A 57671-nucleotide genomic window follows, 5' to 3' on the forward strand; every position below is an offset into this window, starting at 1 on the left:
ATGAGGGACGCACTCCAAAAAAACGAGTTTTTTTTCTCCCCCCCGAAGGAGCCCACGAAAGCGTATGGAACTCCACCCCCACAAACACCACACACCCCCCCCGCTCCAGGTCGAGGCCTTGCCGGCCGTCAGACCTCGACGACGACCGGGAGGATCATCGGGCGCCGACGGTAGGTGTCGGACACCCACTTGCCCAGCGTGCGACGGATGAGCTGCTGGAGCTGATGGGGCTCCACCACACCGTCCTGGGCCGAGCGCTCCAGGACCTCCGTGATCTTCGGGATGACCTCGGCGAAGACGGAATCGTCGATGCCGGAGCCGCGTGCCTGCACGTGCGGGCCGGCCGTGAGCTTGCCGGTGCTGGCGTCCATCACCACGAAGACCGAGATGATGCCCTCGTCGCCGAGGATCTTGCGGTCCTTCAGCGCGGGCTCACCGACGTCACCGACCGAGAGGCCGTCGACGTAGACGTACCCGGCCTGGACCTTGCCGGCGATCTTGGCCTTGCCCTCGATCAGGTCGACGACGACGCCGTCCTCGGCGATGACGATCCGGTCGTGCGGGACGCCGGTCAGGGCGCCCAGCTCGGCGTTGGCGCGCAGGTGGCGCCATTCGCCGTGGACCGGCATCAGGTTGCGCGGCCTGCAGATGTTGTAGAAGTACAGGAGCTCGCCCGCGGAGGCGTGACCCGAGACGTGCACCTTGGCGTTGCCCTTGTGGACGACGTTGGCGCCCCAGCGGGTCAGGCCGTTGATGACGCGGTAGACCGCGTTCTCGTTGCCCGGGATCAGCGACGACGCGAGGATCACCGTGTCGCCCTGGACGATCCGGATCTGGTGGTCGCGGTTCGCCATCCGGGAGAGGGCGGCCATCGGCTCGCCCTGGGATCCCGTACAGACGAGGACGACCTCGTGGTCCGGAAGGTCGTCGAGCGTCTTGACGTCGACGACCAGGCCCGGCGGGACCTTCAGATAGCCGAGGTCGCGCGCGATGCCCATGTTGCGGACCATCGAGCGGCCGACGAAGGCGACCCTGCGGCCGTACTCGTGGGCGGTGTCGAGGATCTGCTGGATGCGGTGCACATGGCTGGCGAAGCTGGCCACGATGATGCGCTTGCCGGCGTTCGCGAAGACCTGGCGCAGCACGTTCTGGATGTCGCGCTCGGGCGGGACGAAGCCCGGGACCTCGGCGTTCGTGGAGTCCGAGAGGAGAAGGTCGATGCCTTCCTCGCTCAGCCGGGCGAACGCGTGCAGGTCGGTGAGCCGGCCGTCCAGCGGGAGCTGGTCCATCTTGAAGTCGCCGGTGTGGACGACCATGCCCGCGGGGGTGCGGATGGCGACCGCGAGGGCGTCGGGGATGGAGTGGTTGACCGCGACGAACTCGCAGTCGAAGGGGCCGATGCGCTCGCGGTGGCCCTCGGCCACTTCGAGCGTGTAGGGCCGGATGCGGTGCTCCTGGAGCTTCGCCTCGATGAGCGCGAGGGTCAGCTTGGAGCCGATCAGCGGGATGTCCGGCTTCTCGCGGAGCAGGAAGGGCACGCCACCGATGTGGTCCTCGTGGCCGTGCGTGAGCACGATGCCCTCGATGTCGTCGAGGCGGTCCCGGATGGACGTGAAGTCCGGCAGGATCAGGTCGATTCCGGGCTGCTCCTCCTCGGGGAAGAGCACTCCGCAGTCGACGATCAGCAGACGGCCTCCGTATTCGAAGACCGTCATGTTCCGGCCGATCTCGCCGAGGCCGCCGAGCGGGGTGACGCGCAGGCCGCCCTTCGGGAGGGCCGGCGGTGCGCCGAGTTCAGGATGCGGATGACTCAAAAGACTCTCCTCACCACGCGCGCCACGTACCTGGCAAGGCACGTGGCGCGCGTGACGTTCGTGCAGTAGCTGTTGTGTGTGGGGTGCAGGCTCATGGCCTGCGTTCATACGTATTCAGTTGTGAAGTCTGTGGTTAGAGCTCTACCCCGCCGGCGCCAAGATCGATCTTGAGCTGGCTGGTCTCCTCGGGCGACAGTTCGACCATCGGGGCGCGGAGCGGACCGGCGGGCAGGCCCTGGAGGGCGAGCGCGGCCTTGGTCGTCATGACGCCCTGGGTGCGGAACATGCCGGTGAAGACGGGGAGCAGCTTCTGGTGGATCTCGGTGGCCTTCTGGACGTCCCCGGAGAGGTAGGCGTCGAGCATCGCGCGCAGGTCCGGGGTGACGACGTGACCGACGACGGAGACGAAGCCCACCGCGCCGACGGAGAGCAGCGGCAGGTTCAGCATGTCGTCGCCCGAGTACCACGCGAGGCCGGAGCGGGCGATCGCCCAGCTTGCGCGGCCGAGGTCTCCCTTGGCGTCCTTGTTGGCGACGATACGCGGGTGTTCGGCGAGCCGCACCAGGGTTTCGGTGTTGATCGGTACGCCGCTGCGGCCGGGGATGTCGTAGAGCATGACCGGCAGTTCGGTCGCGTCGGCGATGGCCGAGAAGTGACGGTACAGACCCTCTTGCGGGGGCTTGTTGTAGTACGGCGTCACGGTCAGCAGGCCGTGCGCGCCGGCCTTCTCGGCGTCGCGGGCGAGCTCGATGCTGTGGCGGGTGTCGTTCGTGCCGACGCCGGCGACGATGTGGGCGCGGTCGCCCACCGCCTCCAGCACGGCTCGTACGAGCTCCGATTTCTCCGCGTTGCTGGTGGTCGGGGACTCACCGGTGGTGCCGTTGATGATCAGGCCGTCGTTGCCTGCGTCCACCAGGTGGGTCGCGAGCCGCTGAGCGCCGTCGAGGTCGAGTCCGCCGTCCGCCGTGAAGGGCGTGACCATGGCGGTGAGGACCCGCCCGAAGGGGGTCTGCGGAGTGGAGGTCGGAGCCATGGGTAATACGCTACTCGCTGCTCACCGCGTGGTCTGCCCTCGGGGGCCACGACAAAGCATGACAAAGGTGGAACCCGGCACTGCCTGCTCGGGGGTTCAAGCAGTGCCGGGTCCGTTTGATCAGGCTAGATGAACTTCGCGAAATGCCGCAATACGGACACTTCGCTCGGCTGAACCGTACATCTGTGCCGGACCGGTGCGCGGTGGCGCGTTACGGCGCCACGCGCCCGTTGGCGTTGTAGGCCGCGTGCGTGAGAGGCATGAGCCGGGACCACTCCGCCTCCATCTTCTCGGCGACCATCTCGATCTCCCGCTGCGGGAACGACGGCACCTTCGCGAGCTCGTGCTGGGTGCGCAGGCCGAGGAAGTGCATCAGCGAACGGGCGTTGCAGGTGGCGTACATCGAGGAGAAGAGTCCGACCGGAAGGGTGGCGCGGGCGACCTCGCGGGCGACACCGGCCTTCAGCATCTCCTGGTACGCGGCGTAGGACTGCCGGTAGGACTCCTCCATGGCCCGGGTGACGGTCCTGTGCTGTTCGGGGGTGCCCTCGACGAACTCGTACTTGCCGGGGCGGCCCTGCTGGACCAGCTTGCGGTCCTCGGCGGGGACGTAGAAGACGGGCTCCAGCTCCCTGTAGCGACCGGACTCCTCGTTGTACGACCAGCCCACGCGGTGCCGCATGAACTCGCGGAAGACGAAGATCGGCGCGCTGACGAAGAAGGTCATCGAGTTGTGCTCGAAGGGGCTGCCGTGACGGTCCCGCATCAGGTAGTTGATCAGGCCCTTGGAGCGCTCGGGGTCCTTCTGCAGCTCCTCCAGCGACTGCTCACCGGCGGTGGAGACGCGGGCGGCGAACAGCACGTCGGCGTCGGAGGCCGTGTGCTTGATCAGCTCGACGGTGACATCGCCGCGGAAGCTGGGCTTGAGGTCGTCGGCTGGGGTGTCGGTCACGGTGAGCGGGGTCCTTCCATCACTGGCTTCGGGCGGCGACCACTCTACGGCCCGGCACCGACAACGGGCGTTCGGTGCCGGGCCGCGACATTCATCGGCGAACTTCTGCGAATTCGGTGATTCCGGGCACCTCTTGTAACGTTCGCCCGTCTGTATGAGTGAGAGCGGCGTGTTCGAGAGGTTCGCGCCGCTTGCCATCGGATCGCCCCGGTCGCCCGGAACACCCAGGTCGCCCGGAACACCCCGGATCACGTCACCGTGCCCGCAGGCCCCCCAGAGGAGAAGCACCGCCCATGTCCAGTCGGCGCGAGCCCGTCCCGTTCGCCTTCACCGCCGAAGCCGACTCCTTCCGCAGCAACGTCACCCCGCCGCCGCGTGAGCGGTCCACCGCCGGGCAGATAGCCGGCCGGTGGCTCTTCGGCCTCACCCTGGCCGCCGGGATAGCCGGATCCCTGATATTCGGAATGCCCGCCCTGTCGCAGGATCCGTCACCCGCGCAGACGCAGCACTCCGTGGCGTCGGACGGCCGCTGACTCTTCCGGACCCCCAAGGGTGGTGAGCCGGCAGCCGGCTCGATAACCTCACCGGGCACTGCCCTTGTGTGGATCGAGTGAGGATCGAACGTGCCCCTGGCCTTTCTGACGGCGGACCGCGCCTTTGACGAGGCGGCGGAGGATGTCGCGCTTCCCTTCGACGACCGCGACCGCTGGAGGCGCCCCTACCGGCCCGGCCCCTGGCGGGTGGGCGCGGCCGCGCTCGTCCTGCTGCTCGCCTCGTACGTGCTCGTCGCGGCCGTGATCATCGCCGTCGCCGGGACGCTGCCCGGTGCCGCGGCCTGCATGGCCGCCGCGGCGGTCGTCATCCTGTGCGCGCTGCGCCTGCTGCGCATGGGCGTGTGGGTCAGCGCCCGGGGGCTGCGCCGGGTGGGCTTCTTCGTCACGCGGACGACCCCCTGGAAGCAGGTCCTGGCGGTGCGCACGGTGCAGCAGCCGGTGCGCTGGATGGGGCTGCCCCGCACCGTCCAGGGCCAGGCTCTGACGCTGGTGAGCACGGACCGGGAGCCGGGGGACGTGCCGCCGCTCATGACCACGCACAACGCCGACTTCCTGGCGCGTACCGAAGCCTTCGACCGGGCGGCGGACGTCGTCGAGGTGTGGGCCGACGAGTACCGCCGGGCCTGAGGCGCCGGGGAGAAACGTCACGGCGAAGGGGCCGGTCCGCACGGGGTGCGGGCCGGCCCCTTCGCCGTACGAGGACGACCTGGTCAGGCTTCCAGGGTCCGGCCCTCGTGGAGGGCGATGGCCCGTTGCATGGCCTTGCGGGCGCGCGGGGTGTCGCGGGCGTCGTGGTAGGCGACTGCGAGGCGGAACCAGCTCCGCCAGTCGTCCGGGGCGTCCTCGGTCTCGGCCTTGCGGCGGGCGAAGACCTCGTCGGCCGAGTCGCGGTCGATGCGGCCGTTCTCGGTGCGCCGCAGTTCGTCGACGGGCAGTCCGCCCTCGGCGTCGAGCACCGAGGCGAGCCGGTTGGCCTTCCGGACGAACTGGGTGTTCTGCCAGAGGAACCAGATGCCGATGACCGGCAGGATGAGCACCGCGACACCGAAGGTGACGGTGATCAGGGTGCCGTTCTGGATGAGCAGCACCCCCCGGCTGCCGACCAGGACGAAATAGACGACCAGGACGGCGGCCGTGATGGCATAGGTGATCTTCGCGCGCATGTCTGCCGGCTAACTGTCGTACGTCCCCGGCTCAGCCGAGGTCGAGGAAGTGTTCCAGACCGAAGGTGAGGCCCGGGGTGGTCACCACGCGGCGGGCGCCGAGCAGGATGCCCGGCATGAAGCTGCTGTGGTGGAGGGAGTCGTGGCGGATGGTCAGGGTCTCGCCCTCACCGCCGAGGAGGACCTCCTGGTGGGCCAGGAGACCGCGCAGCCGGATCGCGTGCACCGGGACGCCGTCCACGTCGGCGCCGCGGGCGCCGTCCAGGGCGGTGACCGTGGCGTCGGGCTGCGGGGCGCTGCCCGCGCGCTCACGGGCCGCCGCGATGAGCTGGGCGGTGCGCGTGGCCGTGCCGCTGGGCGCGTCCACCTTGTTCGGGTGGTGCAGTTCGACGACCTCGACGGACTCGAAGTACGGCGCGGCCGCCTCGGCGAACTTCATCGTCAGGACGGCCCCGATGGAGAAGTTGGGCGCGATGAGCACGCCCGTCTCCGGGGACGCGGCGAGCGAGGTGCCGAGCTGCGCGAGGCGCTCCTCGGTCCAGCCGGTCGTGCCGACGACGGCGTGGATGCCGTGCCGGACGCAGAAGTCGAGGTTGCCCATCACCGAGGCCGGGGTGGTCAGTTCGACCACGACCTGGGTGCCGGCCTCGACCAGCGTCTCCAGCTTGTCGCCACGGCTCAGCGCGGCCACCAGCTCCATGTCCTCGGCGGCGTCGACGGCTCGTACCGCCTCGGCTCCGATCCGGCCCTTGGCACCGAGGACCGCCACGCGCAGCTTGCTCATTGCTTCGTTCCTTACCGAGACGGGATTTACGCGACCGCGTCGTGCAGCCGGGACGCCTGCTTGTCCTTGACCGGGCCGATGACCGCCAGCGAGGGCCGCTGTCCCAGGATGTCCCGGGCGACGGCGCGGACCTCGTCGGGGGTGACCGACGCTATCCGGGCGAGCATGTCGTCGACCGACATCTGCTCGCCCCAGCACAGCTCACTCTTGCCGATGCGGTTCATCAGCGCGCCGGTGTCCTCCAGGCCGAGGACCGTGGAGCCCTGGAGCTGGCCGATGGCGCGGCCTATCTCGTCGTCCGAGAGTCCGTGCTCGGCGACCTGGTCGAGCTCGTCGCGGCACAGCTTGAGGACGTCGTGGACCTGGCTCGGGCGGCAGCCCGCGTAGACGCCGAAGAGGCCGCAGTCGGCGAAGCCCGAGGTGTACGAGTACACGCTGTAGGCCAGGCCGCGCTTCTCACGGACCTCCTGGAACAGGCGCGAGGACATGCCTCCGCCGAGGGCGGTGTTCAGGACGCCGAGGGCCCAGCGGCGCTCGTCGGTGCGGGCCAGGCCCGGCATGCCGAGGACGACGTGGGCCTGCTCGGTCTTGCGGCCGAGGAGCTCGACGCGGCCCGCGGTGCGGATGCTGCGCAGGCCGTCGCGCGGGGCGATGGGGGCGGCCGTGGCGTTCTTGAAGGCGCCGGCCTTCTCGAAGGCGGCGCGGACCTGGCGTACGACTTTGTTGTGGTCGACGTTGCCCGCGCAGGCGACGACGAGGTGCGTCGGGTCGTAGTGCTTCTTGTAGAAGCGGCGGATGCGGTCCGCGGTGAGCGCGTTGACGGTGTTGACCGTGCCGAGGACAGGGCGGCCGAGGGGGGTGTCGCCGAGCATGGTGTGCGCGAACAGGTCGTGCACGCAGTCGCCCGGGTCGTCCTCGGTCATCGCGATCTCTTCGAGGATGGCGCCGCGTTCGACGTTGACGTCGTCCTCGAGGATGAGCGAGCCGGTCAGCATGTCGCAGACGACGTCGATGGCCAGCGGCAGGTCGGTGTCGAGCACGCGTGCGTAGTAGCACGTGTACTCCTTGGCCGTGAACGCGTTCATCTCGCCGCCGACCGCGTCGATCGCCGAGGAGATGTCCAGGGCGGACCTGCGGCTGGTGCCCTTGAAGAGCAGGTGCTCCAGGTAGTGCGTGGCGCCGTTCAGGGACGGCGTCTCGTCGCGGGAGCCCACGTGCGCCCAGATGCCGAACGTGGCGGAGCGCACGGAGGGGAGCGTCTCGGTGACGATGCGCAGCCCGCCGGGCAGGGTGGTCTTGCGGACCGTGCCGATGCCGTTCGCGCCCTTGATGAGGGTTTGGGTACGGGCGACGGCCCGCGCCTCCGAAGAGGTGCGGGCCGTCGTCGTGGAGCTACTCGACGTCACTGGTCGGTGTCGTCCTTCTTGTCGTCGTCGCCTTCGCCCTCGACCACGGGGATGAGGGAGAGCTTGCCGCGCGAGTCGATCTCGGCGATCTCGACCTGGACCTTCTGGCCCACACCGAGGACGTCCTCGACGTTCTCCACGCGCTTGCCGCCGGCGAGCTTGCGGATCTGCGAGATGTGCAGCAGACCGTCCTTGCCCGGGAGCAGCGACACGAACGCGCCGAAGGTCGTCGTCTTCACGACGGTGCCCAGGTAGCGCTCGCCGACCTCCGGCATGGTCGGGTTGGCGATGCCGTTGATCGTGGCGCGGGCGGCCTCGGCGGCCGGGCCGTCGGCGGCACCGATGTAGATGGTGCCGTCGTCCTCGATCGTGATCTCGGCGCCGGTGTCCTCCTGGATCTGGTTGATCATCTTGCCCTTGGGGCCGATGACCTCACCGATCTTGTCCACGGGGATCTTGACCGTGATGATCCGCGGGGCGTTCGGGGACATCTCGTCCGGCGTGTCGATCGCTTCCATCATCACGTCGAGGATGTGGAGGCGGGCGTCGCGGGCCTGCTTGAGGGCCGCGGCCAGGACGGAGGCGGGGATGCCGTCCAGCTTGGTGTCGAGCTGGAGGGCGGTCACGAACTCCTTGGTGCCGGCGACCTTGAAGTCCATGTCGCCGAAGGCGTCCTCCGCACCGAGGATGTCGGTGAGGGCGACGTAGTGCGTCTGGCCGTCGATCTCCTGGGAGATGAGACCCATGGCGATGCCCGCGACGGCGGCCTTCAGCGGCACACCGGCGTTGAGCAGCGACATCGTGGAGGCGCAGACCGAGCCCATGGACGTCGAGCCGTTGGAGCCGAGGGCCTCGGACACCTGACGGATCGCGTAGGGGAACTCCTCGCGGGTCGGCAGGACCGGCACGATCGCGCGCTCGGCGAGCGCGCCGTGGCCGATCTCGCGACGCTTCGGGGAGCCGACGCGGCCGGTCTCACCGACGGAGTACGGCGGGAAGTTGTAGTTGTGCATGTAGCGCTTGCGGGTCACCGGGGAGAGGGTGTCCAGCTGCTGCTCCATGCGGAGCATGTTGAGGGTGGTGACGCCCAGGATCTGGGTCTCGCCACGCTCGAACAGCGCCGAGCCGTGCACGCGCGGGATGGCCTCGACCTCGGCGGCCAGCGTACGGATGTCCGTGACGCCGCGGCCGTCGATGCGGACCTTGTCCTTGATGACGCGCTCGCGGACGAGCTTCTTGGTCAGCGCGCGGTAGGCGGCGGAGATCTCCTTCTCGCGACCCTCGAACTGCGGGAGCAGCTTCTCGGCGGCGATCTCCTTGACGCGGTCCAGCTCGGCCTCGCGGTCCTGCTTGCCGGCGATGGTGAGCGCCTGGGCGAGCTCGCTCTTGACCGCGGCGGTGAGGGCCTCCAGGACGTCGTCCTGGTAGTCGAGGAAGATCGGGAACTCGGCGGTCGGCTTGGCGGCCTTCGCGGCGAGGTCCGACTGCGCCTTGCACAGGACCTTGATGAAGGGCTTCGCGGCGTCGAGACCGGCGGCCACGACCTCCTCGGTCGGCGCCTCGGCGCCACCCTGGACGAGCTGGATGGTCTTCTCGGTGGCCTCGGCCTCGACCATCATGATCGCGACGTCGCCGTCCTCCAGGACGCGACCGGCGACGACCATGTCGAAGACGGCGTCCTCGAGCTCGGTGTGCGTCGGGAACGCGACCCACTGGCCGTTGATCAGCGCGACGCGGACGCCGCCGACCGGGCCGGAGAAGGGGAGACCCGCGAGCTGCGTGGACGCGGAGGCGGCGTTGATCGCCACGACGTCGTACAGGTGGTCGGGGTTGAGCGCCATGATCGTGGCGACGACCTGGATCTCGTTGCGAAGGCCCTTCTTGAAGGACGGACGCAGCGGACGGTCGATGAGACGACAGGTGAGGACGGCGTCCTCGGAGGGGCGGCCCTCACGGCGGAAGAAGCTGCCGGGGATCTTGCCCGCGGCGTACATCCGCTCCTCGACGTCGACCGTCAGGGGGAAGAAGTCGAGCTGGTCCTTGGGCTTCTTGGAAGCGCTGGTGGCCGACAGCACCATGGTGTCGTCGTCCAGGTACGCGACGGCGGAGCCGGCGGCCTGCTTGGCCAGGCGGCCCGTCTCGAAGCGGATGGTGCGGGTGCCGAAGGAACCGTTGTCGATAACGGCCTCGGCGTAGTGGGTCTCGTTCTCCACTAGCGTTTTCTCCTCGTCTTCGTCCCGTCCTGCCCGTGTGGCAGGGGGACGGTGGCGGAGAAGCGCTCCTTCTCGTGCGGGCCGGTCTTCGATCGAAGCACCCGGGGCTCTGACGCCCGGGGGCCACTACCGAGGACCGGCGGCGATGAGGCGCGCTTCTCCTCGTTCGTTGTCGTGAGATGCCCTACCCGGCGGGTACGGCGTCGTCACGCTGTGTTCGTCCGTGCTGTTTCCTGCGTATTGCGTTGTGCTACCACACTACAAAGCGTCGGTGACACTCCGCACGTAGAGAGCTCCCTCGGCAGCACATACAGCAAAAGGAGCGGTCCCCAAGAGGTGGGAACCGCTCCCTTCACGGCGTCTTACTTGGCGCCCGCCGCACCGCGGCGGATGCCCAGGCGGTCGACCAGCGCACGGAAGCGCTGGATGTCCTTCTTGGCCAGGTACTGGAGAAGGCGGCGACGCTGACCGACCAGGATCAGCAGACCACGACGGGAGTGGTGGTCGTGCTTGTGCGTCTTGAGGTGCTCGGTCAGGTCCGAGATGCGGCGCGAGAGCATGGCGACCTGGACCTCGGGGGAGCCGGTGTCGCCCTCCTTCTGACCGAACTCGCTGATGATCTGCTTCTTCGTAGCGGCGTCGAGCGACACGCGTACTCCTCGTAGTCTCATGTGTGCCACCGAGTGCCCCTGGTCCACTTCTCAGGGGAGCTTCCGTAACTCGGGAGGCGGGGATCCGCTGGGCGCGGCCTCCAGAGCAGCGCTCCGGGGGTGCGTACACAAACGGCCGTTACACAGGGTACCAGCCGGGGCGGATACGTCTGTCCGGGTCCGCGAACCTCCCCGGACGGCGCGGACCAGGCCACTAGGGTGACGGCAGAGGTCATTCATACGTGGGGAAGGGGCCGGCGGAACATGGCCGAGGAAGCGGAGAACGACGTCAGGGCGCGCAAGGAGCGGGAGAAGGACGAGCTCTACGCACTCGACATCTCGGGCGCCGAATGGCAGAGCGCGCCGGGCACCGAGCAGCACGAGGAGCGGGTCGAGATCGCCCACCTGCCCGGGGGCGCGGTGGCCATGCGGTCCTCGCTCGACCCGGGGACGGTCCTGCGGTACACGGAGGCGGAGTGGCGGGCCTTCGTGCTGGGCGCACGCGACGGCGAGTTCGATCTGGAGCCGGCCCCGCGCGCGGGGGGACTGCCGGCGGAGTAGCGGGGCGTGGGGAACCGGGGCCGGTGCGGAGAGTCTTCCGCGGCGGCCCTTTCGTCTGCCCGGCCGTCGTCCGTCCGCGCCGCGTGCCTGACCGTCGTCCGTCCGTGGCGCGTACCTGACCGTCGTCCGTCCGTGCCGCGTGCCTGACCTTTCGTTGTCCGTCCGTGTCCGTCCGTGCCGCGCGCCCGGCCGTCGTCCCGCCGTGCCGCAAGTGTCCTTCCGGTGCCGTCGTTTGTCCGCTTTCGGGGTCAATGGTGAGCGTGCGTGGGCCACTTCTGGGCAGGGTGTGCCGTAACGGGCTTCCGCGGTGCGGTGGACGGGCCTGCCCCGCGAACAGTCATGGTGATTAGGCTGGGACCGGGCGCGACGCCTGAACCCGTGCACGGGGGGCTCGCGTTATCCGGGGGGCCGGTCAATCCGGGCGGTCTCGTACGGACTTCGGGCGGCCTCGGTCGTCCGTGAACGTCAACGGACGACAAGCAGACGGTCGACCCGGCACGGCTTGCGGGTGCTCGGCCACACCAGGAGGAATTGTGAACAGCGATCGGGGCGGGATCCGCGGGGGCTGGGCCACGCCCGGCGATGACCAGTCCGACGCCGAGTCCGCCGTCGAGACGACGGGCGAGTTCACCATCGACTACGCGCCGCCCGCCTGGTACACGCAGAACGCCTCGGCCGGTTCCGGGGATTCGGGCGGCACAGGCGACTCGGGGGACTCGGACGGTCCGGTGGGCTCGGAGGGCTCGGAGGAGTCCGACGGCCCGAAGGAGGCCGAGGGCGTGACGGACACCGGGGAGCGGCAGGAGTCGCCGGGTGCGAAGGACGCCGCGCCTTCGGGTGACTCGGCTGCCTCGGACGCCGCGGAGGGCTCGACGGCCGACGACGACGGTCCGGTGGCTGCTCCGTCGGCTGCTTCGGTGACCGGCTCGGCGCCCGTCGCCGGTCCCGGGGGTGGGCCCGACGCCGGTCCCGAGGACGTCCGGCCGCCCGTCGCACTGCCCCATGCCGTACAGCCTCAAGCGCCCGCGCCGGAATCGGCACCGACTCCGGTCGCGGAAGTCGGTGGCCCGACCGCTCTGCCGAACCTGCCCGCGGGCGGGTTCCAGGCACCGTGGACGGCTGCCGCTCCGGTGGCCTCCGTTCCCGGCCCCGCGTCCGACGCGCAGGACTCCGCGAGCGGGGACCTCGAGAGCGGCGCGACCATGCGGTTCTCCGCTGTCGCGCTGCAGCGGGAGATCGCGGAACGGGCGGCCGCCGAGGACGCGGTCGTCGCCGAGTCCGGCGACACGGACGCTCAGGCCGAGGGCCCGGCCGAGGCGGAGGCCGAGGCGGAGGCCGAGGCGGAGGCCGAGGCGGAGGCCGAGGCGGAGGCCGAGGCGGAGGCCGAGGCGGAGGCCGAGGCGGAGGCCGAGGCCGAAACCGCCTCCACCTCCACCTCCGACGAAGGCGACGACCGGGGCGACGAGGGCACGGTGTCCGGCGAGGACGCGGCCGAGGCCGCGGGCCCGCCCGCAGCCCTGGCCCTGGTCCGGCCGGAGGACGCCGCCCCGTCCGAGCAGGTGGCTCCCGACCGGCCCGTGGCCGCGCCCGAGCCCGCCTCCTCCCCCGCGCCCGCCATCGATCCCGTGCTCGCCTACCAGTCGCTCGAGGCGGCCTCCCAGTCCCAGCGCGGCGTTTCCGACGTGCCGGTGGCCGACCGGTCCGCCCCGGCCGACGCCGTCGCCGTTCCCTCCGGCTCCGAGTCCACCGGGGTCCCGGCCGAGACCGACGGCGCGGTCCGCACGGACACCGGTACAGACGCCGGTACGGACGGCGTCACCGACTCGGGTGCGCACGACGACGCCGAGTACGAGCTCCAGGACGTCTCACGCCAGGACGGTGAGCCGCAGGACTCGGTGCCCCAGGACGGCGAGCCCCAGGACGCGGTGCCCGTGGTCCGGCCGCAGGAGCCCGAGGGTGTCCAGGACGCGCCTCCGGCCTGGGCTCCGCCGCCGCTGCCGCAGGGTGGGCTGCCGCCGCTGCCGCCCTCCTACCAGCCCGCCGCCCCCGCTCCGGCTCCGCAGTGGCCCGCCACGACGGAACCCGCGCCGGCCCCGCAGGGCCAGGTGCCGCACCAGGCGCCGATCCCGCAGCAGGCACCCGTGGCTCCGGCTCCGGGCCAGCCCTTCCAGGCACCGGCCGCACAGGCACCGGCTCCCGGTCAGCCCTTCCAGCCCCCGGCCCCACAAGCACCAGCTCCCGGTCAGCCCTTCCAGGCACCCGCGCCGGCGCCTGCTCCCGCACCCGGTCAGCCCTTCCAGCCCCCGGCGCCGCAGCACGTACCGGTTCCCCCGCAGGCCCAGCCCGCGGAGGCGCCCGCTCCTGCCGCGCCGCAGCAGGGGAGTTACGGGTTCCCGCAGTCCGGCGCCCCGGACCCGGCGTCCGCCCCGCAGGGCAGCTACGGCTTCCCGCACCCGGGCGTGCCCGCTCCGGCCCCCGCTCCCGCGACCCCGCCCGCCCCGGCCCCGGCCCCGGGCTACGGATTCCCCCAGCCCGGCACCGCACCCCAGGACCAGCAAGCGGCCCACCCCGCCGCCCCGCAGGCAGCACCCGGCTACGGCTTCCCGCAGCCCGCCCCGGCCGCCCAGCCCGCGCCGGACCCCGTACCGCAGCAGGCCCCGGCACCCGCCCCTGCTCCCGCTCCTCAGCCCGGCTACGGCTTCCCGCAGTCCCAGGCCCCGGCACAGCCGGCCCCCGGGCCGGGCTACGGCTTCCCGCAGCCGGGCACCGCACCCCAGGACCAGCAGGCCGCCCACCCCGCCGCCCCGCAGGCCCCCGGCTACGGGTTCCCGCAGCCCGCGCCGGACGCCGCGCCGCCGCAGGCCCCGGCGCCCACCCCTGCTCCGGCCCCTCAGCCCGGCTACGGCTTCCCGCAGCCGGCGTCCGACTCGCCCGCCCCGCAGCCCGGTTACGACCTCGCGCAGCCGCAGGCCGCCCCGGCCCACCCGGCACCGGCTCAGCAGCAGCCCCCGTACCAGCCGGGTCCGCCGGCCGGGCAGCAGCAGCCCGCCGCCCCGGCCGCCCCCGTGGACCCGCGGACCGGTACGGCCTGGCCGCAGCCGGTGCGGCACGACCAGCGGCAGCCGACCAACCCCGGTGCGGCGCCGCTCGGTTACACCGCGGCGGTGGAGCTGTCCTCCGACCGGCTGCTCAACAACAAGCGGCAGAAGGTCAAGAGCGGCCGTCCGGCCGCCGCGCAGTCGCGGTTCAAGCTGGGCGGCAAGAAGGAAGAGGCCGAGCGGCAGCGGAAGTTGGAGCTGATCCGGACCCCGGTGCTCTCCTGCTACCGGATCGCCGTCATCAGTCTCAAGGGCGGTGTGGGCAAGACGACCACGACCACCGCGCTCGGCTCCACGCTCGCCACCGAGCGTCAGGACAAGATCCTCGCCATCGACGCCAACCCGGACGCCGGCACGCTCGGCCGCCGGGTGCGCCGCGAGACCGGGGCCACCATCCGTGACCTCGTGCAGGCGATCCCGTACATCAACTCGTACATGGACATCCGGCGGTTCACCTCGCAGGCGCCCTCCGGGCTGGAGATCATCGCCAACGACGTCGACCCGGCCGTGTCCACGGCCTTCAACGACGAGGACTACCGGCGCGCGATCGACGTCCTCGGCAAGCAGTACCCGATCATCCTGACCGACTCCGGCACGGGTCTGCTGTACAGCGCCATGCGCGGGGTGCTCGATCTGGCCGACCAGCTCATCATCATCTCGACGCCCTCGGTGGACGGGGCGAGCAGCGCCAGTACGACGCTGGACTGGCTGTCGGCGCACGGGTACGCGGATCTCGTCTCGCGGTCCATCACGGTCATCTCCGGAGTGCGCGAGACCGGCAAGATGATCAAGGTGGACGACATCGTCAGCCACTTCGAGACGCGCTGCCGCGGTGTCGTGACCGTGCCGTTCGACGAGCACCTGGCCGCGGGTGCCGAGGTCGACCTCGACATGATGCGGCCCAAGGTGCGCGAGGCGTACTTCAACCTCTCCGCGATGGTGGCCGAGGACTTCGCGCGGCACCAGCAGTCGCACGGTCTGTGGACCAACGACGGCAACCCGCCGCCGGTGGCCGCACCGCCGATGCCGGGTCAGTACGTTCCCGGGCAGTACGTTCCTGGACAGCAGGTTCCGGGGCAGCAGGTTCCGGGACAACCCGCGCCTGGTCAGGCCCCGCAGCAGCCGCCGCAGCCCCAGCAGCCCCAGCAGCCGCAGCAGCAAGGGCCGTACGGACAGCCGGGACAGCCCTATCCGCCGCAGCCCGGTCAGCCCTATCCGCAGGCGCCGGGACAGGGCCACCCGCAGCCGCAGCCGCCCCAGCCCGGTCAGCAGTACCAGCCGGGGCAGCCGTACCAGCCTGGTCAGCCCTACCAGCCGAACCAGGGGCAGAACCCGCCGCCGCCGGCGCCCCCGCAGCAGTAGCGGCCCGGCTCCCCGGCGGACACCGCCGGGGAGCCGGTACGTGTGAAGGCCCGCACCGTCCTGAACGGTGCGGGCCTTCACACGTCCGGGCACTGCCCGGGCTGTGTCCGTGCTCTGTCGTGCTCTGTCCGGGCGCTACTCCCCGTCGTACGCCTCGATCAGTTCGCGCGAGCGCTTCACGTCGTCGCCGATGGCCACCAGCAGGGCCTCGATGGAGTCGAACCTGGCCTGGCCGCGGACGAACGCGAGGAAGTCGACGGCGACGTGCAGACCGTAGAGGTCGAGGCCGACGCGGTCGATGGCGTACGCCTCCACCGTGCGCTCGGTGCCGTCGAACTGCGGGTTCGTGCCCACCGAGATCGCGGCGGGCATGGCCTCGCCCTGGGCGTGCAGCCAGCCGGCGTACACGCCGTCGGCCGGGATCGCGGTGTGCGGCAGGGTCTCGACGTTCGCCGTGGGGAAGCCGAGTTCGCGGCCGCGCTGGGCGCCGCGGACGACGACGCCCTCGACGCGGTGCGGCCGGCCGAGGATCTCGCGCGCGCCCTCGACATCGCCCTCGGCGACGAGACGCCGCGTGAGGGTCGAGGAGAACGGCTCGCCGCCGCCCGCCTCGCCGGACACGAACAGGTCGACGACCTCGACCTCGAAGTCGTAGGTCTCCCCCTGCTCACGCAGGAAGTCGACGTTGCCCGCGGCCTTGTGGCCGAAGCGGAAGTTGGGGCCCTCGACGACCGCCTTCGCGTGCAGCTTGTCGACCAGCACCTTGACCACGAAGTCGGCGGGCGACAGCTTCGAGAACTCGGTGGTGAACGGAAGGATGAGCAGGGCGTCGACGCCCAGTTCGGCCATCAGTTCGGCACGGCGGTGGTGCGGGGCGAGCAGCGGGGGGTGGCTGCCCGGGCGGACGACCTCGCTGGGGTGCGGGTCGAAGGTGACCACGACGGACGGGACGCCCAGCTCGCGGGCACGGTCCACTGCATGCCGGATGATGACCTGGTGTCCGCGGTGCACCCCGTCGTAGGAACCGATGGTGACGACGCTGCGCCCCCAGTCCTCGGGGATGTCCTCCAAGCCACGCCAGCGCTGCACTGTGACCGCTCCTTGTCGAACCCGTGTCCGTGATTGCCTTATTCGCAGCTCTAAGGGTGCCATGCCGTGCGCTCTCGGCTTGCATCGGCATCAGGCTGTGACCGATCGCTCAGCGCCGCGGTGTGCGGTGCCGAGTGCGTCGGGGTGCTCGTCGCCGCGGGCGTCGCGGTGCGGGCGTGGGTCAGGCGGGAGCCCTCGCCCCGGCCAGGTCCTCGATCAGGTGGCGGGTGCCGGGGCTCAGGAGGACGGCCCCTTCCTCGGGGGTGTCGGTCACCCAGCGGGCGAGCAGGGCGGCGAAGCCGGGGACGCGCCGGGCCAGATCGGCCAGGCCCCGGTCGAAGGCGCCGGCTCCCGCCGGGGTGCGGACGAGGAGGAGGCCGACGCGGTGCACCAGCTCGCGGGTGGGGGTCTCCCCCCTGCGGTCGAGGCCGTCGGCGGCGGCTCTCAGCACGGTGTCGAGGACGACCGGATCGCGCTCGTGCGCCAGCAGCAGATCGAGCAGTTCGCGTCGCAGCGGGGCCGCCGCCCGGTCTCCCCGCTCCGGCTCTCCGGGCGTCGCCAGGACCTGGGCGAGCGCGCTGCGCACCGTGCCGCCACACGTCTCCAGCAGTCCGCTGACCAGGGGGAACAGTGCGCCTTGAGCGGCGCTTCCGTGGTCGATGCGGCGGTCCACGTGGGCGGCCAGGTACGCGGCGACTCCCGGGCACAGCTCCACCGTCTCCCGCACCAGCGCGGCGACCGGGCGGGCCAGCGCGGGGGTGGTGGCGTCGGCGAGGGCGCGCAGCAGCTCGGCCGTGTCGGGGCCGAGCCGGCGCAGCCGGTCGCGGAACGCGGCGAGGACGGGCTCCGGGTCGGTGCCGAGCGCGGCGGCCAGAGCGCTCGCCGGCAGCCGTGGGTCACCGGCCGCGAAGCGCTCCAGGGCCTGCGGCAGGCACCGGGCCCGCGCGAGCGGATCCTGTACGAGGATGCCGAGCGCCCCGCCGTGCAGGGCCCGGTCGGCGGGACGGGCGAGCAGGGCGAGCGCCGCGTGACGCAGTGGTTCGCGGTCGGCCGGGCGGGCCGCGAAGGGCGCCGCGCGCAGCCCGTGGGCGACGGCCGCCGCCCGGCGCCCGGGCCGTTCGTCCTGGGCCCACCGCTCGACCGCCCGGCACACGGCCGACGGTTCCTCCTCGGCCAGCACGGCCAGCAGTTCGTCGCCGCGTGGGTGGGAGGCGGTCATCAGGGCCTCGGTCAGATCGTCCGGGGCGCGCCGCCGGTGCGCGTACAGCAGTGCCTGTGCGGCGGTCGCGACGGTCGCGTCCGGCGTCGCGGCCAGGGGTCGCTCGTCGTCGAACCAGCGGGTGAGGTGGCGGTGTACGGCGACGGGGTCGGCGGCGAGGAGCCGCGAGACCGTGTCGAGGTGGCGCGGAGCGGCGGGGGCCTCGTCCGGGTACGGGGGCTCGGTGGTGGGCGGCCTGCGGGGGTCGGCGGCCACCAGGCGCCTGAGCAGGTCGAAGCGTTCCGCGTCCGGGACGGGCAGCGCCACCCAGAAGCCCGGGCCGAACGCGTCCGGAACGGCTCTGCCCTGCCGCCGCCACACCACGATCCGTTCGGTGAGCAGCCGCAGCGCGCTGATGTACGGGGTGGCGTCGGGCACCCGGAGCAGGACGGTCGCGCACAGGCGGGTGGCCCACCACAGGGGGTCGCCCGTCGGGGCGGTGAGCCGGTCCGGGGTTTCGGGCGGGGGCAGCAGGTCGTCGACCGCGTGGACGAGGTCTTCGAGGTGGAGCGTCAGTTCGGCGGTGGCCTGCCGACGGGCCAGCAGGAGCAGGGTCTCGACGACGGGGCCGATCCGGTGGCGGGGGACGGGCAGGACGCCCGTCCCGGGAGCCGGGGTCCTGACGTCGGGTGCCCCGGCGTCGGGAGAGGCGGACCGGGCGCGGCGGGCGTCCCGGCGGCCGGGTGCCGTGGTCCGCGTCGGCCCGGGGCCGGTGCCGAGGGTGGGGCGGCCGCGGTGGACCAGGCTGTCCAGGGCCGCGTCCAGGTCGAGATGGGTGCCCTGGATCCAGTCGGCGAGCTCCTCGTGGGCGAAGCGGTAGCCGTCGCCCGCGGGGACGAGGAGCCCTTCGGTGAGGACGGCGGACGCCCAGCCGGTGATGCCGGTGAGGTGTCCCCGGGAGGGGCCCCAGGGGAAGACGCTCTCGAAGGAGGCCCGGTCCAGTTGCCCCTGTCCTGGGCCGAGGCAGCGCCGGGCTGCTTCGTGCACCTGGCCGGAGACGCGGGCGGCGAGCCGGCGCACGGCGGTGCCGCGCAGTCCGTTGGCCGCGGCGAGGCGGACCGCGACGCGCAGGCACATCAGGTCGAGGTGAGCGGCGAACACGTCGTCCCGGTCGAGCGGTTCGGACCGCGGGTCCACGGGCGCGGCCATCACCTCGGCGAGCAGCCGCAGCACCAGGGGGCGGCGGGCGGCGGCCGACGCCAGGGCGCCTTCCGGAATCCCGGCTCGCGCCCGCGCCGATCGTGCCTCCGCCTCGGTCAGTTCACCGAGCAGCACACAGGCGGGCAGCCTCCCGCCCGCGTCCGGCGCCGACACGCTGGCCCCGTCCGGCGCCGACACCCCGGCCCCGCCCGCCGACGGTGACCCGCTCGCGCCCGTCCGCGCCCACGCGTCCGCGTACACCGGCCCTCCGATGTCCTCCGCCGCGCCCTTTCCGAAACCGGACGCCTCCCCGGCCGAGTGGGGTGCCGGGTGGTGCAGCAGCGCCGTGGGGAATTCCGCCCCGGCCCGTTCCCAGTACTCCGCGCGGCAGGCGACCGCGAGCCGGGTGCCGGTCTCCGTCAGCCAGGCCGTCGTCGCCTCCGTCCAGGCCGGGAGGCGGTGGGCGAGCTCGGGGGGCATCTCCTCGGGGCCGTCGAGCAGGAGCAGCAGGGGCCGGCCCGCTGCGCGTGCAGGCGCGGCCAGGCGGTCCGGCGCGATGTCGCCCAGTTCGCCGCCGTACCCCTCGGGGGGCAGGACGCTCCGGTCGGCCGTGGCGCGCCGCGCGGCCGCCGCTCCGGTCGCCCCGGTGGTGCGCCGGGACGCGGCGACGATCCGCCCGGCGCGTTCCAGCGCGCGTGTCGCCGCGTCGGCCACGGAGGTGTCGTCGGCGCGGAGGTCGGCGCCGCGCAGCCAGAGGGTGGGAGCCGGCTCGGGACCCCGCAGGCGGCGGGCGGCGAGGGCGGCCAGTTCCGTCGTACGGCCGCTGCCGGGCGGGCCGACGAGGCCGAGGACGAGGGCCGGGCCGCGCTCGAAGGACGCGAACTCCCCGACGACATCGGCCCGTTCGACGATCCCCGGGTGCGGGCCCGGGGATCCGGACGGCACCGGTGGGCGGGGTCCGTCCGAGCCCACCGAGGTCGCGGTGAGCTCCAGCGCGGCCGCGAGGTTCAGATCGGCGCCGTAGGCGGGCACGGTGGCCGCGTTGCGGGCCAGCAGCTCGGCGAGCGGCCCCGCGCCGCGCCGCAGGGGGACGGCGGATCCCGGCGCCCGGCGGCCCGGCGGGGTGTCCCCGGGCGCGGTGCCGTCCGGGCCGGCGGCGCGGGGGGCGGTGCGGACGACCGCGACGACGGCGCCGGTGCGGGCGTCCAGGACCGGCCCCCCGGCCGCCCCGCCGCCCGGCCTGAGCGCGTCCGCGCCCGCCGTGCCGATCGCCAACTCCAGTGCTTCGTGAGGAAGACGGGCCCGGCCGCCGGCCGGGGGCGGCACGGCGGAGGAGCCCAGCACGCGTGCCTCGCGCCAGCCGCCCGCGGCGAGCCTGACGTAGGTGCCGGTCGCGACGCGGTCCCGCACGGTGACGGGGAGCGGGAGGAGGCCGAGACCTCGGGTGCGTACGAGGGCCAGTCCCAGGTCGGGCAGTGGAGTGACGGCGTCGGCGCCCAGCACACACGTGTGGCCGCCGGGGGCGTGCAGGACGAGCCGGTCCAGGCCGTCGACGGCGTCGTGGCTGGTGATCACCGTGCCGTCGTGATCGGCCGCGAATCCCGTGCCGCGTGGCCGGCCGGCCAGGTCGTGGACGCGTACGAGGGCGTCGTCCCCCGGCTGAACGGTGCCGTCCGCCGCCTCTTCGTACCCCGTCCGCGGGCCTCGCCCCGCCATACTCGAACCTCCCCGCCGCGCTCCTGCTCACGACGGTAGGGGTGAGGTGATCAATGGGACAGATCGTGAGGCGAACGCGCCCCCCTCTACTCCCCTGGTTCACTCCGAGCGCCCGCCCGATGGGGTGAATACGGCAGGTCGGATGGATACACCCTTGGGTGGGGGAACCGAGGGGGGACCGTCGAGCGGCGGGCACGAGACCCCGTGACCGCCGCTCCACGGGCGCCCTGTCCGCCCGGTCTCGCGACCGGCAGGTCCGCCGTGTCGCGCGCGACCGGCGGTCCGCCCGGCCGCGCGTCCGACGCGGGCGGGCGGTCCTCAGGCGAAGACGGCCAGGCTCTTGGCCTTGCCCTTCTGTTCCTCGACCAGCGCGACGAACGCGCCCTCGGGATCGAAGACCGCCACGGTGCCGTTGCCGGCGTACTCGTCGGGCATCTCCAGCCGGACGCCGTTGAGCAGCAGCCGGGCCCGCTTGGCGTCGACGTCCCAGCGCGGGAACGCGGCCGCGGCCGCCTCCGCGATCGGCATCACCGTCAGCTCCTCCTGGAGCTGGTCGAGCGTGCGCGCGGAGTCCAGCTTGTACGGGCCGACGCGGGTGCGGCGCAGGGCGGTGAGGTGACCGCCGACGCCCAGGTCCGCGCCGAGGTCGCGGGCGATCGCCCGGATGTACGTCCCGGAGGAGCAGACGACGGAGACGACGAGGTCGAGCACCGGGGTGCCGTCCTCGGCGACCGCGTCACGGATGTCGTACACCGTGAACGACGAGATGGTCACCGGGCGGGCCGGGATCTCGAAGTCCTCGCCCTCGCGCGCCCGCTTGTACGAGCGCACGCCGTCGATCTTGATGGCGCTGACCTTGGACGGCACCTGCATGATGGCGCCGGTCAGCTTGGCCACCCCGGCGTCGATCGCGTCGCGCTTCACGGCGGAGGCGTCCGTCGAGGAGGTGATGTCGCCCTCGGCGTCGTCGGTCAGCGTGTTCTGGCCGAGCCGGATCGTGCCGAGGTACTCCTTCTCGGTCAGCGCGAGGTGTCCGAGGAGCTTGGTGGCCTTCTCGACGCCGAGGACGAGAACGCCCGTCGCCATGGGGTCGAGGGTGCCCGCGTGGCCGACCCGGCGGGTTCTGGCGATCCCGCGCATCTTGGCGACCACGTCGTGCGAGGTGAAGCCCGACGGCTTGTCGACGATGACAAGCCCGTCGGGCGTTTTGGTCTGCTGCGTCATCGAGCCGAGTCGTCCTCGTCCTCGTCGTCCTCGCCCGGCTTCTTGTACGGGTCCGCGTCGCCCGCGAAGGCCGCGCCGGCCGAGACCTCGCGCACCTTCGCGTCCGAGGCCCGTGCCTTGTCGAGCAGGTCCTCGATGGTCTTGGCGGTGTCCGGCAGGGCGTCCGCGACGAACGTCAGCGTCGGCGTGAACTTCACGCCCGCCGCCGCGCCGACGGCCGAGCGGAGCACGCCCTTGGCGCTCTCCAGGCCCGCGGCCGCCTCGGCGCGCGCCTCGTCGTCCCCGTACACCGTGTAGAAGACGGTGGCCTCCCGGAGGTCCCCGGTGACCCGGGTGTCCGTGATGGTGACGTGAGTGCCGAGCCGCGGGTCCTTGATCCCGCGCTGCAGCTTCTGGGCCACCACCTCTCGGATGAGGTCCGCCAGCCTCTTCGCCCGCGCGTTGTCGGCCACTGGTCCGTCTCCTTCTTCGCCTTGCGTGTTGCGTCGGTCTTCGTCAGTCTTCGTCGCTGTGGAGTCTGCGTCGTACCGACAGCAGTTCCACCTCCGGTCGGGCCGCTACCAGCCGCTCGCACCGGTCCAGTACGTCGGCCAGGTGCGTGGTGTCCCCGGAGACCACCGCCAGGCCGATCTCCGCCCTGCGGTGAAGGTCCTGGTTGCCCGTCTCGGCGGCACTCACCGCGTACTTCCGCTGGAGTTCGGCGACGATCGGCCGGACGAGAGAGCGTTTCTCCTTGAGCGAGTGAACGTCGCCGAGGAGCAGATCGAAGGACAGCGTCCCCACATACATGTGTAACCGGATGTCCCGCCGGTACGGGGTAGATGGCCTGCCAATGCACTTGGCAGGGACATCAGAACCGTACAACGAACCGTCGGCTCGCTCGACGGGGTTTCCGGGCCCGGTCACGCGATTCCCCGCGCCCCGGGAAGGGACGCGGGGAGTCGCGTGATCCCGCAAAAGCCAGGCTGGCCGGCGGTGACTGCTCACCGCCGGCCAGCCTGGGAACCGCTTTACGAGCGCGGCTTCTCGCGCATCTCGTACGTCGCGATGACGTCGTCGACCTTGATGTCGTTGAAGTTTCCGAGGTTGATACCACCCTCGAAGCCTTCGCGGATCTCGGTGACGTCGTCCTTGAAGCGACGCAGCCCGGAGATGTTGAGGTTCTCCGCGATGACCTTGCCGTCGCGGACGAGGCGCGCCTTGGTGTTGCGCTTGACCTCGCCCGAGCGGACCAGGACACCGGCGATGTTGCCCAGCTTGGACGACTTGAAGACCTCGCGGATCTCCGCCGTGCCGAGCTCGACCTCCTCGTACTCCGGCTTGAGCATGCCCTTGAGGGCCGCCTCGATCTCCTCGATGGCCTGGTAGATCACCGAGTAGTACCGGACGTCGACGCCCTCGCGCTCCGCCATCTGCGCCGCGCGGCCCGCAGCGCGGACGTTGAAGCCGATGACGATGGCGTCGGAGCCGGTCGCCAGGTTGATGTCGGACTCGGTGACCGCACCCACACCGCGGTGCAGGACACGGATGTCGACCTCGTCGCCGACGTCGAGCTGGAGCAGCGAGGACTCGAGAGCCTCCACCGAACCGGACGCGTCGCCCTTGATGATGAGGTTGAGTTCCTGCACCAGACCGGCCTTGAGGGCCTCGTCCAGGTTCTCCAGGGAGAACCGGACACCCCGGCGGGCGAAGTTGGCGTTGCGCTCGCGCGCCGCCCGCTTCTCGGCGATCTGACGCGCCGTGCGGTCCTCGTCGACGACCAGGAAGTTGTCGCCGGCGCCCGGGACGTTGGTGAGACCGAGGACGAGGACCGGGGTCGAGGGACCCGCCTCTTCCACGTTCTCGCCCTTGTCGTCGAGCATCGCGCGGACACGGCCGTACGCGTCGCCGACCACCATGGTGTCGCCGACCCGCAGGGTGCCTCGCTGGACCAGGACGGTCGCGACGGCACCGCGGCCGCGGTCGAGGTGGGACTCGATCGCAATACCCTGCGCGTCCTGCTCCGGGTTGGCCCGCAGGTCGAGCGAGGCGTCCGCGGTCAGGACCACGGCCTCCAGCAGGCTCTCGATGTTGAGGCCCTGCTTGGCGGAGATGTCGACGAACATCGTGTCGCCGCCGTACTCCTCGGCCACCAGACCGAACTCGGTGAGCTGTCCGCGCACCTTGGTCGGGTCGGCACCCTCGACGTCGATCTTGTTGACCGCGACCACGATCGGCACGTCGGCCGCCTTGGCGTGGTTCAGCGCCTCGATCGTCTGGGGCATCACACCGTCGTTGGCCGCCACCACGAGGATCGCGATGTCGGTCGACTTCGCACCACGGGCACGCATGGCGGTGAACGCCTCGTGACCCGGGGTGTCGATGAAGGTGATCTTGCGCTCTTCGTCGTTGACCTGGGTCGTGACCTGGTACGCACCGATGTGCTGGGTGATACCGCCGGCCTCGCCCGCGACGACGTTCGTCTTGCGGATGGTGTCGAGAAGGCGGGTCTTACCGTGGTCGACGTGACCCATGACGGTCACGACCGGCGGACGCGCGACGAGGAACTCCTCGCCACCCTCGTCCTCGCCGAACTCGATGTCGAAGGACTCGAGCAGCTCGCGGTCCTCCTCCTCCGGGCTGACGATCTCGATGACGTAGTTCATCTCGCCGGCGAGGAGCTGGAGGGTCTCGTCGGAGACGGACTGCGTGGCAGTGACCATCTCGCCGAGGTTCATCATCACGGCGACGAGCGACGCCGGGTTGGCGTTGATCTTCTCCGCGAAGTCGGTGAGGGAGGCACCGCGCGACAGGCGGACGGACTGTCCGTTGCCGCGAGGCAGCATCACGCCGCCGACCGACGGGGCCTGCATGGCCTCGTACTCCTGGCGCCTCTGCCGCTTCGACTTGCGACCACGACGCGCCGGACCGCCGGGACGGCCGAACGCACCCTGCGTGCCACCACGGCCACCGGGACCACCCGGACGACCGCCGAAGCCGGGACGACCGCCGCCGCCACCACCGGGACCACCCGGACGGCCGGCGAAACCGCCGCCACCGCCACCGGGACCACCGGGACGGCCGGCGAAACCGCCGCCACCGCCACCGGGACCGGCCGGACGACCGGCGAAGCCGCCGCCCGGACGACCGCCACCGGGACCACCGGGACGACCGCCACCGGCACCGGGACCACGGCCACCGGGGCCGCCGCCGGGACGCGGGCTGCCCGCGGCCGGACGCTGAGGCATCATGCCGGGGTTCGGACGGTTACCGCCCGGACCGCCGCCGGGACGCGGGGCCTGCGGACGGGGCATGCCGCCCGGAGTGGGACGGGCACCGCCCGGACCGCCCTGCGGACGCGGAGCGCCGCCGGGACCGCCCTGGGGACGGGGAGCACGGTCCTGGCCGCCGGCACCCTGCGGGCGCGGGCCACCGGGGGCACCGGCGCCACCGGGACGCGGGGCACCGCCGGGACGGGGCGCCTGCGGGCGCGCCATGCCGGTGGAACCACCAGAGGTGAACGGGTTGTTGCCCGGACGGGGACCCGCGGGACGGGCACCCGGACGCGGAGCCTGGCCGCCGGGACGCGGGGCGCCCTGACGGTCGCCGCGCTCGGGACGGTCACCACGGCCCTGACCGCCCTGGCCGGGACCACCGGCCGGACGGGCACCGGGACGCGGGGCCTGACCGGCGGGACGCGGGGCGCCCGGACGGGGACCCGCGGCCGGAGCCGAGGGGGCCTGCTGCTGCGGCGCGGCCGGCGCCGACGGGGGCGCGGTGAACTCGGCCGCGACCGGAGCCGGAGCCGCCGGAGCGGGCTTCGGGGCCGGCTTGGGACCCGGAGTCGGGCGCGGGCCCGCAGCCGCCGGGGTCACCGGAGCGGCCGCGGGCTTCTCGGCCGCGGCCGGCTTCGGGGCCGGCGGGCGCGGGGCGGCCGGACGTGCGGCCTGCGCCGGAGAGGGGGCGCCCGGCTTGGCCGGGGCAGCCTTGCGCGGGGCGGGCTTGCCGCCACCGTTGCCCTGCTGGAGGGCATCTGTCAGTTTGCGTACGACGGGGGCCTCGATCGTCGAGGACGCCGAACGGACGAATTCACCGAGTTCTTGGAGCTTGGCCATGACGACCTTGCTCTCTACGCCGAACTCCTTGGCGAGTTCGTATACCCGGACCTTAGCCACTTCGCTCCTTTTAGGTCCGGGTCTGCGTCCGGACCGTCGCTACTTCATGGGCGTACTCATCGCGTGCTCATCGAGTGCTCATCGCAATCTCGACCTACTTCCAACTCGCGGAATACCAGGCCGCACGGGGGTTCCGTACGACGCGTCTTACGGTGTTGCCTGCTCGACGTAGAGGCGCAACGCCGCGGTGTCGAGCGGTCCCAGAGCGCGCAGCGCCCGCGGGATCGCCCGGCGGCGGACCGCCAGATCGAGACAGACCAGAACGGGATGCACGTACGCACCCCGGCCGGGCAGCGTACCGCGATGATCGGGGGCGCATTCGCCCTCGACCGCCACGATGCGCAGCAAGTCTCTCTTGGCCGCTCGCTCCCGGCACCCCACACAGGTGCGTTCAGGGCATGCGCGGGCTCGCGTCCGGCCAGACACTCTTAAGTCTACCTCCCCGTACCGACCTCACCCCTTTGGGGCAAGAATCGAACGGTTGTTGTCGTGATGTAAGCGTTGCGCGGGCCGGATCTATTCCCGGTCTATTCCCCGCGCTGCTCGGCGGGCTGCTCGGTGTCCGGACGGATGTCGATCCGCCAGCCGGTGAGGCGGGCGGCGAGGCGGGCGTTCTGGCCCTCCTTGCCGATCGCCAGCGAGAGCTGGTAGTCGGGGACCGTCACGCGCGCCGAACGGGCCGCGAGGTCGACGACCTCGACCTTGGAGACCCGGGCCGGGGAGAGGGCGTTGGCCACCATGTCCGCCGGGTCGTCCGACCAGTCGACGATGTCGATCTTCTCGCCGTTCAGCTCGGCCATCACGTTGCGCACCCGGCCGCCCATGGGGCCGATGCAGGCGCCCTTGGCGTTCAGACCGCTGCGGTTGGACCGGACGGCGATCTTCGTGCGGTGGCCGGCCTCACGGGCGATGGCGGCGATCTCGACGGAACCGTCGGCGATCTCCGGCACCTCCAGCGCGAAGAGCTTCTTCACGAGGTTGGGGTGCGTACGGGACAGGGTCACGGACGGACCGCGGACGCCCTTGGCCACCCGTACGACGTACGAGCGCAGGCGCAGGCCGTGCTCGTAGTTCTCGCCGGGGACCTGCTCCTGCACCGGCAGGATGGCCTCCAGCTTGCCGATGTCGACGAGCACGTTCTTCGGGTCGCGGCCCTGCTGGACCACACCGGTGACGATGTCGCCCTCGCGGCCCGCGTACTCGCCGAGGGTCGCGTCGTCCTCGGCGTCCCGCAGACGCTGCAGGATCACCTGCTTGGCGGTGGTGGCGGCGATCCGGCCGAACCCCGAGGGGGTGTCGTCGAACTCGCGGGCCTCCTGCCCCTCCTCCAGGTCCTCGGGGTCCTCCTTCGCCCACACCGTCACATGGCCGGTCTCCCGGTCGAGTTTCACGCGCGCGCGCCGGCGGCTTCCCTCGGTGCGGTGGTAGGCGATGAGGAGGGCCGACTCGATCGCCTCGACCAGCAGGTCGAAGGAGATCTCCTTCTCCCGCACCAAACCCCGCAGGGCACTCATGTCGATGTCCACGGCTACGCCTCCTCTTCCTTCTTGTCCTTGCGGCTGAACTCGACCTGGACGCGGGCCTTGACGATGTCCCCGAACGCGAGCCGTCTGGCGGTGGGCTTGCGCCCCTTCACACCCGGCACCTCGACGTCGAGCCCGTCGTCCTCGACCCGCAGGATCCTGGCGAGCAGTTCGCCTTCCTCCGCGAGCTGGAACTTCACCAGGCGGTCGGTGGCGCGTACGTAGTGACGGTGCTCCTTGAGCTCACGCTCGGCACCGGGGGTTCCGACCTCGAGGGTGTACTCACCCGAACCCATCACGTCGGTCTCGTCGAGCTTCGCCGAGAGCGCGCGGCTCACATCGGCGATCGCGTCCAGGTCGGCACCTTCGTCCGAATCCACGACGACGCGCAGTACACGCTTACGGCCTACGGACTCCACTTCGATCTCTTCCAGATCGAGGCCCTGGGAGCTCACGAGCGGATCCAGGAGTTCTCGAAGCCTCTCGCTCTGGGTCGTGCTCATCCGGGTGACTCCTCGGCCGCGTGTGCTGTTGTGGGTTGGTCGCGTGTCAGCTCAAAGGGTATCCGGTCGCGGAGGGTGTTGCCGTCCACCGGGCGGGTGCTGCCGCACGGACGGGTGCCCGCCGACCGCCCTGGAACAGCGCCGTGAACAGTTGGAGGAGAGCCGCTGGGCCGTGATCGGCCCCTGCGCGGGTACCGTGATCACGGGCAGTTCGCCCATACATTCGTACGAGCCCTCCGAGGACGTCTTCCGTGTCGTTCCCCCTGCCGTCGCGCACCCCGTCGGGTCCGCGCCGAAGGACCCTGCTCGCGGCCGCCGCGGGTGCCTTCGCGCTCGCGGGCTGTTCCGCCGCTCCCGAGTCGTCGAACGACACGACCGGCGGGAGCCCCTCGCTCGCCGACCGGGCCCGCGCCCGCGCGGCCCGGGACAGCATGACGCTCTCCGACCGCTACACCGCGGTGATCGCCGCCCATCCCGGGCTCGCGGAGCGGCTCGGCCCGCTGCGGGCCGAGGTCGTCCGGCACGCGACGGCGTTCGGGGGCGGCAGCGCGGGGGCGTCCGGGGCCGCGTCGGCACCGGTGTCCGGGGCGCCCACGGCGTCGGCCTCCTCGGGCGAGTCCCCGTCCGCCTCCTCGTCCGCCCCGGCCTCGGAGTCTCCGTCCGCTTCCGGTTCGGCATCGAGTTCGGCATCGAGTTCGGCATCCGCCGGGGTCTCCCCCGGTGTCGCGGCCCGGCCCAAGGACGCGCTCGCCGACCTCGCCTCCGCCGAACTGAAGCTCGCGGACGAACGGACCCAGGCCCTGGTGGACGTCCCCGGCGAACTCGCCCGGCTGCTCGCCTCCGTGGCGGCGGCCGGAGCGGCCCACGCGTTCCTGCTGACGAAGGCGGCGAAGTGAGCAAGCGGAGCAAGACCGAGGAAGCCGAACTCAAGGCCCTGCAGGCCGCGCTCGGCGCCGAGCACGCGGCCGTCTACGGCTACGGGGTCGTGGGCGCCCGGATCGGCGCGACCCGGCAGTCGGACGCCCGGTCGGCGTACGACGCCCACCGGGCCCGGCGGGACGAACTGACCCGCGCGGTCAAGGACTTGGGCGCCGAGCCCGAGGCCGCGTCGGCCGCGTACATGCTGCCGTTCCCCGTGACGGACACGGCCGCCGCCATACGGTTCGCGGCCGAGCTGGAGGAGCGCGTCGCCGACGTGTACTCCGACCTCGTGCGCGCCTCCGCGGACGACCGGCGGCGCATGGCGGCCGGGGCGCTGCGCGAGGCCGCGGTCCGCGCGGTGCGCTGGAGCGGCGAGAGCGTAGCCTTCCCTGGGCTCGCCGAGCGGGCGGGCACCCCGTCCGCCACGGCACCCTCGCCGACGTAACGCGACCTGGAAGGAAACATCTCGCGCATGGACTCGCGCATGGCCTTCGATCCGCCGCGACGCCTTGTCCGGGCGCTCGGCGAGACCCGCCGCGGCGGGCCGGAGGGCGCCGACGAGGCCGACGAGTGGCTGGAGCGCCTGCCCGAGCTGGCCCGACGGGCCGTCGCTCTGCGCGAGTTGACCGTGGAACGGGTACAGGCGCCGGGCGGGCGCAGCAGTCTGGTCGTCCTGGTGCGCCGGGCCGACGGCACGCCCGCCGTGCTCAAGCTGGCGCCCGGACGGGCGCGGCCGGAGGCCGAGCGGGTCGCGCTCGCCCACTGGGACGGCCGCGGCGCGGTCCGTCTCCTCGACGCCGACGGCGCTCCGGACGCGCCCGGCACGGATGACACGGACGGCGTCCTGCTGCTGGAGCGGCTGCACCCGGACGTCTCGGTGCGGTCGCTGCCCGAGGCGAAGGCCCTGCTGGAGGCGTCCGGGACGCTGCGGCGGCTGTGGGTCGAGCCGCCCGCCGACCCCGTCTTCGAGACCGTCGCGGAGCGGACCGGGCGGCAGGCCGAGGCCATGCGGGCCACGGTCGCGGCCGGCCCGGGTGCCGGCGCCGGCGCCGAGACCGCGGCCCTGGTCGACGCCGCGCTCGCGGCCCGCGAGGAGCTGCTGGCCGGGCCGCCGGAGGAAAGGCTGCTGCACGGCACCTTCCGGCAGAGCAAGGTGCTCGCCGGGGAGCGGGTGCCCTGGCTGGCGGTGGGGCCGGACCCGGTGGTCGGCGAGTGCGCGTTCGACCTGGCCCGGCTGGTCCGCGACCGGGTGGAGGACCTGATCGCCTCGCCTTCGGGGCCGTCGATCACCCGGCGGCGGATCAAGCGGCTCGCCGAGTCCCTGGAGGTGGACCAGGCGCGGCTGCGCGGCTGGACCCTGTTCCGCGCCGTCGAGTCCGGTGTCCGGGCGTCCCGCGTCGGCCGCCCCCAGGACGCCGAACTGCTCCTGGAATTCGCCGGCTGGCTCTGAGGACCGGGCGGCCCACGGTGCCGGGCCCGACCGCGGGCGTGACGGCGACGGGCCTGATCCGGCCGGGCCCGCGGACGCCGTGCCGTCCCGCCGGCGCAGACGGTGGTCCCCCGCGCACGCCACACCCTGCCCCGCCGCCCGACCGGCGCACCCCACTCCCCACAGCGGACGGCACGCACAGCGGACGGCACGCACGGCGGACCCGGGCCGCGCCGGCCCCTCACGCCCCCGAAGGGAGACGGCCCACGCGGGCGGAGCGCCCCGACCCGTCAGCGGGGCCGGCACGCCGACTCCCTCCCGGGCGAACGGCATGAGCGGCCAACCCAGGCCGCGCCCCGGCCCTTCACGGCCCACGGACGGCGACGCGCCGGTGCCCCGTGCCTCCGGGGAGGAGGTACGGGGCACCGGGAGGTCAACGGCTACGCCGTCAGGCGGGCGATCGCCTCTTCGACGGTCAGTTCCTCGCGCTCGCCCGTGCGGCGGTCCTTCAGTTCCACGACGCCCTCGGCCGAGCGGCGGCCGGCGACCAGGATCTTCGGGACGCCGATCAGCTCGGCGTCGGTGAACTTCACTCCCGGGGAGACGCCCGCACGGTCGTCGACCAGGACGCGGACGCCCGCGGCGGAGAGCTTCTCGGACACGTCGAGCGCCAGCTCGGTCTGGAGGGCCTTGCCCGCGGCGACCACGTGCACGTCGGCCGGAGCGATCTCCTTGGGCCAGCACAGGCCCTGCTCGTCCGCCGACTGCTCGGCCAGCGCGGCGACGGCACGGGAGACGCCGATGCCGTACGAGCCCATGGTCACGCGGACCGGCTTGCCCTGCTGTCCGAGCACGTCGAGGCCGAAGGTGTCGGCGTACTTGCGGCCGAGCTGGAAGATGTGGCCGATCTCGATGGCGCGGTCCAGCTTGAGGCCGGCATCGCACTTCGGGCAGGGGTCGCCCTCTTCCACCACGACGACGTCGAGGTAGTCGTCGACCTCGAAGTCACGGCCGGCCACGACGTTCTTCGCGTGCGTGTTGATCTTGTTGGCGCCGGTGATCCAGGCGGTGCCGGGGGCGACGCGCGGGTCGGCGATGTAGCGGACCTTCTCCAGGCCCTGCGGGCCCACGTAACCGCGTACGAGATCACCGCGGCCCTCGAAGTCCTCGGCCGTGACGAGCTCGACGACGGCCGGGGCGAGGTGCTCGCCCAGCTTGCCGAGGTCGACCTCGCGGTCGCCGGGCACGCCCACGGCCACGATCTCGCCGTCGACCTTGACCAGCAGGTTCTTCAGGGTCGCCGAGGCCTGCACGCCGAGGTGCTCGGCGAGCGTCTCGATGGTCGGGGTGTCGGGGGTGTCCAGCTCCTCGACCGGGCCGTGCTCCTCGGAGACGGGCGTGAGCTTGAAGGTCACGGCCTCCGTGTTGGCGGCGTAGTCGCAGGCCGGGCAGTCCACGAACGTGTCCTCACCGGCGGGGGCCGGCGCGAGGAACTCCTCGGAGGCCGAGCCGCCCATGGCGCCGGAGACGGCGGACACGATGCGGTAGTCGAGGCCGAGACGCGCGAAGATCTTCTGGTAGGCCTCGCGGTGCAGGCGGTAGGACTCGGCCAGACCCTCGTCCGTGATGTCGAAGGAGTACGAGTCCTTCATCTGGAACTCGCGGCCGCGCAGCACACCGGCGCGCGGACGGGCCTCGTCGCGGTACTTGGTCTGGATCTGGTAGAGCATGACCGGCAGGTCCTTGTACGAGGCCACCTGGTCCTTCACGATCAGCGTGAAGATCTCCTCGTGCGTCGGACCGAGCAGGTACTCGGCGCCCTTGCGGTCCTTGAGACGGAACAGGAGGTCGCCGTACTCCTCCCAGCGCGCCGAGGCCTCGTAGGGCTCCTTGGGCAGCAGGGCCGGGAGGAGGACCTCCTGGGCGCCGATCGCGTCCATCTCCTCGCGGACGACGCGGGAGATGTTGTCGAGGACCTTCTTGCCGAGCGGCAGCCAGGTCCAGATGCCCGCGGCGTTGCGGCGCACGTAACCGGCGCGGACGAGCAGCTTGTGGTTGAGCGTCTCGGCGTCCGCCGGGTCGTCACGCAATGTCTTGACCATCAAACGGGACATGCGCTGGACCTGGGCCATGGTTCTCGACTCCTGCTGCGTAAGGGTGATGCCTGGAGGTTATCCGGGCAGCGGCCGTCCCCGGAAATCCATTAGGAGTGTCGCAGGGGGAGCGGAGCGCCCATCACGGCGTACGGCTTGGGTGCGCTGGGGAACAGGACCTGCCGTGCCAGGTCCTCGTAGCCGAGGGAGCGGTACAGGCCGCGGGCAGGGCTGTCGATGTCGATCGCGGACAGGATCGAGCGGGGTTCGGCCGCCGTGTCGGTGATGGAGGTGATCAGCGTGCGGCCGACGCCCCGGTTCTGGAACCGGGGGTGGACGTGCAGTTCGGTGATCACGAAGGAGTCGTCGAGCCAGCCCTCGTGGCCCCGGCCGCGCAAATACGGCTCGACGACGGTGGACCACCAGTGCGCGCGGTCGTTGGGCATGCCGTAGACGAATCCCACGAGCCGTCCGTCGGTGGTGGTGGCGCCGAGCGCGCGGGCTCCCGGGTACGTGAGGTGGCGCAGCACGATCTGGCGGCGCACGGCGATCTCGTCGGCGCCGAGCCCGAAGGCGAGCGCCTGCACGGCGAGCGCCTCGTCGACACGCGCGGCGAGATCGAGCGGGCCGATGACCACGTCGGCGTCGCGGTGGCCGTGACCGGGGAAGCGCAGCATGCCGGGAGACTACCTGGCGGACCGTGTGACGCGTGAGGTGCCGACGGGCCCGTGGCAGGCGTCAGAACAGGACACTCATGAACGCGCCGGCCTCCTGGAAGCCGACGCGGCGGTACGTCGCCCGGGCCGCGGTGTTGAAGTCGTTGACGTAGAGGCTGACGACCGGGGCGACGTCGGCGAGGGCGTAGCGCAGCACGGCGGCCATGCCGGGGGCCGCGAGTCCCCGGCCGCGGTACTCGGGGGCCACCCACACGCCCTGGATCTGGCAGGCCTCGGCGGTCGCGGCGCCGATCTCCGCCTTGAAGACGACGTTGCCGTCCTGGTCGAGGCGGGCGAAGGACCGGCCGGAGCCGACGAGCTCGGCGACGCGGGCCTGGTAGAGCAGGCCGCCGTCGCCGGCCAGCGGGGAGACGCCGACCTCCTCGGTGAACATGGCGACGCAGGCCGGCATGATCGTCTCCATCTCGTCCTTGCGGATGCGGCGGACGTACGGATCCGGGGTGATGTCGGCGGGCAGCCGGTCGGTGACCATGAGCGGCTGGTGGGCGCGGATCTCGCGGGCGGGGCCCCAGCTCGGTTCGAGCAGCCGCCAGAGCTGGGCGGTGGATTCGGCGGGCCCGACGATCGAGGAGCAGCGGCGGCCGCTCCTGCGGGCGCGGTCGGCGAAGCCGCGTACGGCGCGCGGGGTGGCGCAGATCGGGACGAGGTTGGCGCCCGCGTAGCAGAGGGACTGGAGCATGCCGTCCTCGTACCAGCCCCACATCTCGCCGCCGAGCCGCCATGGGTCGAGTCCGGCGATCTGTACACGGGAGGTGACGAACGCGTTCGCCACCGGCTCGCGGCCGAGGACGGCGAGCGCGGCGTCCAGGTCACTCGGTTCGAGGACCCTGGTGGTGGTCTGGGTCAACACGTGCGGGGCCCTCACCCTGGGATCTGCTGATCTCCGCACTGTACCTGGCGAGGTTGTGCCACGCCGCCCCTCGTCCCGGCGCAGCGGTCCCACCGGGCACCCGGTCAGGGGGCCACGAGCTGCTGGCCGCCGTCCACGTCGAAGGTCGCCCCGGTGAGCGCTTCGTTGACCATGACGTGGACGGCGAGCGCTGCCACGTCCGCGGCGCCCACGACCCGTCCGATGGGAAGCGTCCGGCGCAGCTCCTCCCGGCGTGCTTCGAGCCGGTCGCCGAGGAGCGCGGCGGACAGGGGGGTGTCGACGAATCCGGGGGCGATGAGGTTCGCCCGGATCGGTGCGAGTTCGAGCGCCAGGTTGGCGGTGAGGGCGGGCAGGGCCGCGGTCATGGCGCCCACGACCGCCATGCCGGGTCCGGGCCGGCGGCCGCCGGTGCCGCCGATGAAGATCAGGGTGCCTCCGGCCCGGACCTTGTCGCGGCTGCCGAGGGCGACACCGAGGGTCATGGACAGACGCTGGGCGAACGCCCGGCTCGCCTCGGCCAGGTCCATGGTGTCCAGGGGCATGTAGGCCGGGCTCCCCGCCGTGAGCAGGATGTGGTCGACCGGCCCGGACAGGTTCTCGAAGAACTCCGCGAGGCGTCCGCTGTCGCTCGCGTCGAAGGCCGCGGTGGCGACCGGCCGGAGATCACGTGCCGCTTCCTCCAGACGGTCGGGATTCCGGCCGACCAGGACCAGGCGCCCGCCGCCCGCGCGCACCTGCCGGGCGGTCTCCCGTCCGATGCCCGCGCTCGCTCCGATCACCACGACCGTCTGGCCGGCGATGTCCGGCGGGCGAGGTGTCACCCGCTCTTCTCGATCAGCGGTCATGGTGTGCCTCCTGGGCCGGGCGTCCGGCCGTGCGGTCGCGTGAGGGGGACGGCGGTCGCGCCCTGCCCTTCGTGCCTGCGGAAACCGGCGCCGGACCCGTGTCGTCCGGCGCACCGACCCATCGTCGCTCCCGGACCCGCCGCGCGCCTGTCGGCGAACCCGGGCCGCCGGACGCGGCGGAACGGCGAAGGCCCCCGGTTCCCCGCGCTCCCCGAGTGCCCTGCCGGTCCGGTGTCGGATCGCTGGGTTCGGGGGACGCGCGGGGCCCGGGGGCCTCGTACGAACTGCCGGGGGCGTCAGCCCGCCACGGAGACCGTCGGCTCGCCGGAGGCGATTCCGTCGGCCTCCATCTGCTCGGCGAGCTTCATCGCCTCTTCGATCAGGGTCTCCACGATCTTCGACTCGGGGACGGTCTTGATGACCTCGCCCTTCACGAAGATCTGGCCCTTGCCGTTGCCGGAGGCGACGCCGAGGTCGGCCTCGCGGGCCTCGCCGGGACCGTTGACGACGCAGCCCATGACGGCGACGCGCAGCGGGACCTCCATGCCGGTGAGACCGGCGGTGACCTCTTCGGCCAGCTTGTAGACGTCGACCTGGGCGCGGCCGCAGGACGGGCAGGAGACGATCTCCAGGCCGCGCTGGCGCAGGTTCAGCGACTGGAGGATCTGCAGGCCGACCTTGACCTCCTCGACCGGCGGGGCCGAGAGGGAGACGCGGATGGTGTCGCCGATGCCCTCGGAGAGCAGGGCGCCGAACGCGACGGCCGACTTGATGGTGCCCTGGAAGGCGGGGCCGGCCTCGGTCACGCCGAGGTGGAGCGGGTAGTCGCAGGCGGCGGCGAGCTGGCGGTAGGCGTTGACCATGACGACCGGGTCGTTGTGCTTGACCGAGATCTTGATGTCACGGAAGTCGTGCTCCTCGAAGAGGGACGCCTCCCACAGCGCGGACTCGACGAGCGCCTCGGGCGTGGCCTTGCCGTACTTCTGGAGCAGCCGCTTGTCGAGCGAGCCGGCGTTGACGCCGATCCGGATCGGGGTGCCGGTGTCCTTGGCGGCCCGCGCGATCTCCTTGACCTGGTCGTCGAACTGCTTGATGTTGCCGGGGTTGACACGGACGGCCGCGCAGCCGGCGTCGATCGCGGCGAACACGTACTTCGGCTGGAAGTGGATGTCCGCGATGACGGGGATCTGGGACTTCTTGGCGATGGTGGCGAGCGCGTCGGCGTCGTCCTGGGTGGGACAGGCCACCCGCACGATCTGGCAGCCGGACGCGGTCAGCTCCGCGATCTGCTGGAGCGTGGCGCCGATGTCCGACGTGCGCGTGGTCGTCATCGACTGCACCGAGACGGGAGCGTCTCCGCCCACGGCCACGGTCCCGACCTGGATCTGCCGGGTCTTCCGGCGCTCGGCCAGCTTGGTCGGAACGGACGGCATGCCGAGAGAAATCGCAGTCATCTGCTGTGCAACCCCAAGTTATGGATCAAGGTCCCGGAAATCGTGGGCTCCGGGCTTCGAGATTACGGTACGAGCGCGCCACCGAGCACATCACGCCCCCGGCACTCAAACCCACTCAATGGAAGGCGGCCGGACACCCAGGGTGTCCGGCCGCCACCAACGCAGTATGACTAAGAGATTTTCACGGGATTTACGACGTCCGCGATGAGGACGAGGACCGTGAAGCAGACGAAGATCCCGGCCACCACGTAGGCCACCGGCATCAGCTTCGCCACGTCGAACGGGCCCGGGTCCGGGCGGCGCAGCACCCGGGCGAGGTTCCGGCGCAGGGACTCCCACAGGGCGCCCGCGATGTGCCCGCCGTCGAGCGGCAGCAGCGGGAGCATGTTGAACAGGAACAAGGAGAGGTTGAACCCGGCGACGAGCAGCAGCATCATCGCGACCTGCTGCGACGCGGGGATGTCCAGGGTGAAGACGTCGCCGCCGATGCGGGCCGCGCCGACCACGCCCATCGGGGAGTCGGCCTTGCGCGGAGCGTCGCCGAAGGCGGCGTTCCACAGGTCGGGCACCTTGCCGGGCAGCGAGACCAGGGACTCGATGCCGTTCTGCATCATGTCGCCCATGCGGTCCACGGACTGGCCGAAGGACTGCTCGACGATGCCGGAGGCGGGCGTGAAGCCGAGGAAGCCGGCGTACACGTACTTGCCCTCGACGTAGCCGCCGTTGCCGTCGGTCTTGCTCACCTGGTTCTTGATCAGGTGGGCCTTCAGGGGGACCTGCTGTCCGTTGCGCTCGACGGTGATCGTGACGTCCTTGCCGGGGTTGGCCCGGATGTCGGACTGGAGGGCCGCCCAGTCGTCGACCGGCTTGCCGTCGAAGGCGACGATCTTGTCGCCGCCGCGGAGCCCGGCGGCCTTGGCGGGGGCCGCCTGGTCGTCCTTGGCGCACTTCGTGCGGTTCTCGCTCTGCTGGATGACGCAGTCGGAGACCTTGCCGACCGTGGTGGTCTGGGTCTGGACGCCGAACGTCATCATCACGCCGAGGAAGATCGCGACGGCGAGGATCAGGTTCATGAAAGGACCGGCGAACATCACGATCACGCGCTTCCACGGCTTGCGCGTGTAGAAGAGGCGGGTGTCGTCACCGGGCTGCAGTTCCTCGAAGGCGGCCGACCGGGCGTCCTCGATCATGCCCCGGAAGGGGGACGTCGAGCGGGCCTCGATCCGGCCGTCCGGGCCGGGCGGGAACATCCCGATCATGCGGATGTAGCCGCCGAGCGGAACGGCCTTGATGCCGTACTCGGTGTCGCCCTTCTTGCGCGACCAGATGGTCGGCCCGAAGCCGACCATGTACTGCGGCACCCGGATGCCGAACAGTTTGGCCGTCGACAGATGTCCCAGCTCGTGCCACGCGATCGAGATCAGCAGGCCGACCACGAAGACGACTATGCCGAGGATCATCATCAGGGTCGTCATGCACGAGCCTCCGCGATTGTCGTCTGTGCCGTCAGTTCACGGGCCCGGGCCCGTGCCCAGGTCTCCGCTTCGAGGACGTCCGCGAGGGTCAGGGAAGTTCCCGTACGCGGTGTGCCGTGTTCCTCGACGACCCGGGTGACGGTCTCCATGATCCCGTTGAACGGCAGTGTGCCGTTCAGGAACGCGTCCACGCACTCCTCGTTGGCGGCATTGAACACCGCCGGGGCCGTACCCGCGAGCTGCCCCACGTGCCGGGCGAGTCCCACCGACGGGAAGGCGTCGTTGTCGAGCGGGAAGAACTCCCAGCTCGACGCCTTCGTCCAGTCGAAGGCGGGTGCCGCGTCCGGGACGCGCTCGGGCCAGCCGACACCGATGGCGATGGGCCCCCGCATGTCGGGGGGCGTCGCCTGGGCGATCGTCGAGCCGTCCGTGAATTCCACCATCGAGTGGACATACGACTGCGGGTGCACGACCACCTCAATGCGGTCGAAGGGAATGTCGTAGAGGAGGTGTGCCTCGATGACTTCCAGTCCCTTGTTGACCAGGGTCGCGGAGTTGACGGTGATGACCGGGCCCATGGCCCAGGTGGGGTGCGCGAGGGCGTCGGCCGGTGCCACGTTCGCCAGCTCCGCCTTCGTACGGCCGCGGAACGGTCCCCCGGAGGCGGTCACCACGAGCTTGCGCACATCGGCACGGGTACCCGAGGCCAGCGCCTGGAACAGGGCCGCGTGCTCGGAGTCGACCGGGATGATCTGGCCCGGCTTCGCCAGCGCCTTGACCAGCGGGCCGCCGACGATGAGCGACTCCTTGTTGGCGAGCGCGAGGGTGCGGCCCGCCTCCAGCGCGGCGAGGGTGGGCGCGAGGCCGATGGAACCGGTGATCCCGTTGAGAACGGTGTGACAGTCCGACGCGGCGACCTGGGTGGCCGCGTCCGGTCCGGCGAGGATCTCGGGAAGGGTCTCGCCGGACGCGTACAGGGCCGCGAGGGCCTCCCTGAGCGCCGGGACGGCGTCCTCGCGCGCGACGGCGACCGTCCGTACCCGCAGCCGGTGCGCCTGCTCGGCGAGCAGGGCGACCCTGCCGCCGGCGGCAGACAGCGCGGTGACCCGGAACCGGTCGGGGTTGCGCAGCACGAGGTCGATGGCCTGGGTGCCGATCGATCCGGTGGAACCGAGGATCACGACATCCCGGACTCCGTTCACGGGGTCGAAGACGAGATGCGGATCAGCGAGGGGGGCTGGACTGTCGCTCATCCCCCCATTGTGGCCGCATCGCGGCCGCCGAAAGACAGGGCGTCCCTCATTCCCACCGACTCTCCCCGTGAACGGGGTGCCCGGGCGCGTCGGGAAGCCCCGGCGGAGGCGTGCGTCCAGGTTGCGTCCGGACGTGTGTCCGGGTGTGCCTCCCGGTGCGCGCCGCCTCGGGTCGTGGGCCCGGGCGGCCGCCGGGTACGGCCGCGCACGGGCCGTCCGCCGGCGGGCCCGTGCGCGGTCGCGGGACGAGGGTCAGCGAATGGGCCGGTGCACGTTCTCCCGGGTGCTCGCGCCGGGAGTGGCGTCGGCGATCCAGGGGCCGTCGCCCGAGGGGTCCAGGACGCCTTCCTCCAACCAGGTGTAGGTGCCCGACAGGACTCCCTTGACGACCTTGCGGTCGAGGTCGTCGGTGTTGGTCCACAGGCGTCCGAAGAGTTCCTCGACCCGGATGCGGGACTGGCGGCAGAAGGCGTCGGCGAGCTGGAAGGCCTCGCGCCCGTGTTCGCCCTTCTTACGCAGGTGCTCCGCCCGTACACAGGCCGCGCTCATGGCGAAGAGCTCGGCCCCGATGTCGACGATCCGGCCCAGGAAGCCCTGCTTGGTCTCCATGCGGCCCTGCCAGCGCGACATCGCGTAGAAGGTGGACCGGGCGAGCTTGCGGGCGTTGCGCTCCACGTACCGCAGATGCGTGGAGAGGTCCACGTCCTGGTCGAACTCGCTGTACGAGCGCGGGAGCTGACCCGCGCCGGCGACCAGTTTCGGCAGCCACTTGGCGTAGAAGACACCGGCGTTCGCGCCCGCCTTCGCCTTCTCCGAGAGGGACTTGTCGGGGTCGATGAGGTCGCCGGCGACCGAGAGGTGGGCGTCGACGGCCTCCCGGGCGATCAGCAGGTGCATGATCTCCGTGGAGCCCTCGAAGATGCGGTTGATGCGCAGGTCGCGCAGGACCTGTTCGGCGGGGACCGCGCGCTCGCCGCGGGCCGCCAGCGACGCGGCCGTCTCGAAGCCGCGGCCGCCGCGGATCTGGACCAGTTCGTCGGCCATCAGACAGGCCATCTCGGAGCCGTACAGCTTGGCGAGCGCGGCCTCGATGCGGATGTCGTTGCGGTTCTCGTCGGCCATCTGCGACGACAGGTCGAGCACCGCCTCCAGCGCGAAGGTGGTGGCCGCGATGAAGGAGATCTTGGAGCCGACGGCCTCGTGGAAGGCGACCGGCTTGCCCCACTGCTCGCGCACGGACGTCCACTCACGGGCGATCTTCAGGCACCACTTGCCGGCGCCGACGCACATCGCGGGCAGCGAGAGGCGGCCGGTGTTGAGCGTGGTGAGGGCGATCTTCAGGCCCGCGCCCTCGGGTCCGATGCGGTTGGCGGCCGGCACGCGCACCTGGTGGAAGCGGGTGACGCCGTTCTCCAGGCCGCGCAGGCCCATGAACGCGTTGCGGTTCTCGACGGTGATGCCCTCGGAGGCGGCCTCCACCACGAAGGCCGTGATGCCGCCCTTGCGGTCCTCGGACTTCGGGACGCGCGCCATGACGACGAGGAGGTCGGCGACGACGCCGTTCGTCGTCCAGAGCTTCACCCCGTCGAGGATGTAGTCGTCGCCGTCCGGCACGGCGGTCGTGGCGAGCCGCGCCGGGTCGGAGCCGACGTCCGGCTCGGTGAGCAGGAAGGCCGAGATGTCGGTACGGGCGCAGCGGGGCAGGAAGACGTCCCGCTGCTCCTGGGTGCCGAAGAGCTTCAGCGGCTGGGGCACACCGATCGACTGGTGGGCCGAGAGCAGCGCGCCGAGCGCCGGGTTCACGGAGCCGACCAGGGCGAGGGCCTTGTTGTAGTACACCTGGGTGAGGCCCAGGCCGCCGTACTTGGTGTCGATCTTCATGCCGAGGGCGCCGAGTTCCTTGAGCCCGGTGATGGTCTCGTCCGGGATCCGTGCCTCGCGCTCGATCCGGGCGGAGTCGATCTTCGTCTCGCAGAAGTCCCGCAGTTTGGCCAGGAACTCCTCGCCGCGCAGCGTGTCCTCGTCGGCCGGGAGCGGGTGCGGGTGGATCAGGTCGAGCCGGAAGCGGCCGAGGAAGAGTTCCTTCGCGAAGCTGGGCTTGCGCCAGTCCTGTTCGCGCGCGGCCTCGGCGACCTGTCGGGCTTCGCGTTCGGTGACTGTGGGCTGGTGGGGTGTGGCGGACATGAGGCTCACCTCGCCGCGAATAGGGATCTTGGGACAGTCCATTACCGACCGGTTCTACTCGATCGTATTTACCCGATTCCGGATGACCCCACCAGTCCTCGCGCAGCGTTCGGCCCGATGCGCTCCCCCGCGAACCGGCCATGGGTGTTGCGCCGGGGGCCCGCTCCGGGGGACGGTCTGGATGCGCCGAACGGGGGACGTGCCGCCCGACCGCCGGGAGGTGCGCCGCGGCCGGGACCCACCATCGCGTCGCGGCCGGGAACCGAGGCCGGGAAAGGGCTGTCGAAGCGCTTCGACAGCCTATGGACACCATTCCTCCACCGGGCTAGTGTCGAGCCACCCTCATTCGCCCCGATCGGTACCGCGCGCACTGTCGAAGCGCTTCACAAAACTGGGAGAGCTGGATGGTCACCCTCGCCGAGGTCGCCCAGCACGCCGGAGTCTCGGCGAGCACGGTGAGCTATGTCCTCAGCGGCAAGCGGTCCATCTCCGCGACCACCCGGCAGCGGGTCGAGCGGAGCATCCAGGAACTCGGCTACCACCCGAACGCGGGCGCCCGCGCCCTGGCGAGCAACCGGTCCAACATCATCGCGCTGATGGTCCCGCTGCGCACCGACATGTACGTACCGGTGATGATGGAGATCGCCATCGCCGTGGCCACCTGCGCCCGGACGCACGGGTACGACGTCCTGCTGCTCACCGGCGAGGAGGGGCCAGACGCGGTGCGCCGGGTCACCGGCAGCGGGCTCGCCGACGCGATGATCCTGATGGACGTCGAACTCGACGACGAGCGGCTGCCGTTGCTGCGCGCCACGGACCAGCCGTCCGTGCTCATCGGGCTCCCCGCCGACACCACCGACCTGACCTGCGTCGACCTCGACTTCGGGGCCACGGGTGCGCTGTGTGCCGAGCATCTGGCGCTGCTCGGTCACCGTGACATCGCTGTCATCGGCGAGGCCCCCGCCGTCTACGAGCGGCACACCGGTTTCGCCGTGCGGACGCTCGACGGACTCCGTGCCCGCTCGCGGGAGTTGGGGCTGGGTGTGCTGCACCGGCCCTGCGAGGGCGGCTACGACGCGATGGCCCTCACCCTGGCCCGCATCCTCGACGAGCGCCCGGGCACCACGGGCTTCGTCGTGCAGAACGAGTCGGCGGTCGAACCGCTGCTCGCGCTGCTGCGCCAAAAGGGCCGTGCCGTGCCCGAGGACGTCTCGGTGATCGCGATCTGCCCGGACCAGGTCGCCACCCAGGCCTCGGTGCGGCTGACGTCGGTCGCCATCCCCGCGCAGGACATGGGCCGCCATGCCGTCGAATATCTGATCGCCAAGCTCGAAGGGCGCGGTAAGGACGAGGTCGTCTTGCTCGCACCCGAGTTGACGGTGCGGGCGAGCACGGGGCCGGCGCCGGCCGCTCCCTGATCCGCTTCCCCTCGGGGGCACACCCGGCCGGCGCCCCCGTCGTGAGACCCCGGCGAACCCTCCGCCGGACACCGCTGTCCGCGTGCCCTCCCCGTGCCGCTCTGTCCGCACCCCGCTTCAGGACCCCGCTTCAGGAGCATCCACGTGAATCAGTCCGCCGCAGTCCAGCCCCAGGTCGGCCTCGCGCAGTCCTCCCCCACCGTCGGCACGTTCCGTGAACGGGACGGCGCGCTGGAGTGGAGCGGGCGCACCGAGACGGTCCGGATCGAGCCCTGGGGTCCCGACGCCGTGCGGGTCCGCGCCCGGCTCGGCGGCCCCCTGCTCGAAGGGCTGCCCGGAGCGCTGCTCGACGAGCCGCGGGGCACCGCGAGCACGCTGGAACTCGGCGACGCCGAGGGCCGGTTGACGGTGGGCGCGCTGACCGTCGAGGTGAGCGCCGAGGGCCTGATCCGCTTCACCCGGACCTCGGACGGCGGTGAACTCCTCGCCGAGGAGCGCGCCCACTTCTGGTGGCCCGGATCACGGCTGTACACCCCCACCGGCAACGGCCACCACCGGCTGGAGCAGCGCTTCGCCGCGTACGACGGCGAGCGGCTGTACGGCCTCGGGCAGCACCAGCACGGGCTGTTCGACCAGAAGGGCGCGGTCCTGGACCTGATCCAGCGCAACGCCGAGGTCACCGTGCCGGTGCTCACCTCCAGCCGCGGCTACACCCTCCTGTGGAACAACCCGGCCATCGGCCGGGTGGAGCTCGCGGGCAACGGCACCCGCTGGGTCGCCGACTCGGCCCGGCAGATCGACTACTGGATCACCGCGGGCACGCCGGCCGACGCCCAGCGCCGCTACAGCGCGGTCACGGGCCGGACGCCGATGCTGCCCGAGTGGGCGGCCGGGTTCTGGCAGTGCAAGCTGCGCTACCGCACCCAGGACGAACTCCTGGACGTGGCACGGGAGTACAAGCGCCGAGGTCTGCCGCTCTCGGCCATCGTCTGCGACTTCTTCCACTGGACCCATCTCGGCGACTGGAGGTTCGACCCGGCCGAGTGGCCCGACCCCGCGGCCATGCAGGCCGAACTCGCCGGTCTCGGCGTGAAGCTGGTCGTGTCCGTCTGGCCGTCGGTCTCACCGCTCTCGGAGAACCACGCGCTCATGGAGCAGCGGGGCTGGTTCATCGGCACCGAGTACGGGCCGATGGCGCACGCCGACTGGCCGGACAAGCAGGTCGCGTCCACGGTCCAGGTGGCCTTCTACGACGCCACGAACCCCGAGGCGCGTGACTTCCTGTGGTCGCGGGTGAAGGACAACTACCTCGACCCGTACGGGATCTCGGCCTTCTGGCTGGACGCGTGCGAGCCAGAGCTGAAGCCGGGCTTCTCCGAGAACCTCCGCTATCACGCGGGCCCGGGGCTCGAAGTGGGCAACCTCTACCCGCGGGAGAACGCCCGCACGTTCTACGAGGGCCTGCGCGCCGCCGGGGAGACCGAGATCGTCTCCCTCAACCGCTCGGCCTGGGCGGGCAGTCAGCGCTACGGTGCGGCTCTGTGGTCGGGCGACATCGGGACCGACTTCGCGACCCTGCGGCGGCAGATCGCCGCGGGGCTCAACACCGCGCTGTCGGGGATCCCCTGGTGGAACACGGACATCGGCGGCTTCCACGGCGGCGACCCGGACGACCCGGCGTATCGCGAGGTCATGGTGCGCTGGTTCCAGTTCGGCGCGCTGTCGCCGCTGATGCGGCTGCACGGCTTCCGCGACCCGGGGCTGCCGCTCGGTCCCGCCATGACCGGCGGCCCGAACGAGGTCTGGTCGTACGGCGAGGAGGCCGGCGCCGTCATGGAGAAGTACCTGCGGCTGCGGGAACGCCTGAAGCCGTATCTGCTGGACGTGATGCGGGAGGCACACGAGGAGGGGCTGCCGGTGATGCGCCCGCTGCTCCTGGAGTTCCCCGGCGACCAGGCGGCCTGGTCGGTGGACGACGCCTATCTCCTGGGCCCCGATCTGCTGGTGGCTCCGGTCCTGACCGCGGGCGCGACGACCCGTACGGCGTATCTCCCGGCGGGCGCGCGCTGGACGGACGCGTGGACCGGGGAGTCGTACGAGGGCGGCGCGTGGGTGACGGTGGACGCGCCGCTGGACCGGATCCCGCTGTTCCTGCGGGACGGCGCACGGCTGCCCGTGGCGGACACGGCCTAGAGCGTCCCCAGGTGCGGCCGGCCCCTGGCGAGGGACCGGCCGTACCCGCGCGGCTCGGATCAGCCGCTGCTGACCGTCAGGTTGTTCGTGACGAAGTCGAGGCCGCCCGCCGAGGAGGTGATCTCGAAGCCGAACTGCACGTCGCCGATGGTCGCGCCGCTCGACATCCAGCCCTTGGTGTTCGCGATCCACCGCAGGATCGGGAGGATGTTCATGGTGCCGGAGCTGGAGTCGGAGCTGCGCAGGAACGAGAAGACGTCGTTCGCGCCGTTGTTGCCCTTGTAGACGGTCCAGGTGTTGCCGTTCAGCGTGAGCGTTCCCTGCGAGGTGCCGAGCGCGCCGACGGCTCCGTTGTAGTTGACCCACAGCATGATCTCGTGGGCGTAGCCGGTGTCCCAGATGTCGTACGAGGTGTTGTACGCCCCGGAGGACGGGACGGTGACGTCGTAGCTGCTGGTGAGGGAGGACAGCCCGGCGATCGTCTTGCCCACGTACTTCTTGGAGTTGGGGTAGGACTTGATGCCGCCGGTGGCGGGGTGGTTCGCCCAGACGCCCCAGTTGGTGCCGGAGTTGGCCCAGACGCACTGGCTGCCCGCTCCGGAGCCCCAGATGTTGTTGTAGAGCGTGTAGCCGTTGAGGGTGGTGTTGCCCCACTGGTCGCAGGAGGACCAGACGGCGGCCTGGGCGGGGGCCGAGGCGAGACCGATCGTCGCTCCGAGCGCCAGGGCGGGGGCGATCAGGGCTCTGGTGATCCTGTTCCGGGTACGAAGCGCCATGAGGTCCCTTTCATGGGTGGGGGGATGTTCGGGGGCTACCGCGGCCCCAGGGTGAGGACGCGGTCTTCTCCGGCGCTCAGGGAGAGCGGTCGCGCGCCGGCGGAAGTCCGGAGTTCGATGCGGCAGGTGCGGTCCGGGCGCAGGACGACGGTGGCGCCCTCGGGGGTCCAGGTGAGGTCGGCACGGGCGCCGAACCTCGTACGGACGCCGTGGAGTTCGCCGCTCGGCAGGCTCGTGGGGAGCGCCGGGAAGAGGACGAGTCGCCGTGGGGTGGACTGGACGAGTGCCTCGATGAGGACGGCCGGCAGGGTGTGGGCGGCGTCGGCGTTGTAGACGTGACGGTTCGGGTAGTGGCCGCTCATCAGGGAGACGTGGAAGAAGTCCCCGGCCAGGACGTCGTCGAGGGCCCCCGCCACCCGTCCGGCGTCGCGCAGCCGTGCGGCCACCAGGGCGTGGTGGAGGTGGCCGTGCGCCGAGTCGTTCTCGGCGCCGCGCAGTTCGAGGGCGCGGTGGGCCGCGGCGGCGAGGCCGGGGGTGTCGTAGGGGTTGATCTCGTCGAGGGGCCAGACGCCGTAGAGGTGGCTGAGGTGCCGGTGGTCGTAGGTGTCGTCGAGTCCGGGGCGGGCCCATTCGGCCAGCGCGCCGTCGGAGTTGACCCGGTGGGGCGGCAGCCGGTCGGCGAGGGCGAGCCAGCGTTCGGCGGCGGGGCCCGGGTGGTAGGCGGCCGCCGTGCGCAGGGCGTGCCGGGCCGCCGAGAGGTCCATGGCGGCGTTGACGGTCACCCAGCTCGCGTTCGCGGGCCGGTTCTCCGGGGAGTAGGACGGCACGATCACCAGGTGGCCGGCGGCGTCGGTCCGGGTGAGGAAGTCCTCGTAGAAGCGGGCGGTCTCGGCGAGGGCGGCGGCGAGGCGCGGGTCGCGGGCGCCGCGGGTCTCGTCGTGGTCCACGAGGGGCTTGAGCAGCCAGTCGGCGCCCGCGGTCCACACGTGCAGCGGGTAGGCGCGGCTGAGGTGGTAGGTGTGGCCCGACTCGCCGTCGGTGTGGGCGGGGGCGACCACGCCGCGGGCGCCGAAGACGGCCCGGGCGTTGTCCCGCCAGTGCGGCAACTGGCCGTGGACCAGGGCCGCGTGTGCCTCGGTGACCTCGGGGAGGGCGGCCGCGGCGGCGGACGCCGTCTGCAGGTTGAGGTTGGCGTCCGTGGTGAACGCCCCGGACCAGGCGGTGTCCCAGTCGCCGGTCCACAGGCCCGTCAGGCGTGGCGGGAGGGTGCCGGACGCGGACAGCAGGTGGTACCGGCCGGCAGCGAAGAGCCGTTCCAGGAGGGCCGGGCTCCTCGGGCGCAGGACCAGTTCCGATCCGGGCAGCGCCCGTTCGGCGGGGTCGGCGCCCAGGTCGAGGGTGACGCGGAGGTAGGCGGCGCGGTGGAGGTCGGTGTGCCGGGCGAGCAGGTGGGCGTACGCGTGCCCGGTGTCCTCGGGGCCGTGCCCGGTCTCGGGCAGCAGGTCCCGCAGGGCGCGGAGCTCGGCGAGGACGTCCGGGGCCCCGGGGTGCCGGCGCACCCGGGTGAGCAGCAGCATCGAGCGGGCGCCGTCGACGCGTACGCCGGTGAGCGCGGGACGGACGGCGCCGTCCGTGACGAGGAGGGTGACTCCGGTGTACGCCAGGTCGCTGCCGGGATAGCGGGCGCGCAGGGTGAGCAGCGCGCCCTCGGGGGTGTGGACGGCTCCGTGCTCCACGGCCAGGTCCGGGGGCGCTCCCGGCAGCCGGTGGTCCAGCGTCACCTCGGTCGCGGGGCCGGGGGTGGTCACGTACTGCGTGATCACGTCGTCTGCGCGCGAGACGAACACCTCGGCGCGCCGGTCGCCGCACAGGGCGCGGACGACCCCGGTGGTGAAGTCGCTCTCGCGCCGGCAGCCGCGCGGTTCCCCGACGGGGCGGCGCAGCCGCACCTGGAACGCCGGGTGGAAGGGCTGCACCCACAGCAGCGGCCGGCCGTCGGTGAAGTCCTCGCCGGCTCTCACGTCTCCGGCGAGCAGCCGGTCCTGCACGTCGGTGAGGCGGTCGGCGAGTTCGGGCGGGCGGGCCCGCGAGCTGCCGTTGGGGCGGACCAGACGGTGATGGGTGACGATGACCCGGTCGTCGTCCGGATCGCCGAACACCATGGCGCCGTGGGTGCCGTTGCCGCTCAGGAAGGCGTCCTCCCAGCGGGCGGCGGGCCGGGGTTCCCAGGTGCCGTGGACGGGGGCGGAGCCGGGGCCGTCCTCCGCCGCGGGGCGGTCCGCGTGGGGGCCGGGGCGGGCCTGAGCGGTCATGGGGCGAGCACCGCCGCTCCGTACCGCTCCAGTCGTACGGAGTCCCGCACGGACGCGCCGCCGAGCAGGTCTCGGTGGCTGCCCGGCACCTCGACGGTCACCGGGGCGCGCCCGTGATTGAGCAGGAAGAGCAGGTCGCCGCGCCGGACGGCCTCGACCCCCTCGGGCAGTCCGTCGAGCACCGTCCGGACGCCCGCGCTCAGGGCCGCCCGCGCCAGCAGGGCGCGCAGGGCGGCCGGTTCGGGGAGCGTGGAGAGGTAGCGGGCGGTGCCCCTGCGGAGCACGGCGGGCAGTCCGTCGAGTTCGCCGCCGCGGTAGCGGGCCTCGACGGCCGCGGCGTCCTCGGCCTCGATCTCCTCGGACCAGAGCGTGCCCGTGAAGCCGTCGCACGCCACCTTCTCCCCCGCGTCCAGCGGCCACCATTCGTGCAGCACCCGGATGCCGAACAGCGCGCGCAGCCGCTCGTCCATGCCGCCCGGCCGCACCCGGTCGTCCTGGTCCGCGACGCCGGTGAGGAAGCCGCAGACGAGTGTGCCGCCGGCGCGCGCGTAGGCGAGGAGGTTCTCGACGGCCACGTCGGTGAGCAGGTAGAGCTGGGGCACGACGACCATCCGGTACGCGGAGAGGTCGTGCTCGGGATGGGCGAACGCCGTGGTGAGGTGGGCCTCCCACAGGGCGCGGTGCCAGGCCCGTACGACCTCGGCGCAGTCGTTCTCGGCGGACAGCCGGCCGTCGTGCGCTCCCGCCCACCAGGAATCCCAGTCGTGCAGGACCACGATGTCCGCCTCGACCCGGGTGCCCGTCACGTGTGGTGCGAGGAGTGCCAGTTCGGCGCCGATCCGTTTGATCTCCTGGAAGGTACGGCCCCGCTCCCCCGCGTGGCCGATCATCCCGGAGTGGAACTTCTCGGCGCCCTGCCGGGACTGGCGCCACTGGAAGTAGCAGACGGCGTCGGCGCCGCGCGCCACGGCCTGCAGGGACCACAGGCGGTTCAGCCCGCGTGGCTTGGGGTGGTTCACCCCGCGCCAGTTGACCGCTCCGGCGGCCTGTTCCATGAGCATCCAGGGGCCGCCCGCCGCCTGGGAGCGCGTCATGTCCTGGACGAGTGCTCCGTGCTGTGCTCCGAGGGGGTCGCGCGGGTCGGGGTAGAGGTCGACCGAGACGACGTCCTCCTCCCGGGCCCACCGCCAGGCGTCCTGGCCCACCCACATCGGCATGAAGTTGGTGGTCACCGGGATGCCGGGGCTGTGGCGGCGGACGATGTCCCGCTCGGCGAGGTGACACTCCAGGAGCATGTCGGAGGTGAACCGTTTGAAGTCGAGGACCTGCGTCGGGTTCTTCATGTAGTGGGCTCGGCGCGGTGGGATCACCTCGTGCCAGTCGTCGTAGGCCTGGCCCCAGAAGGCCGTGCCCCAGGCCGTGTTGAGTGCCTCGACGGTGCCGTATCTCCTCCGGAGCCAGCGCCGGAAAGCGGTGGCCGCCTCGTCGCCGTGGTCGAAGGTGCAGTACTCGTTGTTGATGTGCCACATCGTGAGCGCGGGGTGGCCCGCGTAGCGGGCGGCGAGGTCCTCGGTGATGGCGGCGGCACAGCGGCGGTAGACGGCGCTGGAGTGCGAGAAGTGCTGTCGTGAGCCCCACCATTCGACGCGGCCGTCCTCGTCCCGGGGCAGGGTCTCGGGGTGCAGCCGGCCCATCCAGGGCGGTGGCGAGGAGGTGGGGGTGGCGAGCACGACGCCGACGCCGTGGTCGTGCATCAGGTCCATCAGCCGGTCCAGCCACCCGAACTCGCGGGCTCCTGGGCGTGGTTCGAGTCTCGCCCAGGAGAAGACCCCGACGGTGACGGAGTTGACGCCGGCCTCCTTCATGAGGCGGACGTCCTCGTGCCAGATCTCCTCGGGCCACTGCTCGGGGTTGTAGTCGCCGCCGAACAGGATGCGGCCCCGGGTGGCGTCGCTCAGACTCGGCCGCCCGGTCTCTTCGCCGGTTCCTGGGGGCGTGCGCATGAGCCACCTCGATCGGGGTGAGAGATGTGGTCCGCCGCGGCCGGCCGCCGGTCAGGAGCAGGCCGGCCGCGGCGAGCTGGAGGGATGGCGCGGGCGGTTGGGGTGTCCCGGCGGGGAGGGCCGGCCGGGTCAGCCCTTCACGGCGCCGGTGAGCATGCCCTTCTTGAAGTGCCGCTGGACGAAGGGCGAGAGGACGGCGACGGGCAGCAGCGCCAGCACCATGACGGCCATCTGGACGGCGAGCGGCGACAGTTGGCCGGTGTTGATCTGGGTGGCGAGGCCGACCGGCCGTTCCTGCTTCTGCACCAACTGGATCATGACGTTCTGCAGCGGCATCATGTCCTGGTCGCTCAGGTAGATGGAGGCGTTGAACCAGGCGCTCCAGTAACCGACCGCGTAGAACAGCGAGATGACCGCGAGGACGGCGCGGGAGAGCGGCATCACGATCTGCCACAGGATGCGCCAGTCGCCCGCGCCGTCGATGCGGGCGCTGTCGACGAGTTCGGGCGAGATGCCCATGAAGAACGCCCGCAGCACCAGGATGTTGAACACGCTCACGGCGCTGGGGAGGATCAGCGCGAGATAGGTGTCGGTCAGGCCGAGCGCCTGCACCAGCAGATAGGTGGGGATGAGGCCGGCGCCGAAGAACATCGTGGCGAGCAGCAGCATCAGGAACCAGCGGTGGCCGAGCGACCCGATCCGGGAGAGGCCGTACGCGCACAGCACCGAGACCGCCATGCTGAACAGGGTTCCGGTCAGGGTCACTCCGACGCTGACGAGCGCGGCGCGCTGCACTTGGCCGCCGGTGAGCAGTTCCCGGTAGGCGATGAAGGTGACGCCCTGGGGGACGACGACGAGGCCGCCGGCCGCGTCTATGGTCTTCTTCGACTGGAGACTGGTGACGACGACGATCCAGAGCGGGAAGAGGATCGCGAAGGCGGCCAGGCCGAGGGCGATCCCCTTGCCCGCGAGGCCGGCCTTCGACGGCTCCTCCTCCCAGGGCGGCCGGGGCGGCGCCGCCCAGCGGCGGTGCCTGTCGCCCGGTGCCCGGGTCACGGCGGTCATTTCTCGTACACCCCCTGCTCGCCCATGAGGTGGGCGGCCTTGTTGGCCGCCAGGACGAGCCCGAGGCCGACCACCCCCTTGATCAGTCCGGCCGCCGCGGCGTAGCCGAAGTCCTGGTTGCGGATGCCGTTCCACCACACGTAGGTGTCGAGGACCTCGGAGGCTCCGGGGCCCACCGCGTCACGCTGGAGCAGGAGTTGCTCGAAGCCGACGGTGAGCGCGTCGCCCACGCGCAGCACCAGGAGGAGGGCGATCACCGGGCGCAGGGCGGGCAGGGTGATGTGCCACATCCGGCGCCAGCGGCCGGCCCCGTCCATGGCGGCGGCCTCGTACAGGTCGGGCGACACGGACGCGAGAGCGGCGAGGAAGACGATGATGCCCCAGCCCGCGTCCTTCCAGACGCCCTCGGCCGTCACCAGGAACTTGAAGATCCCCGGGTCGGTCATCAGGTCGATGCCCTGGTGGCCGTGGCGGCGCAGGGTCTGGGCGATGATCCCCGCGCCGCCGAAGATCTGCTGGAAGACGGTGACGACGAGGACCCAGGAGAAGAAGTGCGGAAGGTACATGACCGCCTGGGCGACGGCCCGGACCCGGGGTCTGACCACACTGTTGATGAGGAGGGCGAGGGCGACCGGGATCGGGAAGTAGAGCACGAGCTGGAGGAAGAACAGGACGAACGTGTTCTGCACGGCGTGCCAGAACTGCGAGTCGGCGAAGATCCGCTGGAAGTTCTCCAGTCCGGTCCAGGGGCTCTCGAAGATGGCGACGAAGCCGTTGTCGCTCAGATAGGGGTCGTAGTCCTGGAAGGCGACCACGTTGCCCAGCACCGGTATGTAGGTGAAGACGAGCAACAGGGCGACCGCGGGCAGGGTCATCAGGATCAGGGTGCGGTCGCGTCTGAACCGCAGCCGGAAGGCCGGCTTTCCCGCGCCGTGCCGGGCGCTCCCGGCGGCGGGCTCCGCGGCCGCGCCGTCCGGCGGGTTCCCGTCCTGCGCTTTCTCGCCCGCCCTGGCCCCGGCCCTGCTCCGAGGCACCGTGCTGTGGGACACGGCCTTCTCCTTGCCTCAGTTCCGGGTCACTTGGCCGTGGAGCCGTTGTCGTCGAGCAGCTTCTTGTACCAGGCGCGCAGGTCGTCGCCGCCCTTCTGCTTCCAGTCCGCGACGGCCTGCTGCATGTCGGCGATCTTCTTGCGGCCGCGGACGATGTCGTCCTCGAGCTGCTCGAAGTCGTTGGCGAGGTTGGTCCACCGGCTGGGCTCGGTGATGGTCAGGCCGTAGAAGGAGGACTTCTTGGTGAAGGCGCCCATGCGCTGCTGCCACTCCACCTGGAGCTTGGCGATCTCCGGCAGATCGGGGTGGGCGAGGTAGGCGGCCGGGTCCCCGGTGTAGTCGTAGGCGCCGTTGACCTCGTTGGTGCCCTTGGTGGTCTTGGTGGGCAGTCCGTCCTTGACGGTGTAGTCGGTGCCCTCGACGCCGTAGACCGTCAGCATGTACTCCTTGGTGCCGTACGGGGCGGCGCAGAAGTCGGCGAGCGCGAGGAAGTCCTTGATCTGCTGCTTGGACGCCTTCTTGCTGACGAAGGTGAAGATCCCGGCGGGCTGGGTCGCCCAGAGCGTGGGGTCGCCGCCGTCGGGGCCGAAGATGTCGAAGGCGCCCATCTCGAAGTCGGTCTTCTGGGTGCGCTGTTCGGCCGTCGATCCGTACCAGTAGGACAGGTCGCCGTTGAAGACGAGGGACTGGCCCGCGGTGAAGCGGTTGGACGCGTCGCCCTTGACGGCCTTGGCGTCGGGGTGGACGACACCCGCCGCGTACAGCTTGCGGGTCCACTCCAGGGCTTCGAGGTAGGCGTCGGTCTCGATCCGGTTGACGAGCTTGCCGTCCCTCAGGTCCCACCACAGGGCCTTGTCGCTGCCGTTGAGGACGCCGTAGATGTTGAAGGCCGTCCACTTGAGGTCGTCGCAGGCCCACACCTTCGCCTTGGCGTCGGTGGCCTCCTTCGCCCAGGCCAGGAACTCGTCGGGCGACGTGGGGAGGGTGTAGCCCTTCGCGGCGAAGACGTCCTTGCGGTAGAAGGGCGCGATGTTGGTGACGTACGAGGCGGGCATCGGGATCGCGCGGAGCCGGCCGCCGAAGATGGAGCGCTGCCAGGCGTCGGTCGGTACGGCCGCGAGGTTCGGGTAGTCCTTGACCTTGTCGCCCGACAGGTACGGGCCGAGGTCGGCGAACTTGGCGTCGATGGCGCTCGGAATCCTGCCGTTCAGGTTCCAGCCGGGGACGACCACGACGTCCGGGATGTCGCTGGAGGCGAGGACCGCGCCCAGCTTCTCGTCGTAGGTGTTGCCGTCCTGGTTCTGCCAGGTCGCCTTGATGCCGATGGCCTCGTTCATGGCCGTGTAGTAGGCGTTGTCGCCCGCCGGCGGGGTGCCCCAGAACGGCGACATGATCTTCAGGTCGCCGCCGGTTCCCAATTTCTTCGGGACGGACGTCTTCAGCGCGTCCAGGTCGATCGCCCGGGTGAAGCCGGCCGCCGATCCGTTCTTCGACGGCAGGTCGGGCGTGACGATGCTCGACGCCACGAACGCCGGAAGGATCTTCTGGGCGTCCTTCCCCGAGGTGGTGCCGTCCTTGCTGCCGTCCTGTCCTCCGCCGCACGCGGCGAGCAGGGGCGTTCCGCCCGCCACGGCGGCCGCTGCGACCGCCGTGGAGGCGAGGAAGCTTCTCCGGCTGGGGGCGGATGGGGCGGAGTTCGGCGTCATTGCGTCAACCCTTCATGGCGCACAGCAGGACACCCGGCGGTGGAGCCGTCGGCTGCGGTGTCTTGAGTGGATCTGCCTGAGCTGAAGCGGTCCTCGGGGGACTGTTCCCGGGAAGAGGGGAGCCCGACAATCGAAGCGCTTCGATGTTGCTGCGAGGTTAAGTGAACGCCTGGGGGTGCACAAGGGTCGCTCCCAAGATTCCTCGGAGGCTCGGGCAACAGAGCATGTCCATATGGCACTTGACCCTGTTGGCGAGAAACGGAGGCCGTGCGGTCAGGTGTCTTGACACCCACCCGTCGGTCGATCGAGCATCGAAGCGCTTCGAAAGACCTTCGATGCCCCACCGCGAAGGGATCACCACGTGCCCGAAGAGATGCCCTCCATGCCGCCCTTCCGTGACGCGAGCCTGCCCTTCGCGAAGCGCATCGACGACCTGCTGACGCGGCTCACCCTGGAGGAGCGCATCGCGTTCCTGCACCAGTACGCGCCCGCCGTCGAGCGGCTCGGGGTGGCCGCCTTCCGCACCGGCCAGGAGGCGCTGCACGGGGTCGCCTGGATGGGCCCGGCGACGGTGTTCCCACAGGCCGTGGGGCTCGGCGCGACCTGGAACACGGAGCTCGTGCGCCGGATCGGGGAGGCGGTCGCCGCGGAGGCGCGCGCGATGCGCACCCGGGACGACCGCGTGGGGCTCAACGTCTGGTCCCCCACGGTCAATCTGCTGCGCCACCCGCTGTGGGGCCGCAACGAGGAGGGCTACTCGGAGGACCCGGCGCTCACCTCCGCCGTCGCCACCGCCTACACCCGCGGACTGCGCGGCGACCACCCGGTCTACTGGCGCACGGCACCGGTCCTCAAGCACTGGCTCGCGCACAACAACGAGACGGACCGGGACACCTCGTCCTCCTCCGTCCGGCCGCGCGTGCTGCACGAGTACGACCTGCGCGCCTTCCGCGACACCGTCCTGGCGGGCGCCGTCGCCGGGGTCATGCCCGCGTACAACCTGGTCAACGGCCGCCCCAACCACGTCTCGCCGTATCTGCGCGAGCACCTGCGGGCCTGGACCGACCAGGAACTGCTGGTCTGCTCGGACGCGGGCGCGCCCTCCAACCTGGCCGACTCCGAGCACTACTTCGACACCCACGAGGAGGCGACCGCCGCCGCGCTCCTCGCCGGCGTCGACAGCTTCACCGACCACGGCACGGACGGCTCGCGGATCACCGCACGCGTCCGGGGTGCCCTGGAGCGCGGCCTGCTGACCGAGGCCGACATCGACACCGCGGTCCGGCGCCAGCTCGCCGTGCGCTTCCGGCTCGGCGAGTTCGACCCGGAACTCGACCCGTACGCGGGCACCGGAGACTTCGACACGCCCGCCCATCGCGCGCTCGCCCTCGAGGCCGCGGAACAGGCGGTCGTCCTGCTGAAGAACGACGGACTGCTGCCGCTGCGCCCCGGCGTCCGCCTCGCCGTCGTCGGACTGCTCGCCGACGAGTGCAAGCTCGACTGGTACAGCGGCACGCTCCTCCACCGGTCGACACCGCTGGAGGGCCTGTACGAGCGTTTCGGCGCCGAGCGGGTGGACTTCGCCGAGGGCGTGGACCGCGTACGCCTGAGGACCGCGTCCGGCCGGTGTCTCGCGGTGCCCACCGTGGACGACGCGTCGGAGGAGGCGCGGGGTGCCGAGGCGCGGGGTGCCGAGGGCGCCCTCGATCCGGCGCTGATCGCGGGCCGCACCGACCTGCCCCCGCTGACCGCCGACGCCGTCGGCACCGAGCTGGCGCTGATCGACTGGGGCGAGGGCGTCCTCACGCTGCGTGCCCCCGACGGCCGCTACCTGTCGGTCGCCGAGGACGGATTCCTCCGCGCCTCCGCCGAACAACCGGGCGGCTGGGTCGTCCAGGAGACCTTCCGGCTGGAACCCTGCGCACCCCATCGAAGCGGCCACCTCCTGAAGCACCTCGGGACGGGCGGATACGTCTGTGTCGCCGCCGACGGCGTGAAGGTTGCCGGGCGGGACGCCAGGGAGGCCGAGATCTTCGAGGTGGAGTTCACCGAGCGCGGGGAGGACGCCGTGGCGCGGGCCGCCGCCTCGGCGGACGTGGTCCTCGTCGTCGCGGGCAACGACCCGCACATCAACGGCCGCGAGACCGAGGACCGTACGACGCTGCGGCTGCCCGCCCACCAGCGGCGTCTGCTGGAGGCGGCCCGCGCGGCGAACCCGCACACCGCGCTGGTCCTGGTCTCCGCCTACCCGTACGCCGTCGACCACACCGGCCTGCCCGCCCTGCTGTGGACCGCGCACGGCGGCCAGGCCGCGGGCACCGCGCTGGCCCGTGTCCTCGCCGGGGACGTCTCCCCCGCGGGTCGGCTCCCGCAGACCTGGTACGCCGGGGACGACGACCTGCCGGGTCTGCTCGACTACGACGTGATCGGCGGCCGGCAGACCTACCTCTACTTCGAGGGCACCCCGCTCTTCCCGTTCGGGCACGGGCTGTCCTACGCCTCGTTCGCCTACGCGGACCTGCGGGTCCTCCGCGAGGACGACGCGCTGACCGTCTCCTGCGCCGTGACGAACACCGGGGCCGTGACCGCCGACGAGGTCGTCCAGCTCTACACCCGGGCGGTCGCGCCGTCCGTGCCCCGCCCGCGCCGCGCGCTGGCGGCGCACCGCCGGATCCGGCTCGCCCCGGGCGCCTCGACCGACGTCACCTTCGAACTCCCGCTCTCCGAGATGGAGTTCTGGGACGTGGCGTGCGGCCGCCGACGCCTCGAGCCGGGCGCGTACGAGGTGCTGGTCGGGGCGTCCAGCGACGACGTCCGGCTGACCGGGACCGTCGAACTCGACGGAGAACCCGGCGCGTTCCGTCCGGTGCGCGAACACGGCCTGAACGCGGTCGACTTCGACGAACAGACCGGCATCGCCATCGTCGACCGTACGAGGTCGGCGGGCGACGCGGTGACCACGGTGGACGGCGGCTCCGGCGAACTCCTCTATCTGGGCTGCGACTTCGGAGCGGGCGTCGGCGGTGTGGTCGTCGAGGTGGCGGGCGAGGGGGTCGTGGAGGTCTCGCTGGACGATGGCCCGTCGGTGCGCGTGCCGACGCGGGACCTCGCAGCGGCCACCGGGCAGGACCCCGCCCCGGTCACCGGAGAACCGCCGGGCTCAGGTCCTGCCGTCGAACTCGCGTCGAGCGGGACGGACGGCCCCTACGACTACCGCGTTCTCACCGCCGCGTTCACCGCCGCGGGTGTCCGCGACATCCGCCTCGGACTGCGCGGCCGGCTCCGGCTCGCGCACGTCGGCTTCTCCGGTTGAGGGTCCGGAGAGGCCGGCACGGGGGCCCGGCACCGGAAGGCATCGGTGCCGGGCCCCTCTTTCCCGACGTTAACTGAAAACGATTGCCACTAGACACGCCGTTTTCGGTCACGTCCGAGCCCACCGGTCGGCCTCGCACGACGGGACCCGGCATCGGGACCTCCTACTCCACCCCCCTCACCCGAGCAGCACAGGTCGACGGGCCAGGCCTGGCACGGGCCGGTCTGGATCGCCATCAGCGTCCCCCCTTCACGCCCGTACGGGCCGGGGGAACTCGGCCCGGATGCACCGGCAGACGAACGCGTCGGCGAAGGAGCCGTTCGTGATCCACGGGAGCGGGAAGTGCACCCACGCTCCGGCGGCGAGGCCGTTGGTGA

General features: G+C 71.8%; 42 protein-coding genes (1 of these 42 running past the window's edge). 10 read left to right on the top strand and 32 right to left on the bottom strand.

Annotated elements, in window-relative coordinates:
- Window positions 1-128: 128 nt before the first annotated feature.
- The 3 genes from ACZ4TO_RS34730 to thyX form a co-directional block, all read right to left on the bottom strand.
- Window positions 129-1814 (bottom strand): ribonuclease J, encoded by a 1686-nt coding sequence (locus ACZ4TO_RS34730; protein WP_382790487.1) that lies wholly within the window; start codon window positions 1812-1814, stop codon window positions 129-131.
- Between the two features lie 133 nt (window positions 1815-1947).
- The gene (gene dapA / locus ACZ4TO_RS34735; protein WP_355767956.1) at window positions 1948-2847 is read right to left on the bottom strand and encodes a 4-hydroxy-tetrahydrodipicolinate synthase; all 900 of its coding nucleotides are present in this window, start codon (window positions 2845-2847) and stop codon (window positions 1948-1950) included.
- Window positions 2848-3058: 211 nt separating this feature from the next.
- The gene (thyX, locus tag ACZ4TO_RS34740; RefSeq protein ID WP_382790490.1) at window positions 3059-3799 is read right to left on the bottom strand and encodes an FAD-dependent thymidylate synthase; all 741 of its coding nucleotides are present in this window, start codon (window positions 3797-3799) and stop codon (window positions 3059-3061) included.
- Between the two features lie 293 nt (window positions 3800-4092).
- Here thyX and ACZ4TO_RS34745 point away from each other — a divergent pair, with 293 nt between their 5' ends.
- Window positions 4093-4332 (top strand): hypothetical protein, encoded by a 240-nt coding sequence (locus tag ACZ4TO_RS34745; RefSeq protein WP_382790494.1) that lies wholly within the window; start codon window positions 4093-4095, stop codon window positions 4330-4332.
- Between the two features lie 90 nt (window positions 4333-4422).
- On the top strand, window positions 4423-4980 hold the full coding sequence (locus ACZ4TO_RS34750; protein WP_382790496.1) for a hypothetical protein: 558 nt from the start codon (window positions 4423-4425) through the stop codon (window positions 4978-4980).
- An 83-nt stretch (window positions 4981-5063) separates the two neighbouring features.
- On the opposite strand, the gene ACZ4TO_RS34755 is transcribed toward ACZ4TO_RS34750, so the two are convergent.
- From ACZ4TO_RS34755 to rpsO, 5 genes are all read right to left on the bottom strand, one after another.
- The gene (locus ACZ4TO_RS34755; RefSeq protein WP_382790499.1) at window positions 5064-5516 is read right to left on the bottom strand and encodes a tetratricopeptide repeat protein; all 453 of its coding nucleotides are present in this window, start codon (window positions 5514-5516) and stop codon (window positions 5064-5066) included.
- 31 nt (window positions 5517-5547) lie between these two features.
- Window positions 5548-6300 carry a 4-hydroxy-tetrahydrodipicolinate reductase gene (dapB, locus tag ACZ4TO_RS34760; protein WP_382790502.1) on the bottom strand — a complete coding sequence of 251 codons (753 nt, stop codon included), beginning with the start codon at window positions 6298-6300 and terminating at the stop codon, window positions 5548-5550.
- A gap of 26 nt (window positions 6301-6326) precedes the next feature.
- On the bottom strand, window positions 6327-7706 hold the full coding sequence (locus ACZ4TO_RS34765) for a M16 family metallopeptidase (RefSeq protein ID WP_382790506.1): 1380 nt from the start codon (window positions 7704-7706) through the stop codon (window positions 6327-6329).
- Window positions 7703-9919 carry a polyribonucleotide nucleotidyltransferase gene (locus ACZ4TO_RS34770; protein ID WP_382790509.1) on the bottom strand — a complete coding sequence of 739 codons (2217 nt, stop codon included), beginning with the start codon at window positions 9917-9919 and terminating at the stop codon, window positions 7703-7705. The genes ACZ4TO_RS34765 and ACZ4TO_RS34770 overlap by 4 nt, the downstream gene beginning before the upstream one ends.
- A gap of 362 nt (window positions 9920-10281) precedes the next feature.
- On the bottom strand, window positions 10282-10569 hold the full coding sequence (gene rpsO, locus ACZ4TO_RS34775; protein WP_037741887.1) for a 30S ribosomal protein S15: 288 nt from the start codon (window positions 10567-10569) through the stop codon (window positions 10282-10284).
- A 264-nt stretch (window positions 10570-10833) separates the two neighbouring features.
- Here rpsO and ACZ4TO_RS34780 point away from each other — a divergent pair, with 264 nt between their 5' ends.
- Window positions 10834-11130, top strand: a complete 297-nt coding sequence (locus ACZ4TO_RS34780; protein ID WP_382790512.1) for a DUF397 domain-containing protein — start codon at window positions 10834-10836, stop codon at window positions 11128-11130.
- A gap of 533 nt (window positions 11131-11663) precedes the next feature.
- Complete coding sequence (locus tag ACZ4TO_RS34785) at window positions 11664-15590, top strand: SCO5717 family growth-regulating ATPase (protein ID WP_468026292.1); 3927 nt, start codon at window positions 11664-11666, stop codon at window positions 15588-15590.
- Between the two features lie 135 nt (window positions 15591-15725).
- On the opposite strand, the gene ACZ4TO_RS34790 is transcribed toward ACZ4TO_RS34785, so the two are convergent.
- The 9 genes from ACZ4TO_RS34790 to rimP all read right to left on the bottom strand — a co-directional run bounded on the left by ACZ4TO_RS34790 (window position 15726) and on the right by rimP (window position 28197).
- Window positions 15726-16679 carry a bifunctional riboflavin kinase/FAD synthetase gene (locus ACZ4TO_RS34790; protein ID WP_382790518.1) on the bottom strand — a complete coding sequence of 318 codons (954 nt, stop codon included), beginning with the start codon at window positions 16677-16679 and terminating at the stop codon, window positions 15726-15728.
- A 181-nt stretch (window positions 16680-16860) separates the two neighbouring features.
- On the bottom strand, window positions 16861-20793 hold the full coding sequence (locus ACZ4TO_RS34795) for a serine protease (protein ID WP_468026293.1): 3933 nt from the start codon (window positions 20791-20793) through the stop codon (window positions 16861-16863).
- 318 nt (window positions 20794-21111) lie between these two features.
- Entirely contained in the window at window positions 21112-22017 is a 906-nt protein-coding gene (gene truB, locus ACZ4TO_RS34800) for a tRNA pseudouridine(55) synthase TruB (protein ID WP_382790524.1), read from the bottom strand.
- The gene (gene rbfA, locus ACZ4TO_RS34805; protein ID WP_382790527.1) at window positions 22014-22469 is read right to left on the bottom strand and encodes a 30S ribosome-binding factor RbfA; all 456 of its coding nucleotides are present in this window, start codon (window positions 22467-22469) and stop codon (window positions 22014-22016) included. The genes truB and rbfA overlap by 4 nt, the downstream gene beginning before the upstream one ends.
- A 43-nt stretch (window positions 22470-22512) precedes the next feature.
- Window positions 22513-22806, bottom strand: coding sequence for a DUF503 domain-containing protein (locus tag ACZ4TO_RS34810; RefSeq protein WP_355989084.1), 294 nt, complete (start codon window positions 22804-22806; stop codon window positions 22513-22515).
- A 221-nt stretch (window positions 22807-23027) separates the two neighbouring features.
- Window positions 23028-26171: a translation initiation factor IF-2 gene (gene infB / locus ACZ4TO_RS34815; RefSeq protein WP_382790531.1), complete on the bottom strand. Its 3144-nt coding sequence runs from the start codon at window positions 26169-26171 to the stop codon at window positions 23028-23030.
- A 147-nt stretch (window positions 26172-26318) separates the two neighbouring features.
- On the bottom strand, window positions 26319-26597 hold the full coding sequence (locus ACZ4TO_RS34820) for a YlxR family protein (RefSeq protein ID WP_468026294.1): 279 nt from the start codon (window positions 26595-26597) through the stop codon (window positions 26319-26321).
- Between the two features lie 101 nt (window positions 26598-26698).
- Window positions 26699-27697: a transcription termination factor NusA gene (gene nusA, locus ACZ4TO_RS34825; protein WP_355765230.1), complete on the bottom strand. Its 999-nt coding sequence runs from the start codon at window positions 27695-27697 to the stop codon at window positions 26699-26701.
- 2 nt (window positions 27698-27699) lie between these two features.
- Window positions 27700-28197 carry a ribosome maturation factor RimP gene (gene rimP, locus ACZ4TO_RS34830; RefSeq protein ID WP_382790534.1) on the bottom strand — a complete coding sequence of 166 codons (498 nt, stop codon included), beginning with the start codon at window positions 28195-28197 and terminating at the stop codon, window positions 27700-27702.
- Window positions 28198-28448: 251 nt separating this feature from the next.
- On the opposite strand from rimP, the gene ACZ4TO_RS34835 reads away from it, so the two are divergent.
- From ACZ4TO_RS34835 to ACZ4TO_RS34845, 3 genes are read left to right on the top strand one after another with little or no spacing between them, the layout of a single operon-like run.
- Complete coding sequence (locus tag ACZ4TO_RS34835; RefSeq protein ID WP_382790537.1) at window positions 28449-29093, top strand: hypothetical protein; 645 nt, start codon at window positions 28449-28451, stop codon at window positions 29091-29093.
- Window positions 29090-29563 (top strand): ferritin-like domain-containing protein, encoded by a 474-nt coding sequence (locus ACZ4TO_RS34840; RefSeq protein WP_468026295.1) that lies wholly within the window; start codon window positions 29090-29092, stop codon window positions 29561-29563. The genes ACZ4TO_RS34835 and ACZ4TO_RS34840 overlap by 4 nt, the downstream gene beginning before the upstream one ends.
- 39 nt (window positions 29564-29602) lie before the next feature.
- Window positions 29603-30568: an aminoglycoside phosphotransferase family protein gene (locus ACZ4TO_RS34845; RefSeq protein ID WP_468026421.1), complete on the top strand. Its 966-nt coding sequence runs from the start codon at window positions 29603-29605 to the stop codon at window positions 30566-30568.
- 419 nt (window positions 30569-30987) lie between these two features.
- On the opposite strand, the gene ACZ4TO_RS34850 is transcribed toward ACZ4TO_RS34845, so the two are convergent.
- The 8 genes from ACZ4TO_RS34850 to ACZ4TO_RS34885 form a co-directional block, all read right to left on the bottom strand.
- Entirely contained in the window at window positions 30988-32679 is a 1692-nt protein-coding gene (locus tag ACZ4TO_RS34850; protein WP_385047409.1) for a proline--tRNA ligase, read from the bottom strand.
- 71 nt (window positions 32680-32750) lie between these two features.
- On the bottom strand, window positions 32751-33317 hold the full coding sequence (locus tag ACZ4TO_RS34855) for a GNAT family N-acetyltransferase (protein ID WP_382790546.1): 567 nt from the start codon (window positions 33315-33317) through the stop codon (window positions 32751-32753).
- 61 nt (window positions 33318-33378) lie between these two features.
- Window positions 33379-34227 carry a GNAT family N-acetyltransferase gene (locus ACZ4TO_RS34860; RefSeq protein WP_382790548.1) on the bottom strand — a complete coding sequence of 283 codons (849 nt, stop codon included), beginning with the start codon at window positions 34225-34227 and terminating at the stop codon, window positions 33379-33381.
- 104 nt (window positions 34228-34331) lie between these two features.
- Complete coding sequence (locus ACZ4TO_RS34865) at window positions 34332-35093, bottom strand: SDR family oxidoreductase (RefSeq protein ID WP_468026296.1); 762 nt, start codon at window positions 35091-35093, stop codon at window positions 34332-34334.
- 296 nt (window positions 35094-35389) lie between these two features.
- Window positions 35390-36547, bottom strand: coding sequence for a flavodoxin-dependent (E)-4-hydroxy-3-methylbut-2-enyl-diphosphate synthase (ispG, locus tag ACZ4TO_RS34870; RefSeq protein WP_382790554.1), 1158 nt, complete (start codon window positions 36545-36547; stop codon window positions 35390-35392).
- A 170-nt stretch (window positions 36548-36717) separates the two neighbouring features.
- A complete protein-coding gene (locus ACZ4TO_RS34875) occupies window positions 36718-38022 on the bottom strand; it encodes a M50 family metallopeptidase (RefSeq protein ID WP_382790557.1) in 1305 nt (434 codons plus the stop codon).
- Window positions 38019-39275 carry a 1-deoxy-D-xylulose-5-phosphate reductoisomerase gene (gene dxr, locus ACZ4TO_RS34880; RefSeq protein ID WP_468026297.1) on the bottom strand — a complete coding sequence of 419 codons (1257 nt, stop codon included), beginning with the start codon at window positions 39273-39275 and terminating at the stop codon, window positions 38019-38021. Before dxr ends, ACZ4TO_RS34875 begins: the two co-directional genes overlap by 4 nt.
- A gap of 252 nt (window positions 39276-39527) precedes the next feature.
- Window positions 39528-41459, bottom strand: a complete 1932-nt coding sequence (locus ACZ4TO_RS34885; protein WP_468026298.1) for an acyl-CoA dehydrogenase family protein — start codon at window positions 41457-41459, stop codon at window positions 39528-39530.
- A 404-nt stretch (window positions 41460-41863) separates the two neighbouring features.
- On the opposite strand from ACZ4TO_RS34885, the gene ACZ4TO_RS34890 reads away from it, so the two are divergent.
- Window positions 41864-42877, top strand: a complete 1014-nt coding sequence (locus ACZ4TO_RS34890) for a LacI family DNA-binding transcriptional regulator (RefSeq protein WP_468026299.1) — start codon at window positions 41864-41866, stop codon at window positions 42875-42877.
- Window positions 42878-43021: 144 nt separating this feature from the next.
- Window positions 43022-45070 (top strand): glycoside hydrolase family 31 protein, encoded by a 2049-nt coding sequence (locus ACZ4TO_RS34895; RefSeq protein ID WP_468026300.1) that lies wholly within the window; start codon window positions 43022-43024, stop codon window positions 45068-45070.
- Between the two features lie 59 nt (window positions 45071-45129).
- Here the strand turns inward: ACZ4TO_RS34895 and ACZ4TO_RS34900 are convergent, their stop codons facing one another.
- The 6 genes from ACZ4TO_RS34900 to ACZ4TO_RS34925 form a co-directional block, all read right to left on the bottom strand.
- A complete protein-coding gene (locus tag ACZ4TO_RS34900; protein WP_382790569.1) occupies window positions 45130-45846 on the bottom strand; it encodes a glycoside hydrolase family 12 protein in 717 nt (238 codons plus the stop codon).
- 35 nt (window positions 45847-45881) lie between these two features.
- Window positions 45882-48158, bottom strand: coding sequence for a glycosyl hydrolase family 95 catalytic domain-containing protein (locus tag ACZ4TO_RS34905; protein WP_468026301.1), 2277 nt, complete (start codon window positions 48156-48158; stop codon window positions 45882-45884).
- Window positions 48155-50161 carry a beta-galactosidase gene (locus tag ACZ4TO_RS34910; RefSeq protein WP_468026302.1) on the bottom strand — a complete coding sequence of 669 codons (2007 nt, stop codon included), beginning with the start codon at window positions 50159-50161 and terminating at the stop codon, window positions 48155-48157. Before ACZ4TO_RS34910 ends, ACZ4TO_RS34905 begins: the two co-directional genes overlap by 4 nt.
- A gap of 129 nt (window positions 50162-50290) precedes the next feature.
- On the bottom strand, window positions 50291-51226 hold the full coding sequence (locus tag ACZ4TO_RS34915) for a carbohydrate ABC transporter permease (protein ID WP_468026303.1): 936 nt from the start codon (window positions 51224-51226) through the stop codon (window positions 50291-50293).
- Window positions 51223-52275, bottom strand: coding sequence for an ABC transporter permease (locus tag ACZ4TO_RS34920; RefSeq protein WP_385047378.1), 1053 nt, complete (start codon window positions 52273-52275; stop codon window positions 51223-51225). Before ACZ4TO_RS34920 ends, ACZ4TO_RS34915 begins: the two co-directional genes overlap by 4 nt.
- Window positions 52276-52301: 26 nt before the next feature.
- Window positions 52302-53981: a type 2 periplasmic-binding domain-containing protein gene (locus tag ACZ4TO_RS34925; RefSeq protein WP_468026304.1), complete on the bottom strand. Its 1680-nt coding sequence runs from the start codon at window positions 53979-53981 to the stop codon at window positions 52302-52304.
- 373 nt (window positions 53982-54354) lie between these two features.
- Between ACZ4TO_RS34925 and ACZ4TO_RS34930 the strand changes: the two genes are divergently transcribed.
- Window positions 54355-57294, top strand: a complete 2940-nt coding sequence (locus ACZ4TO_RS34930) for a glycoside hydrolase family 3 C-terminal domain-containing protein (RefSeq protein WP_468026422.1) — start codon at window positions 54355-54357, stop codon at window positions 57292-57294.
- Between the two features lie 249 nt (window positions 57295-57543).
- Here ACZ4TO_RS34930 and ACZ4TO_RS34935 read toward each other — a convergent pair whose 3' ends face one another.
- Window positions 57544-57671, bottom strand: partial view of a hypothetical protein gene (locus ACZ4TO_RS34935; RefSeq protein ID WP_468026305.1) — the 3' portion only. 394 nt of this gene lie beyond the right edge of the window; the window shows 128 of its 522 coding nt (coding positions 395-522); its start codon lies off the right edge, out of view — the gene reads right to left on this strand; it ends in the stop codon at window positions 57544-57546.

The sequence above is a fragment of the Streptomyces sp. NPDC028298 genome (genome assembly GCF_055565895.1).

Bases quoted from the DNA above. Each gene is read 5' to 3' on its own strand.
- dapA (WP_355767956.1), bottom strand. From the start codon at position 2,847: ATGGCTCCGACCTCCACTCCGCAGACCCCCTTCGGGCGGGTCCTCACC.
- ACZ4TO_RS34745 (WP_382790494.1), top strand. From the start codon at position 4,093: ATGTCCAGTCGGCGCGAGCCCGTCCCGTTCGCCTTCACCGCCGAAGCC.
- ACZ4TO_RS34755 (WP_382790499.1), bottom strand. From the start codon at position 5,516: ATGCGCGCGAAGATCACCTATGCCATCACGGCCGCCGTCCTGGTCGTC.
- dapB (WP_382790502.1), bottom strand. From the start codon at position 6,300: ATGAGCAAGCTGCGCGTGGCGGTCCTCGGTGCCAAGGGCCGGATCGGA.
- ACZ4TO_RS34780 (WP_382790512.1), top strand. From the start codon at position 10,834: ATGGCCGAGGAAGCGGAGAACGACGTCAGGGCGCGCAAGGAGCGGGAG.
- ACZ4TO_RS34795 (WP_468026293.1), bottom strand. From the start codon at position 20,793: ATGGCGGGGCGAGGCCCGCGGACGGGGTACGAAGAGGCGGCGGACGGC.
- truB (WP_382790524.1), bottom strand. From the start codon at position 22,017: ATGACGCAGCAGACCAAAACGCCCGACGGGCTTGTCATCGTCGACAAG.
- ACZ4TO_RS34810 (WP_355989084.1), bottom strand. From the start codon at position 22,806: ATGTATGTGGGGACGCTGTCCTTCGATCTGCTCCTCGGCGACGTTCAC.
- rimP (WP_382790534.1), bottom strand. From the start codon at position 28,197: ATGAGCACGACCCAGAGCGAGAGGCTTCGAGAACTCCTGGATCCGCTC.
- ACZ4TO_RS34845 (WP_468026421.1), top strand. From the start codon at position 29,603: ATGGCCTTCGATCCGCCGCGACGCCTTGTCCGGGCGCTCGGCGAGACC.
- ACZ4TO_RS34850 (WP_385047409.1), bottom strand. From the start codon at position 32,679: ATGGCCCAGGTCCAGCGCATGTCCCGTTTGATGGTCAAGACATTGCGT.
- ACZ4TO_RS34855 (WP_382790546.1), bottom strand. From the start codon at position 33,317: ATGCTGCGCTTCCCCGGTCACGGCCACCGCGACGCCGACGTGGTCATC.
- ACZ4TO_RS34865 (WP_468026296.1), bottom strand. From the start codon at position 35,093: ATGACCGCTGATCGAGAAGAGCGGGTGACACCTCGCCCGCCGGACATC.
- ispG (WP_382790554.1), bottom strand. From the start codon at position 36,547: ATGACTGCGATTTCTCTCGGCATGCCGTCCGTTCCGACCAAGCTGGCC.
- ACZ4TO_RS34875 (WP_382790557.1), bottom strand. From the start codon at position 38,022: ATGACGACCCTGATGATGATCCTCGGCATAGTCGTCTTCGTGGTCGGC.
- dxr (WP_468026297.1), bottom strand. From the start codon at position 39,275: ATGAGCGACAGTCCAGCCCCCCTCGCTGATCCGCATCTCGTCTTCGAC.
- ACZ4TO_RS34885 (WP_468026298.1), bottom strand. From the start codon at position 41,459: ATGTCCGCCACACCCCACCAGCCCACAGTCACCGAACGCGAAGCCCGA.
- ACZ4TO_RS34890 (WP_468026299.1), top strand. From the start codon at position 41,864: ATGGTCACCCTCGCCGAGGTCGCCCAGCACGCCGGAGTCTCGGCGAGC.
- ACZ4TO_RS34900 (WP_382790569.1), bottom strand. From the start codon at position 45,846: ATGGCGCTTCGTACCCGGAACAGGATCACCAGAGCCCTGATCGCCCCC.
- ACZ4TO_RS34905 (WP_468026301.1), bottom strand. From the start codon at position 48,158: ATGACCGCTCAGGCCCGCCCCGGCCCCCACGCGGACCGCCCCGCGGCG.
- ACZ4TO_RS34910 (WP_468026302.1), bottom strand. From the start codon at position 50,161: ATGCGCACGCCCCCAGGAACCGGCGAAGAGACCGGGCGGCCGAGTCTG.
- ACZ4TO_RS34915 (WP_468026303.1), bottom strand. From the start codon at position 51,226: ATGACCGCCGTGACCCGGGCACCGGGCGACAGGCACCGCCGCTGGGCG.
- ACZ4TO_RS34925 (WP_468026304.1), bottom strand. From the start codon at position 53,981: ATGACGCCGAACTCCGCCCCATCCGCCCCCAGCCGGAGAAGCTTCCTC.
- ACZ4TO_RS34930 (WP_468026422.1), top strand. From the start codon at position 54,355: ATGCCCTCCATGCCGCCCTTCCGTGACGCGAGCCTGCCCTTCGCGAAG.